Source organism: Streptomyces sp. NPDC057743 (genome assembly GCF_042798755.1).
GTDB lineage: Bacteria > Actinomycetota > Actinomycetes > Streptomycetales > Streptomycetaceae > Streptomyces.
On the sequence record NZ_JBHVJX010000049.1, the window covers coordinates 1 to 49,411 of the forward strand.

The window sequence follows — 49,411 nt, forward strand, 5'->3', positions numbered from 1 at the left end:
CCCCTCACGGGGTGGGGAGGGGTGGGTGGGGGCGGTAGGCCAGACGTAAAGCGAAGCAGTCTGGCCTACCGCCCCCGGAGGCCCGTCACCGCAGCCGACAGCCCCGCGCAGCGGATCGACGCCCGCGCCGCAGGCGCCACGGCGGGAAAGCCAACAACGTGGGCGGCCCGCCAAGCGCAGCGGACCGGCGGGACAGCCAAGTACGTGGGAAGAAAAAGACCCGGCACGGGTCATCCGTGCCGGGTTCTCTTTCCGTTAGCGGGGGGAGATCAGTGCACGTCTCCCATAAGGGGACTGATCTTCTTGCGGTACATGAAGACCGCGAAGCCGGCCAACGTGGCCAGCGCGGCCTCGGTGATCAACACCCCCGTGCCGCTGAGGTCCGCACCGCCGATGGACACCAGGGAGATGACGCTGTCGCCCGCGGTGACCGCGAGGAACCAGACGCCCATCATCTGGCTCGCGTACTTCTGCGGCGCCAGCTTCGTCGTCACCGACAGGCCGACGGGGGAGAGGCACAGCTCGCCCATCGTCTGGAGGCCGTAGACGGTGATCAGCCACATCGGGCTGACCTTGGTGCCGTCCGAGGACATCGCGATCGGCAGCAGGAAGAAGAAGTACGAGGCGCCGATCAGGACCATCGCCATGGCGAACTTCACCGGCGTGCTGGGTTCCTTGCCACGGCGGGCCAGCGCCAGCCACATCGAGGCGAAGATCGGGGCGAGGGCGAGCACCCACACCGGGTTGATCGACTGGAGCCAGGAGGACGGGAAGGCCAGGCCGAAGACGGACTCCGCGGTGTTCTTGTCGGCGAAGACGTTCAGCGTCGAACCGGCCTGGTCGAAGATCATCCAGAAGACCGCGGCGGCGACGAAGAACCACAGGTAGCCACTGACCTTGGCCTGCTCGGTCTCGGTCAGCTCCTTGTCCCGCTTGATCCGCAGCAGCACGAAGCACGGCACGGAGATGCCGATGATGGCCAGCGGGATCAGCGCCCAGTTGAGCGTGAAGTGGCCGGTGCCCGCGACGATCCCGTAGAAGACCGCGGCGACGACGGCCCAGATCAGGCCCTTGCGCAGCCAGCCGTTGCGCTCCTGCACCGTCAGCGGGGTCGGCACCTGGTGGCTCTTCGGGTTCAGGTGCCGGGTGCCGATCAGGAACTGGATCAGACCCAGCGCCATGCCGAGCGCCGCGGTCGCGAAGCCCAGGTGCCAGTTGATGCTCTGGCCGATGCCGCCGACGACGATCGGCGCGGCCATCGACCCGATGTTGATGCTCATGTAGAAGACGGTGAAACCGCCGTCCCGGCGCGGGTCCTGCGGGCCGTCGTAGAGGTGTCCGACCATCGTGGAGATGTTGGACTTCAGCAGGCCGGAGCCGCACGCCACCATCGCCAGGCCGACGAAGAAGGTCTGGCCCGGTATCGCCAGCACGACGTGGCCGGCGATGACGATGGACGCACCGACGATCACCGTCTTGCGCGGGCCCCAGACCCGGTCGCCGAACCAGCCGCCGGGCATGGCGAGCAGGTAGACCAGGGCCATGTAGACCGCGTAGATCGCGGTGGCGGAGGCGGCCGTCATGGCCAGACCACCGCCCTGGGAGCCCACCTTGGCGTCCGCTCCACCGGAGATCAGATACAGGACGAGCAGGGCGCGCATGCCGTAGAAGCTGAAGCGCTCCCACATCTCGGTCATGAAGAGAGTGGCCAGGCCGCGTGGGTGGCCGAAGAAGGTTTTGCCGCCGTCGGCAGGGGTTCCCTGCTGGGCAGCGTCCTTCGTCAGGCTGGACGCCATGGTGGGTTCCTATGCTTCTCGGGACGCGTCCGAGAGAACTCGGTGTGCGCCCGGGTGGGGGATGACCGGCACCGGAGCCGCCCCGCCCGCCCTCACGCCCGGGAGGTTCGGCGCCCCACGCAGGGGGCCGCCGACGGGAGGTCGGACACCGGGATCCACGCCCCCGTGCCGCAACAGCGGCCGGCGGACCCGGTCGACAGGTCTTTCACTGTGTAAGGGACTGGAGGTGCCAGACCCGCACACAACAGGGACCGATGACGTCAGTTGATCGCCACGGGTCCCGGGGTTGTGCGTTGGACGTTCGGGACACCATACGTCCGCTGAGCGGGTCGTTTGAAGGGGTGAGAGAACGCTCACACTCGCTTCCGGAACCGTTTGTGCCTGTGGAGTCGACCACATACGCACCCGCGCGCCCGCGTTCCGGGGCGTGCGAGCGGGCGCGGAAAGGGCCGCCTGTCGCCCATCCGTGCTGGTCCGCCCCTCGCTGTCGGTACATCGGACTACCATCGGCGCATGACCCGTGTACTGCTCGCCGAGGATGACGCGTCCATCTCGGAGCCGCTCGCCCGCGCCCTGCGCCGCGAGGGTTACGACGTCGAAGTGCGTGAGGACGGCCCGACGGCGCTCGATGCCGGTCTCCAGGGCAACATCGACCTCGTGGTCCTGGACTTGGGACTGCCCGGTATGGACGGTCTGGAGGTCTGCCGCCGGCTGCGCAACGAAGGCCATTCCTTCCCGATCCTCGTGCTGACCGCCCGCGCCGACGAGGTGGACACCGTCGTCGGCCTCGACGCCGGCGCGGACGACTACGTCACCAAGCCCTTCCGGCTGGCCGAGTTGCTCGCCCGGGTCCGGGCCCTGCTCCGGCGCGGCTCCACCGCCGAGCCCCAGCAGCCGCCGGCCACCCACGGCGTGCGGATCGACGTCGAGTCGCACCGCGCCTGGATGGGCGACGAGGAACTCCAGCTCACGGCGAAGGAGTTCGACCTGCTGCGGGTCCTGGTGCGGGACGCCGGCCGGGTCGTCACCCGCGACCAGCTGATGCGCGAGGTCTGGGACACCACCTGGTGGTCCTCCACCAAGACGCTGGACATGCACATCTCCTGGCTCCGCAAGAAGCTGGGCGACGACGCCGCCAACCCGCGGTACATCGCCACCGTCCGCGGGGTCGGCTTCCGCTTCGAAAAGAGCTAGGGGCCCGTGCGCCGCCGACTGATCAACTCCACGCTGGCCGTGGTGCTCGTCGTCATCGCCGTCTTCGGGGTCTCCCTGGTGATCGTCGAGACCCGCACGATCCAGGCCGGCGCGCAGGAGAGCGTGTCGTCGGAGGCCGTCCGGCTGGTCGGGATAGTGGAGAGCCGACTGGGCAGCGGCGAGAAGATCACCCCGGAGATCCTCTCGGAGCAGATCACCGCCCACCGCTACGCCGTCATCAAGGTGCCCGGCAAGCCGGAGATCGAGATCGGTCCGCGCCCGGCCGGCGACGTGATCGAGTCCAAGGTGCGCGGCGACCGCGGCGAGGCCGTCACGGTCCAGGAGTCCCGTGCCACGGTCAGCGCCGAGATCGGCCGGACTCTGCTGGTGATCCTGGCCGTCGCCCTGTTGGCGATCCTGGCGGCCGTGGTGCTCGCCATCCGGCAGGCCCGCCGGCTCACCGCCCCGCTCACCGACCTCGCCGAGACCGCCGAGCGGCTCGGCTCCGGCGATCCCCGGCCCCGCCACCGCCGTTACGGCGTCCAGGAACTGGACCGGGTCGCCGACGTCCTCGACGCCAGCGCCGAGCGGATCGCGCGGATGCTCACCGCCGAGCGGCGGCTGGCCGCCGACGCCTCCCACCAACTGCGCACCCCGCTGACCGCGTTGTCCATGCGGCTGGAGGAGATCACCCTCACCGACGACCCGGACACCGTCAAGGAAGAGGCCACCATCGCGCTGGCCCAGGTGGAGCGGCTGACGGACGTGGTGCAGCGGCTGCTGACCAACTCCCGTGACCCGCGCACCGGCTCGGCCGTCGCCTTCGACCTCGACGAGGTGGTCAAGCAGCAGATCGAGGAGTGGCGCCCGGCTTACCGCAGCGCCGGACGGGCCATCGTCCGCTCCGGGAAGAAGGGGCTGCGGGCCGTCGGCACCCCCGGCGCGGTCGCCCAGGTGCTCGCCACCCTGATCGAGAACTCCCTGATGCACGGCGCCGGTACGGTCGCGCTGCGCACCCGCGTCACCGGCAACCAGGCCGTGGTCGAGGTCACCGACGCCGGCCGCGGCGTCCCCCCGGACCTCGGCTCGCGGGTCTTCGAACGGACCGTCTCCGGCCGCAACTCCACCGGCCTGGGGCTGGCCGTCGCCCGCGACCTGGCCGAGGCCGACGGCGGCCGCCTGGAGCTCCTCCAGCAACACCCGCCGGTCTTCGCGCTGTTCCTGGCCCGGGAGAGCGAGCTCACCGAGGAGTGAGCCGCGGGCGGCTACTTCCGGGAGGCGCCGCTCTCCAGCCGGGAGTTGTCCGCCAGGAACGACTCGGCGGTCTCCACCGCCTCGCGGGCGGGCAGCCCCCGGAAGACCCAGGTGCGGTACGACCAGAAGCGGAAGAGCGTGGCGATCCCGATGCCGAGGAACTTGAAGACGTTGCTCTGCAGCGGGTCGTCCCAGCCGAACCCGTAGGTCGCGGTGTAGAGGATGCCGTTCTCGATGATCAGGCCGACCACGCTGAACAGCAGGAAGAGCGTCAACTCGCGGGTCCGGCCGCGCTTGTCGCGGTCCCGGTAGGCGAAGTAGCGGTAGCCGATGTAGTTGGTGAGGGTGGCCACCACCGTGGCCACGATGCTCGCCCGGACGACGGGGAGCTCGGTCAGGTGCCGGACGAGGTTGAAGACCGCGAAGTTCACCACGACCCCCGCGCCGCCGACGGCGCCGAACTTCACGATCTCCCGGATGAGCGCCTCCAGCCGCGACCGCAGCGCGCTCGGTTGACTCATGGTGATCGTTCAGCTCCCTGTGCGTGGGGGTGGGCGGGCCGGGGGCCCGGTGGGGTCCCTCATGCTAACCACGTTCCCTGTGCCCCGGTGGCCCAGAGGCCCGCTCCGCACACCCGTGCACGAAAGCGATCGGGACCGGCCATCAGCGGACCGTGATCCGGAAGTTGAGGGTGCGGGTTCCCGGCTCGTACGCCGTGCCCGTCGCGCACCGTCGGCAGTACAGCAACCGCAGGTCGGTGCGGCCGGGGCGGACGGCCTCGAAGTCCAGCGCCCGGGAGGCGCGGTCGGACGACGGCGGCCGGCCGGGCGGATCGTCCGGTGCCGGCCGATTGGCACCGGCCCTGAGAACGGCCGGATCCGGACGCGGGTCGACGACGATCCAGTGGAAGGCGTCGTCGGGGTCGTCGGGGACCTCGATGGTGAACCGGTCGCCGGCGGACACCGTGATCTCGGTGTCGTCGGGGCCGTACACCGCCGGTCCGGACAGTTGGCTGATCACCGTGTACAGGGCGATCAGCAGGGCGGCGACGGCGACGACGGTCACCAGCGCCCGGGAGTTCCTCGCTATGCCGCAGCTCTCCATGCGGCCTCCCCCTATCGCCGGCCGGGGCCGGTCGAATCCTTCCGCGCCCGGTCCGGAACCTCACCGCTGTTGTGGACCTTCACGATCACCCTCGAACGCCAACCTCGGATGATCCTCCAACCCGGGTCGGGTGCCCGACGACCGGCCGGATACCCTGGGGGCGTGACGTTCCCGGTAGTCGGCATGGTCGGCGGCGGTCAGCTCGCCCGTATGACCCACGAGGCGGGTATCCCCCTCGGCATCAAGTTCAAGCTCCTCAGTGACACCCCGCAGGACTCGGCGGCCCAGGTGGTCAGCGAAGTCGTCATCGGCGACTACCGCGATCTGGACACCCTGCGCGCCTTCGCCCGTGGCTGCGATGTGCTCACCTTCGACCACGAGCACGTACCCACCGCGCACCTACGGGCGTTGGAGGCCGACGGAATCCCCATCCGCCCCGGCCCCGACGCGCTGGTGCACGCCCAGGACAAGGGCGTGATGCGAGCCAAGTTGGACGCCATCGGGGCGCCCTGTCCGCGCCACCGCATCGTCGCCGACCCGGCCGACGTGGAGCGCTTCGCCGCCGAGGGCGAGGGTTTCCCGGTGATCCTCAAGACCGTTCGCGGCGGCTACGACGGCAAGGGCGTCTGGCTCGTGCGATCGGCCAAGGAGGCGGCGGAGCCGTTCCGCGCCGGCGTGCCCGTGCTGGCGGAGGAGAAGGTCCCCTTCGTCCGCGAGCTGGCCGCCAACGTGGTCCGCTCCCCGCACGGCCAGGCCGTCGCCTACCCGGTCGTGGAGTCCATCCAGGTCGACGGCGTCTGCGACACCGTGATCGCGCCGGCCCCCGACCTGACCGACGAACTCTCCACGCACGCCCAGCAGCTCGCCCTGCGGATCGCCGACGAGCTCGACGTCATCGGCCACCTCGCGGTCGAGCTCTTCGAGGTCCGCGACGCCGACGGCGCCCCCGCCGTCCTCGTCAACGAACTCGCCATGCGCCCGCACAACTCCGGTCACTGGACCCAGGACGGCGCGATCACCTCGCAGTTCGCCAACCACGTCCGTGCCGTCCTCGACCTCCCGCTCGGCGACCCGCGCCCGCGCGCCCGTTGGACGGTGATGGCCAACGTCCTGGGCGGTGACTACCCGGACATGTATGCGGCGTACCTCCATTGCATGGCACGCGACCCGCAGTTGAAGATTCACATGTACGGCAAGGACGTGAAGCCGGGCCGCAAGGTCGGGCACGTCAACACCTACGGCGACGACCTGGCGGATGTGCGTGAGCGCGCCGCGCACGCCGCCGGCTATCTGCGAGGAACGATCACGGAATGACGGCCAGCACCGCCCCCGACCGCCACCCCGCCCCGCGCCCCGCCGACGACGCCCCCGTCATCGGCATCGTCATGGGCTCCGACTCCGACTGGCCCGTCATGGAGGCCGCCGCCCAGGCCCTGGACGAGTTCGAGATCGGCTACGAGGTCGACGTGGTCTCGGCCCACCGCATGCCGCACGAGATGATCGCGTACGGCGAGCGGGCCGCCGACCGCGGGCTGAAGGCGCTCATCGCCGGCGCCGGGGGCGCCGCCCACCTCCCGGGCATGCTCGCCTCGGTCACCCCCCTCCCCGTCATCGGCGTCCCCGTCCCCCTGAAGTACCTCGACGGCATGGACTCCCTCCTCTCCATCGTTCAGATGCCCGCCGGCGTCCCGGTCGCCACCGTCTCCGTCGGCGGCGCCCGCAACGCCGGCCTGCTCGCCGCCCGCATCCTCGCCGCCCACGACCCCGAACTGTGCGCCCGGATGCGGGAGTTCCAGCAGGAGCTCAACCACCAGGCCACCGAGAAGGGCAAGCGGCTGCGCAACAAGGTCGCCGGCGCCGCGGGCTTCGGCTTCGGGAGCGGCAAGTGACGGCCGCCCTGGACGCCGCCCGCGAGCTGCTCGCGCAGTGGCCGATCGTCGACGGCCACAACGACCTGCCCTGGGCGCTGCGCGAACAGGTCCGCTACGACCTCGACCGGCGCGACGTCGCCACCGACCAGAGCGCCAGCCTGCACACCGACATCCCCCGACTCCGGGCCGGCGGCGTCGGCGCACAGTTCTGGTCGGTGTATGTACGCTCCGACTACGCCGGCGACCACGCGGTCAGCGCGACCCTGGAACAGATCGACGCCGTACGGCAGTTGACCACCCGTTACGCAGCGGATCTACGCCTGGCGACCACCGCCGACGATATGGAGGCGGCCCGCGCCGAGGGTCGCATTGCCTCACTCATGGGCGCCGAGGGCGGCCACTCGATCAACAACTCGCTGGCCACCCTGCGGGCCTTCCACACTCTGGGCGTCCGCTATATGACGCTCACCCACAACGACAACAACGACTGGGCGGACTCGGCGACCGACGAGCCCCGCCACCACGGCCTGTCGCCCTTCGGCGAGGAGGTCGTCCGCGAGATGAACCGCCTCGGCATGCTGGTCGACCTCTCGCACGTCTCGCCCGACACCATGCGGGACGCGCTCCGGGTCAGCACCGCCCCGGTGATCTTCTCGCACTCCTCGGCCCGCGCGGTCTGCGACCATCCGCGCAACGTCCCCGACGACGTACTGGCCCAACTCCCCGCCAACGGCGGCCTCGCGATGGCCACCTTCGTCCCGAAGTTCGTCCTCCCCGCGGCCGTCGAGTGGACCCAGCGCGCCGACGAGAACATGCGCGCCCACGGTCTGCACCACCTCGACACGACCGAGCGCGGCATGGCGGTGCAACGCGCCTTCGAGTCCGCCAATCCGCGTCCCGCGGCCACCGCGGCGACCGTTGCCGACCACCTCGACCACATGCGGGAGGTCGCCGGCATCGACCATGTCGGCATCGGCGGCGACTACGACGGCACGGCCTTCACGCCGACGGACCTCGCCGATGTCGCGAGCTATCCGCGACTCGTCGCGGAACTCCTCGACCGCAAGTGGTCGTCGGACGACCTTGCCAAGTTGACGTGGCGCAACGCCGTTCGTGTCCTCCGCGCCGCGGAGGAAGTCGCCCGGGCGGCCCCGGGGGCCCCGTCCAACGTGACGCTCTCTTAGCCCTCGTTGTTGGCTTTCCCGCCGTAGCGCCTGCGGCGCGGGCATTGTTGCCGCTGCGCGGGGCTGTTCGGCCGCGGGGCCGGTCCTCCGGGGCCGGTATGCCAGACTGCTTCGCTTTACGTCTGGCATACCGCCCCCTCCGGCCCGTCCCCTCCCGTGGGAAGGGTGGAGGACTGGTGAGTGGGGGTCGCCCTGTGTGGTCCCCTGACGGTCGTCATTCAGTGCACAAGCCGCAGCACTCAACACTCAACTCGCACCGGACCACCGGCAGTTGGCCCCACCCGCAGAAATTCCACCCCTCAACGGGAGGGGACGGGCCGGAGGGGTGGGTGTGCAGGACGTAAAGCGAAGCAGTCCTGCACACCCACCCCGGAGGTCCGTCACCGCACCCGACAGCGCCGCGCAGCGGCTCGGCGCCGTAGGCGCAACCAACGGCGAGCAACCCCCACGGCAGGGCGGCCGCACACCGTCGGGACGAAACGTCAAAGAGACGGGCGCCCAAGCGCCCGATACGTCCAGCCGGCCTTGCGCCACGCCGTCGGGTCGAGGGCGTTGCGTCCGTCCAGGACGCACCGGTCGGCGACGACCTCGCCGAGCACCGCGGGGTCGAGTTCCCGGAACTCGCGCCACTCCGTGAGGTGGAGGACGACGTGCGCACCGCGCACCGCTTCCAGGGCGCTGTCCGCGTAGCCGAGGGTCGGGAAGACCCGCTTCGCGTTGGCCATGCCCTTCGGGTCGTAGACGGTCACCTGGCCGCCCTGGAGGTGGATCTGGCCGGCGACGTTGAGCGCGGGGGAGTCGCGGACGTCGTCGGAGTCGGGCTTGAACGTGGCGCCGAGGATGGCGACCCGGGTGCCGAGGAAGCTGCCGCCGACCGCGTCGCGGGCCAGTTCGACCATGTGGGCGCGGCGCCGCATGTTGATCGAGTCGACCTCGCGGAGGAAGGTCAGTGCCTGGTCGGCGCCGAGCTCGCCGGCGCGGGCCATGAAGGCCCGGATGTCCTTGGGCAGGCAGCCGCCGCCGAAGCCGATGCCGGCGCGCAGGAACTTCTTGCCGATCCGCTCGTCGTGGCCGATGGCCTCGGCCAGCTTCACCACGTCGCCGCCGGCCGCCTCGCAGACCTCGGCCATCGCGTTGATGAACGAGATCTTGGTGGCGAGGAAGGAGTTGGCGGAGGTCTTCACCAACTCGGCGGTCGGGTAGTCCATGACGACGAAGGGCGAGCCCTCGGCGAGCGGGGTGGCGTAGACCTCGCGCAGCAGCGCCTCGGCCCGCTCGCTGGTGACGCCGGCGACGATGCGGTCGGGGTGCAGGGTGTCCTGGACGGCGAAGCCCTCGCGCAGGAACTCCGGGTTCCAGGCCAGTTCGACGTCCGAGCCGGCGGGCGCGGCCGCCGCCAGGCGCTGCGCGAGCCGGGCCGCGCTGCCCACCGGCACCGTCGACTTGCCCACCACCAGCGCGGGCCGGGTCAGTTGCGGCGCCAGCGCGTCGAAGGCGGCCTCGACGTAGGACATGTCGCAGGCGTACTCGCCGTGCTTCTGCGGGGTGTTGACGCAGACGAAGTGGACATCGCCGAAGGCGCCGACCTCCTCGTAGGAGGTGGTGAAGCGCAGCCGGCCGGTGGAGCCCTCGATGCCGGCGACGTGGCGGCGCAGCAGCTCTTCCAGGCCCGGCTCGTACATCGGGACCTCGCCGCGGCGGAGCATCTCGATCTTCTCCGGCTGCACGTCCAGACCGAGCACCTCGAAGCCCAGCTCGGCCATGGCGGCGGCGTGGGTGGCGCCGAGGTAGCCGGTGCCGATCACGGTGATCTTGAGGGCCATGCGGGGCTCCAGACGTCGGGCGGAAAAAGCTGCCGACCGAGCATATCCGCGCACCGCGCGCCCCCTTCCCGTCAGCCGTACGCACTCAGGGGGACTGTCGGCAACCTCACCTATCCGCGGCCCGGCATCGGCCCTAGAATCCCTTCTCAGTAAGGGTTACTTAACGGTAGTTAGCGCTGCCAACAGCTCACAGGGGAGTGAGAGACCTTGGCGTCAGTGGGAAAGAACGCAGCCGCTGATTTCGATCTGTACCGGCCGTCCGAGGAGCACGACATGCTCCGCGAGTCGGTGCGCTCGCTCGCCGAGGCGAAGATCGCACCGTTCGCCGCCGCGGTGGACGAGGAGGCGCGCTTCCCGCAGGAGGCGCTGGACGCGCTGGTCGCCAACGACCTGCACGCGGTGCACGTGCCGGAGGCGTACGGCGGCGCCGGTGCCGACGCGCTGGCGACCGTGATCGTCATCGAGGAGGTCGCCCGGGTCTGCGCCTCCTCGTCGTTGATCCCGGCCGTCAACAAGCTCGGTTCGCTCCCGGTGATCCTCTCCGGCGGCGAGGAGTTGAAGAAGAAGTACCTGGCGCCGCTGGCCCAGGGCGACGCGATGTTCTCGTACTGCCTGAGCGAGCCGGACGCCGGTTCCGATGCGGCGGGGATGAAGACCAAGGCGGTGCGGGACGGCGACTTCTACGTCCTCAACGGCGTCAAGCGCTGGATCACCAACGCCGGGGAGTCGGAGTTCTACACCGTCATGGCGGTGACCGACCCGGAAAAGCGGTCCAAGGGCATATCGGCGTTCGTCGTCGAGAAGGGCGACGAGGGCGTCTCGTTCGGCGCCCCGGAGAAGAAGCTGGGCATCAAGGGCTCCCCGACCCGCGAGGTCTACCTCGACAACGTCCGGATTCCCGCCGACCGCATGATCGGCGCGGAGGGCACCGGCTTCGCCACCGCGATGAAGACCCTGGACCACACTCGCATCACCATCGCGGCCCAGGCGCTCGGCATCGCCCAGGGCGCGCTGGACTACGCCAAGGGCTACGTCCAGGAGCGCAAGCAGTTCGGCAAGCCGATCGGCGACTTCCAGGGCGTCCAGTTCATGCTCGCCGACATGGCGATGAAGCTGGAGGCGGCCCGGCAGCTCACCTACGCCGCGGCGGCCCGCTCCGAGCGCGTCTCGGCCGGTGCCAAGGGCGAGGACCTGACGTTCTTCGGCGCCGCCGCCAAGTGCTACGCCTCCGACGCCGCCATGGAGATCACCACCGACGCCGTCCAACTGCTCGGCGGCTACGGCTACACCCGCGACTACCCGCTGGAGCGGATGATGCGGGACGCCAAGATCACGCAAATCTACGAGGGCACCAACCAGGTGCAGCGGATCGTGATGGCGCGCAACCTCCCGTAGGGAGTGGCGCCGCACGACAACGGGACGGGCCCCGACCGCAGTTGGCGGTCGGGGCCCGTCCCGTTGTCCGTCCGGTCAGTTGCCGGTGACGGTGACCGGCTCGTCGTTGTTGAGCTGCTGGACGAGCTGCTTGAGCTTGGCCTGGTCCCAGACCAGGTTGCCGCCCGTGCTCCCGGAGATCGGCATGTTCATCGACTTGCCCTCGCCGCCGGTGACGCCCTTCATCGCGAAGAACATCTGGCCCAGGTCCCACAGGCTCATGTCCTTGTCCACCTTCAGCGTGTCCAGGCCGGCGCCGAGCGTCGGGTAGAGCTTGAAGGGGTTCAGGAGGGTGCCCGGGGTGGCGGCCTGGTGCGCGACGGCGGCCAGGAACTTCTGCTGGTTCTTGGTGCGTTGGAGGTCCTGGGAGGCGAACGCGTGCCGGGTCCGGACGAAGGCGAGCGCCTGCGCGCCGGTGAGGGTCTGGGTGCCGGCCTTGAAGTCGGCGCCGGAGTCCTTGTCCTTGAACGCCTGGGGGATGTTCATCTCCACGCCGCCGAGCGCGTCGACGATGTTGGCGAAGCCGGCGAACCCGATCTCGACGTAGTGGTCGATGTGCAGGTGGGTGTTGTACTCGATGGTGCGGACCAACAGGGCCGGACCGTCCTCGGCGTAGGTCGCGTTCAGCTTGGTGTGCCGCCCGCGCGCCGGGTACTGCTTGCCGGACTTCGAGCCGACGTACGAGGGGACCTCGACGTTGGAGTCGCGCGGCAGGGATATCAGCGTCGGGCCGTTGCTGCCGTCGTGCAGGATCAGCATCGAGTCGGTGCGCCCGCCGTCGGTGGGGCCGCCGGTGTGCAACTTCTGCTTCATCTCGTCGGTCATGCCCTCGCGGCTGTCCGTGCCGACGATGAGGTAGTTGGTGCCGTCGCCGGTCGCGGGCCGGTCGATGACCTTGCTCAGGTCGACCTCGCGGCGCAGCTTGCCGTCCGCCCAGAAGTAGGTGCCGACCGAGGCGGCCAGCACCACCACGACCAGGACGATCAGGGCCCGCTTGATGCGGCGGCCCCAGCGCGGGCGCGGCCGGGCGCCTTGTCCGTCGCCGCCGTACCCGTCACCGCCGTATCCGTCACCGCCCCGGCCGCGGCCCCCGCCGTAGACCTGTCCGGTGTTGTAGCCGTCGTCGTATCCGTTGTAGTCGTGCTGGCCCCGGGACTGCTGCGGCGGGACGCCCGCGCCACCGCGCGGCGAGAGCGAGGGCGGGAGCGGGGGCTCGTTCCGCGGGTAGCCGGGGCCTGCGTCGCGCCGCACGTGGGGCATGGCGCGCGCACCCTCCGGCTCGGCGCTGCCGCTGCCGCTGCCGTACCGGTTGCCGCCCGGCTCGCCGGACCGTCCTTGGGGCCACTCATTCATACGGGGAAGTGTGCATCCCCGTGGGGTCCGCTCCATAGGGCGGGTACGGGATCGGGCCTGGGCTGTTGCAGAGCTGATGCAAAGCGACCGCGCGCTACCGGGCCATACCGCACGGGGCCCGACGATTCCGGCGCGACCAACGGAATCAGCCATTCCGGATAGTTTCCGGCGCCGTCGAGGAGAGACGGCTCACGGCGCCGGTGAGACCGGGGTCACGCCGCCCGTGGGCCCGCCCCGCCGCCGCGCCGTACGGTCCCGTACGGCACCGGCTTACGCTGTTCTCCATGACCGACCTCGTCACCACCAGCCCGGAGGACGTCCCTGCGGGCAAGCCCACCTCCGTCTCCCGCACCACGCTGTCGCACATCATGACCGCGGCCGACACCAACCTCCTGGGGACGGTGCACGGCGGGGTGATCATGAAACTGGTCGACGACGCCGCCGGCGCGGTCGCGGGCCGGCACTCCGGCGGCCCGGCGGTGACGGCGTCCATGGACGAGATGGCCTTCCTGGAGCCGGTGCGGGTCGGCGACCTGGTGCATGTGAAGGCCCAGGTGAACTGGACCGGCCGGTCCTCCATGGAGGTCGGCGTCCGGGTCCTGGCCGAGCGCTGGAACGAGTCCACCCCCGCCCAGCAGGTCGGCTCCGCCTACCTCGTCTTCGCCGCCGTCGACGAGCATGGCAAGCCCCGCGCGGTGCCGCCGGTGCTTCCCGAGACCGAGCGCGACAAGCGGCGCTACCAGGAGGCCCAGATCCGCCGGACGCACCGGCTGGCCCGCCGCCGCGCCATCAAGGAGCTGCGCGAGCGGCGCGCCGCCGAGGGCCTCGACGACGCCTGACCGGCCCGCGTCACGGCCCGGGGCGGCGCTACGCCTCCTCGGGCGCGGGTGCCGGCACGGCACCGACCGCCCGCCGGGGCAGCGCCCGGCGGCACACCACCGCCGCCGCCAGTTTCGCCAGCAGGGCCAGCAGCGCGCCGGCCGCCGTCCCCGCCGCCGCGCACAGCACATCGTCGATGTCGGCCACCCGGCCCGCCCGCATCAAGAGCTGCGCCAGCTCGATGACCAGGCTCAGCCCCACCCCGCACAGGAACGCGCCGGCCGCCGACCATCGGGGCACGGCGAACCGCAGCAGTAGCGACACCGGGACGAACAGCGCGGTGCCGGCGACCTGCCGCCGCACCACCATGGCCACCTCGCCCGGCTCCAACTGGGCACCCAGCTCGAACATCCCCTCCCCGGGACGCCACCAGAACGTCGCGTCGGCGGTCCCGACCGGCTGCGTGGGGGCGAGCGTGACCACCAGCATCAGCAGCAGCCAGGCCGCCAGCAGCGCGCGGGCCGCGGTCCGCGGGGTGCGCCGGTGCGGGGCCCGCGCCGACCACAGCGCCAGCCCCAGGGCCAGGGCCAACGCCCCGAGCAGGAAGAGCGTCACCGTGGTGGGGGTGACGGTCAGCACGACCTGCCACATGGTTCGCACACACCTTTCCGGGCGCCGGACCGGCCGGCGTCAGCCGCAGCTCCACTTGGTGACGAAGACCGTCGCGGTGTGCTCCATGACGCCGCGGATGCACTCGTCGGGCAGCATCTCCACCCGCCCGCTCAGCCGCAGTGCCCCGCCCCGCGTCCGCCCGCTGCCGAACCAGCCGGGGAACGCGGTGATCTGAGCGTTCTTGCGCTGGTAGCCGAGCCGGACGGTGATCTCGCCGGGCACCGGGACGTCCCGCTGGTAGACGGCGACGTAGACGCCGGTGGTGCCGACCGGGCCGCGCAGGCAGAGCCGGCCGCGGACCAGCACCCCGCAGCCGGCCGGCTCGGCCGGTGCCGCCGGGGCCGCCGCCGCGGTGGCCGCGAGCAGCGCCAGCACCGCGGCCGCGGCGGCGGCCCGGCCCAGGTGCCGCCGCCGGCCCGGCCCGGCCGGCGACGACCCCACGACGGTGCGACGGGGGGCGGGCACGGTCATCGGCACACCGCCTGGTCGCCGGTGATCGCCCCGAGGGCGCCGGGGGCCGGCGTCGGCTCCTCGGCCCGCACCGCCCGCACCCCGCGGAAGTCCGCCCCGACGGTCACCCGCATCACCGGCCCCTGCCCGTTCGCCGGGCGCAGTTCGGCGCCGGGCAGCGCGGCCGCCAGCGAGCGCGCCGAGCGGTCCCAGCGCGGGTCGTAGGAGACCACCGTGCGCGGCGCGGCGCCGAGCGCGGAGTCGCCGGGGGCGTCGGCGGTGGCGAAGCCGGTGGCGTGCAGCTCCCGGGTGACCTGGGCGGCCAGCCCGCGCCGCCCGGTGCCGTTGTCGACCCGCACCCGGACCCGCTCGGGCGGCACATCCACGACGGTGGCCGGCGCCGCGTGGTCCCGGTGGACGGCGATCGGCCGGTCCTCGCGCAGCGCCCGGAACAGCCGCGGCGCCCGCACCGGGTCCCAGCGCACCGTCGACCCCAGCCCCGGCACGTCCTCGGCCTCGCCGCGCAGCGGCACCGAGGCGAACTCCGAGGACGCCGGACCGAAGCCGCGCATCGCCTGCGCCAGGTCGGTCAGATCGCCCGCGCCGAACCCCGCGTCGGCCCGTACGGACGTCAGCACGGCGTCCGCGACCTCCTTGAAGCGGGCCGGGTTCACCAGCACGCCGGACGAGGTGATCCGGTGCAACAGCGCGGCCAGGAAACGCTGTTGGCGCTGCATCCGGCCCAGGTCCGCGGAGGCGTCGACGTGCCGGGTGCGGACGTACTGCAACGCCTGGCCGCCGCCCAGCCGCGAGGTCCCAGCCGGCAGGTCCAGCCCCGAGTACGGGTCCTTCAACGGGCGCACGGTGCAGATGTCCACCCCGCCGACCGCGTCCACGGTCCGCATGAAGCTGGTGAAGTCGACCTCCAGGTAGTGGTCGATGTGCACCCCCGTCATGTGCTCGACGGTGCGCACGGTCAGGCTCGGGCCGCCCTCGGCGTAGGCGGCGTTCAGCTTGAGCGCGTGCCGGGGGCGGCGTCGCCCGTCGGCGTCCTCGTGGGCGGGCACCTCGGCGTAGGAGTCGCGGGGGAGGCTGACGACGCTGGCGCGGCTCCGGTCGGCGGCCAGGTGCACCAGCATCAGGGTGTCGGTGCAGTGGCAGGGGGCGCCGCCCAGGTGGTACTTCGCCTTCTCCTCGTCGCTCAGCTTGTCCCGGCCGTCGGTGCCGACGACCAGGAACGTCAGCCCCGCGCCGGCGCCGGGCCGGTCGCTCATCCCCTGGAAGGCGTCGACCCGGCCGATGCCGGTCTCCACGCCGGTGACCATGGCGTGCCCCACCCCGCTCGCGGACAGCAGCAGCGCGGTCGCCGCGGCGCTGACCCGCAGCCCCCAACGGGGCCGCCCTGGGGAACGCCGACGTCCGCGCCGCCGCCGGGGACGCCGGCCCGGCACGGTGCGGCTGGTGGGGGACGGCGCGGTCACGGGCCACCTCCGCGGTGGACGGGGACGAGGGCAGCGGGGCCGGGCCACCGTAAGCCGGTACGATCTGCTGCAAAACGCCACACACCGGGTGGAAGCCGTGCGGCCACCCGGTTGCCGTCCGGGCGGGTCGCCCGTTCGCGGTACCGTGAAGCGGAATACCGCAGTCTCCCGGCGGGCGCCGCCGCCCTCTTAAGGCGGTTCACCGCGGGCCGTACCCCCGAGGAACCATGCCCCAGCAGCAGCTTCCGGCCGTCTCCGTGATCATGCCGGTGCTCAACGAGGAACGTCACCTGCGCAATGCGGTCCGGCACATCCTGGCTCAGGAGTACGCCGGCGAGATGGAGGTGGTGATCGCCCTCGGCCCGTCCGCGGACCGCACCGACGAGATCGCCGCGGAACTGGTCGCCGAGGACCCCCGGGTGCACACCGTGCCCAACCCCACGGGCCGCACCCCCGCCGCGCTGAACGCCGCGATCAAGGCGTCCCGGCACCCCGTCGTCGTCCGCGTCGACGGCCACGGCATGCTCTCGCCGAACTACATCGCCACCGCGGTGCGGCTGTTGGAAGAGACCGGTGCCGCCAACGTCGGCGGCATCATGCACGCCGAGGGCGAGAACGCCTGGGAGGAGGCGGTGGCCGCCGCGATGACCTCCCGGATCGGGGTGGGCAACGCCGCCTTTCACACCGGCGGCGCGGCCGGCCCCGCCGAGACGGTCTACCTCGGCGTCTTCCGGCGCGAGGTGCTGGAGCAACTGGGCGGCTACAACGAGGAGTTCATCCGCGCCCAGGACTGGGAGCTGAACTTCCGGATCCGCGAGGCCGGCGGGAAGGTCTGGTTCTCGCCGGAGTTGAAGGTCCAGTACCGGCCGCGGCCCAGCGTCAAGGAGCTGGCCAAGCAGTACAAGAACTACGGCAAGTGGCGGCACGTCGTGGCCCGTTACCACTCCGGGTCGATCAACCTGCGCTACCTCGCCCCGCCGACCGCGGTCTGCGCCATCGCGGCCGGTGTGGTCGTCGGCGTGGCCGTCACGCCCTGGGGCTTCGTCGTCCCGGCCGGCTACCTGGCCGCGATCGCCGCCGGCTCGCTGCCGGCCGGCAAGGGCCTGTCGCTCAAGGCCCGGGCGCAGATCCCGCTGGCCCTGGCGACCATGCACATGTCCTGGGGCACCGGCTTCCTCACCAGCCCCCGCGCGCTGGCCAAGAAGGTCATCGCCAGCCGGCGGCCGGCCGTCCAGGCGCCGGTAGCGGCCGCGGAGTAGCGGCCACGGAGCGGCGAGCGAGAGAAGGGTGCGCGTCCCAACGGGGCGCGCACCCTTCGTCGTCAGAAGGTGTACTGCGGATTGACCCGCATGCAGGCCGAGGAGTCCTTCTCGGCGTTCAGCGGGTCGGCGCTCTTCGGGGCCGCGTGCGCGCCGGCCGTGCCGTCACCGCCGTCGCCGGACGCGGCGGGGTAGTCCGCGCCGGTCCGCCAGTCGTTCCCGATCACCAGGCGCAGCGCGGTCGTTGACGACGACGGGCGCACCGCGCTCTTGGGCAGTCCGAGCGCCTTGGCCAGCGCCAGGGCGTCGCCGCGCCCGGACGCGTCCTTGTAGAGCAGGGCGGTGTCGGCCTGGCGGGTCAGCCGGGCGTCGGTGCGGGCGGCGCGGTAGCCGAGCGCGGTCAGCCGGCCGTGCACGACGTTGGCGCGGCCGGGGGCCGGGCCGCGGGTGCCGTCGGTGCCGTTCTGGACGACAACGTCCAGCTTTTCCTTGGGAGTTGACGGCTTCGGGTCCGGCTGGGGCTGCTGCTTCGCGCCGCCGGTGTCCTTGCCGTCCAGCGCGACGTCTTTCCGCAGCATCGCGAAGGTCGCCGCCGCCTCGCCCGGCTTGGGCAGCACGTACCGCTCCCCGGGCCCGTACTGCCAGGGCATGGTGACCATCGTGACGCGCCCGGTCGGCACCCGTTGGAGGTCGCCGCCCAGGTCGTAGAGGTTCTTGACCGAGCCGAGCCCCTCGTCGACGGTGAGCGCGCTGGTCGCGGCCTCCGCCAGGTCCCGCAGCTGCACCGGGTCGGTGAGCTTGGTGCCCTGCTTGAGCTGACGGATCATGGCGTTCATGTACATGTGCTGGGCCTTGGCCCGGCCGATGTCGGTGTTGTCCTCGAAGCCGTAACGGGTGCGCAGCCACTGGAGCGCCTGGACGCCCTTGACCGCGTGGGTGCCCTTGGTCAGCCGCAGGCCGCTGCCGTGGCCCCAGCTGTCGTGCGAGTAGATGTTCCGGTCGACGCAGACCGGCACCCCGCCGACCGCGTCGGCCATGTCCACCACCCCGGAGAAGTCGACCATCATGAAGTGGTCGACGTAGATGCCGGTCAGCGCCTTCCAGGTGGCCACCGTGCAGCCCGGACCGCCGTGTTGGAGCGAGGAGTTGATGGCACCGGTGGTCTGCGGGTAGACGTGGCCGTCCTTGGGGTCGGTGCACTGCGGGATGGCCACCCGGGTGTCCCGCGGGATGGAGAGCACCGACATGTTGCTGCGGTCGGCGCTGACGTGCAGCAGCATCTGCACGTCCGCCAGCGGCTTGCGGTCCGCGTCCTGGCGGGCCCCGCCCAGCTCGATGTTCTTCTCGGTGTTCCGGCCGTCCGACCCCAACAGCAGGATGTTCAGCGGGGTTTGGCCGAACGCGTTGGGCTCGGGCTTCCTCAGCCCACCCGGGCCGAGGTCCAGCGCCTCCTTGCGGAGGTTGGCGTTGAGGTGCTGGTAGTAGAGGTAGCCGCCGGTGGCCCCGGCCACCAGGAACAGGCCCAGGGCGAGCGCCGTCCAGCGCAGCGCCCGGCGGCCCCGGCGGCGCGGGCGACGGCCGGCGCGGTGCCCGCCGGGGGCGGTGCCGGGCGGGCCCTGGGGCGCCGCGCCATCGCCCGGGTCCCACCCGGGCGCGTCCGGCGGCAGCCCCTTGTCCTCGTAGCCACCGTCCGCCCAGCCCAACCGCTGGGGCCCCGGTTCCTCGTCGCGTACTCCGCTCTGCCGCATGCGGCATCCCCCGTGTTCTTGTGGCGCGCCCGGCGGCCCCGGAGGGCCGCCCGGCTACTTCGCGCAGATGTTCTTGTCACCTGCACTGACGTGCTGCACCCCGTCCGGGGTTTCGGACGGCGCCTCGATCGGTGATCCCGGCGCGGTGAAGTCCTTGCCCAGCACCAGCTTCATCGGGACCCGCGGGCCGGCGTCCGCGCCGGTCTTCTTCAGCGCGCTCTTGGGCAGCCCCATCCACTCGGCCAACGTGGCGGCCTGGTCGGCCTGGTTGGGCGCGTACTCCAGCCGCGTCGCGGCCAACTTCTCCGGCGCGTTACCGGCGTTGGTGGACAGCCGCGCCGCCTTGGAGTTCTGCAGCCAGTCCACGGTCTCCTGGGCCGCGCCGAACGGCCCGCCCCCGTTGGACACATCGACCCGCACCAGCTCCGGCGGCGCCTTCTTCACCGGCGCCGCGTCCTTCTTCTCGCCGCCGCCCTTCCCGGCGCCCTTGGCCAACGGGTGGTCCTGCTGCACCATCTTGAACAGCGGATCGGCCTTGGCGCTGTCCAGCACGACGGTCGCCTTGTCCCGCGGGTTGTCCAGCACCGGGACGGTGGCGAAGGTGATCTTCTCCAGGTCCACCCGCTTCAGGTCGTTGCCGAAGTCCAACAGCTTCGACGCGCTGCCGATGCCGGTGTCCACCGTCAACGCCTTGGTCGCCGCCTGTGCCACGTCCAGCAGCTTCCCCGGGCTGCTGAACGCGCTCGACTTGAGCTTCCGGATCAGCGACCCGACGAACTGCTGCTGCAACTGGATCCGGCTCAGGTCGCTGCCGGTGCCCACCGCGTGCCGGGTCCGCACGAACGCCAGCGCCTGCTCGCCCTTGACCACGTGCCGACCGGCCGTCAACTTCAGGTGCGACTTGGGGTCGTTTATGTCCTTGCCCGCGCACACCTCGACGCCGTCCACCGCGTCCGAGAGGTCCTTGACGGCGTTGAAGTCCGCCATCATGAAGTGGTTGACCTTCAGCCCGGTCAGCTTCTCCACGGTGCGCCAGGTGCAGCCGGGGTCCCGACCCTCCTGGCCCAGGCTGGTGTTGAACCGCACCTGCCGCTGCCCGGGGATCACCTTGGTCGAGCCGTCCGGCTGCTTCGTCGGGCAGTCCGGGATATCGGTGATCATGTCGCGCGGGATGCTCAACGCCGAGGCGTTGGAACGGTCCTTGGAGACATGGATCAGGATCGTGGTGTCCGCGTGCCCCAGGCTGCCGGTGTCGCCGTAGCCGGAGTCGCCCTTGCCGGTGCGCGCGTCGGTGCCGATCACCAGGAGGTTCACCGGGCCGTCGGTGACCGCGGAGTTCTCCTCGCCGACGTCGACCTTCTTGATGTTGCCGTCCAGTTGCTCGAAGACGACGTACGCGGTGCCGCAGCCGGCGACGAGGACGAACCCCACCACCCCGGCCGTCCAGTACAGCGCCTTTCGCTTCCCCGACTTCTTCGGCTTGGGCCGCCGGCGGCCCGCGGCGGCGCCGGCCACCGCCGCGCTCCCGGACCGGGCCGCGGCCCGGCGCGCCGCCCGCCCGCCCGTCGGGGCCTCGTCGTCGCCGTCGGCCTTCTGGCCGGCCCGCTGGACCGGCAGCGGACGGGTGTCGGTATCACCGCCCGGCGCGCCGGGACCCCCCTCGGTACGTCTGCCGGGCGCCTTGCGGTCGACGGGTCGAGCCGGGCCCCGACCCGACGGGTCGAGCCGCAACTCGTAGTTGCCGGTGTCCGGATCGAACACCCACTGATCAGCGGGGTCGACGTTGTTGTCGCCCGCCTGCCCACGGCCTTGCGCGTCCACGGTGCCTTGAGTCCTCCGTCGGTACCACGCGGCGCCATCCCCTCAAGGCGCTCGGTCGATCGTGCGATACGTGGTTCGGTACTGGGTCTTTTCGGTACTTGGTACTTGGTCATCGGTCAGCTGGTCGGGCGGACCGGATCGCTCACACTATCCGCCCAGTTCAGCGTCGGGCGACGCGCGTGACAAATTCCACGTTCCTACAACTGGGCAATCCGCCCATTCCCTTCGCCGTCGGCGCGGTTATTCGCAGCCGCCGCGTTCCGCGGTACTCCCGGGAAAGGACGGCACCGAACTCGCCCCCGGCGCCGGCCGTCCGCCGGGCCCGGACGGCTTGTCGTCCGCGGCGGCGCGGGCGGGATCCGGCGCCACCGCCACCGGCCGATCCTTGCGCAATTGCGCGAATAGCCGGTCCGCGTCGGGCTGCACCAGTTGATCGCGATTCGGGTCGTCGCGGTACGCGGTGCGCGGCACGGTCAGAAACTGCACCCGCGAGGTGGGAATGGAGCGCATGCTCCGGACCAATTCGTACATACCCCGAAGCGAAGCCAGTCCGGCATCGGTCGTCAGCGAACTCGTCGCGGCATCCATCACCGGATACAGCCGCATCGGATTGAGCAGCACGCCATTGCTCTGCACTTTCTTCACCAATGCGGCCAGGAACTGCTGTTGTCGCGCCATCCGTTGGGTGTCGCTGCCGTTGCCCAGGCTCTTGCGGGCCCGCACATAACCGAGCGCCGCCTCCCCGCCCAACGTCTGCCGGCCGGCCGGCAACGACAGGTGCGCCTCCTCGTCCCGGATGGGCCGCGGCAGGCACACCTGGACGCCGTGCACCGCGTCCACCATGTTCTTGAAGCCGGTGAAGTCCACGATGACGTGGTGGTCGATCCGGATCGAGGTCATCCGTTCCACCGTGCGGATCGCGCAGGCCGCCCCGCCGTAGGCGAACGCCCAGTTGAACTGCACCACTTGGGGCGCCGACTCGGTCCCGTCGGTCCGCCGGCAGTGCGGCACCTGCGTCATCAGGTCGCGCGGGATGCTCACCGCGGTGGCGCTGCGCCGGTTCGCCGCCAGGTGCAACAGGATCGTGGTGTCCGAGCGCTGGGTGCCGGTGTCCTCCCCGTACGCGCCGTTCCCGCCGCCCCGGTTGTCGGAGCCGATCAGCAGGACGTTCTGCGCGTTCTTCGGGCCCGCCGGCGGCCGCTCCGACTCGTACTTCTCCAACTCCCGCTCGGTCGCGCTGTCCGCCCGGATGTTGCCGTTGAGTCGGGTCCAGATCGCCCAGCCCAGCCCCGCCGAGGCGAGCACCGTGACGACCAGCACCAGTGCCGCGGCCCGCAGCAGGCGGCGGTGCCGGGAGCGCGGGGTGCGCGGCGGCCCCGGCCGGTCGGACGCCAGGCGGCCGACGGGCCGCGCGGGCCACCCCGGGAACCGCGCCGGCCGCCCGCCGCCCGGTGCCCCGCGCCCGCCACCCCCGCGACGGCGACGGCGTGCGGGCGGGGTGTCGGGGCTCTCGGTCACGTGGGCGTCTCCCTCGCGGAAGTCGGCGGGTCGCCCCGCGCCGGGCACCGCCGGGGAGGAGACCGCCGGACCCCGCGCCGGGGAGTTCCGTACGCACGGTGCGTACGTACACCGAGCATGGCCCCCGGCGGGCGGACCGGCCCGCCCGGCGGGAGTCGCCTGCGCCGGACGGGGGAGCGGGCGGGCCGGCTGCCTCATTAGGGCCTGGCCGACGGGTCAGCGTCGGACGGGCCCTAGGAACGCGGCGCGGTGAAGGTCACCTTCTCGTCGGCCGTTCGGGCCGCCAGCGCCTCGTCGGTGGCCCGCTCCGGGTGCCGGCAGAGCACCACCGAGCCGCCCGTCGCCAGCGGCGCGTACAGCCCGAACGACAGCCCCCGCCAGGTGTCGTAGGCCAGCCCCGACAGCACCCGGGGCGCCGCCGGAAGCCCGGCCGCCGCGGCGTCCGCCAGCGCCCGCCGGCCGATTCCGGCGCCGGTCAGCTCCTCGCCGTCGACGACCAGCGCCGGCGCCCCCGGATCCACCGGCACGAACGGGGCGAACCGGTCGCCCTGGCCCGGCACTTCCACCGCGTAGTCCGCGAAGCCCGCCGGCGGCTGCGGGAACCGGCCGCCCAACGGGCGCAGCGCCAGCGCCACCCGCTCCCCGGAACAGGCCCGCGCCGCATCGAGGGTGTCGGGCCCGCTGACGACCAGGTCGGCCGCGCCCGGGTCGCCGCCGACGTCCGCGACCACCCCCACCGAGGCGCAGGCCAGCAGCCACACGGCGGTCTGCCAGTGCGCGGGCAGCAGCAGCACGAGCCGGTCGCCGGGCTCGGCGGCCAGATCGCCCTGGAGGTAGTTGGCGGTCTTCGCCACCCAATTGGCGAAGGTCGCGACGGAGAGTTCCACCCGCTCGCCGGTGGCGTCGTCGTAGAAGGTCAGCAGCGGGCGGCCCGGGTCCGCGGCCAGCGCGGAACCCAGCAGGTCGGCAGGGGTGCGATCGGTGGCGTTCATCGGCGCCAGGGTACGCGCGGCGGCCGCTGACGGTCAGTCCGGTGGCGGCGCGGCCGGGCCACCGGTTCGGCCGATGCCCCGTCAGACCAGCGATGGCGGGCGGCCGTCGGCCGTGCCCAAGATTTCCCATGCGCCCCTTTCTCGCGACCTGCCTCGGCGCCGCGTGCACGGCTGCCCTCGCCCTGCCCACCGCCCCGGCCGCCGCGCGCCTCGCGCACCCCACCGCCGGGCCCGGCACGGCGCGCGCCGGCGACCTGCCGGGCGCCACCTGGTCCCTCCCGCTGGACGCCCTCGGCCGGGCCGCCCCGCGCACCCCCGCCGCCCCACGGCGCCCCGTCGTCCGGGAACTGACGACCCGCACGGTGCACCCGTTCTCCCTCGTCGGCGTCGTCTGGGACGACGCCTCGGCGGCGCTCCAGGGCCGGGCCCAGGTCCGCACCCGGGCCCGCGGCAGCGGCACCTGGTCCGACTGGCAGGAGCTGACCAACGCCAGCGACGACGCCCCCGACCCGGGCGCCGGGGAGGGCCGCGACGGCGGCGCGGCGCGCGGCAGCACCGCCCCGCTGTGGGTCGGCGCCAGCGACGCGATCCAACTGCGCCTCACCCTCGCCCCGGGCGCCGGCACCGACCCGGCCGGCGCCGCCGCGTCCGCCGCCGTGCGCGCCCCCGCCGTCCTGCCGCACGGCCTGCGGCTCGAACTCGTCGACCCCGGCCCCAACACCCCCGCACGGCGCGGCGAACCGCCGTTCGGCCCCGAGGCCGCCGCCAGCTCCGCTGCCAACGCGCCGCTGGCCCCCCTGGGCGCCACCCAGATCCCCGCCGCCGACCAGGCCGCCGCCCGGGCCGACATCGCCGCCTCCGGCGAGTCCACCCCCACCGGGCCGGTGCACATCGGCGCCCGCCCCCGCATCGTCACCCGGGCCGGCTGGGGCGCCGACGAACGGCTGCGTGAGACCCGCTTCGTCTACACCCACGCCGTCCGCGCCGCCTTCGTCCACCACAGCGCCACCGGCAACAACTACACCTGTGCGCAGGCCCCTTCGGTGATCCGTGCGCTGTACCGCTTCCACGTCAAGAGCAGCCACTGGCGCGACATCGGCTACAACTTCCTGATCGACAAGTGCGGCACCATCTACGAGGGCCGCGCCGGCGGCGTCGCCAAGCCCGTCCTCGGCGCGCACACCCTCGGCTTCAACAACGACAGCACCGGCATCGCCCTGTTGGGCACCTTCCAGAAGACCGCGCCGCCGCCGCCCGCCATCGAGGCGCTCGGTCGGCTGGCCGCCTGGAAACTGGGCCTGCACAACGCCGATCCGCGCGGCCGCACCCCGATGACGTCCACCGGCGGCAACCTCTACCGCAAGGGCGCGGTCGTCCGACAGCACGTCATCTCCGGCCACCGGGACGGCTTCAAGACCGAGTGCCCCGGCGCCCTGCTCTACGCCGACCTCCCGGCGATCCGCCGGACCGCGGCCCGCCTCCAGGGCCGCTGACGCCCCCACACCGCGTCGTCGACCACGCCCCGTCGCCGGGCCCCGCCCGCCGTGAAACTCGTCACCCGCTGGTCACTTCGCCGTCATCCGCGGCACTGAACCGATCGCCGCCCCGGCCCGTCCTAGGGACCGCACACGCCCCCGCCGGCCCCCTGTCGCCCGGCCCCGTCCAGGCGTCCCGCCGAGGGCGGCCGGCGGACCGTCTGCCTACACTGGTCCGCCCACCGGCCGACCACCCCACAGCGAACTGAGGACACAGTGACCGAAGCGATCCTCCTGGTCGGCGGCAAGGGCACCCGGCTGCGCCCGCTGACGGTGCACACGCCCAAGCCCATGGTCCCGGCCGCCGGCGTGCCCTTCCTCACCCACCAGCTCGCGCGCGCCCGCGCCGCCGGCGTCGAGCACGTCGTGATGGCCACGTCCTACCTCGCCGAGGTCTTCGAGCCGTACTTCGGCGACGGCTCCGCGCTCGGCCTGCACCTCGAATACGTCACCGAGGTCGAGCCCCTGGGCACCGGCGGCGCGATCCGCAACGTCGCCTCGCGGCTGCACTCGGCCCCCGACGACCCGGTGCTGATCTTCAACGGCGACATCCTCACCGGCCTCGACATCCGCGCCCTGGTCGACACCCACCGCACCGCCGGCGCCGACGTCTCCCTGCACCTCACCCGCGTCGAGGACCCGCGCGCCTTCGGGCTGGTCCCCACCGACGACACCGGCCGGGTCACCGCCTTCCTGGAGAAGCCGCAGACCCCCGAGGAGATCGTCACCGACCAGATCAACGCCGGCGCCTACGTCTTCAACCGGTCGGTCATCGACACCATCCCCACCGGCCGCCCGGTCTCCGTCGAGCGCGAGACCTTCCCCGGCCTGCTCGCCGACGGCGCCCACCTCCAGGGCATGGTCGACTCCACCTACTGGCTGGACCTCGGCACCCCGCAGGCGTTCGTCCGCGGCTCCGCCGACCTGGTCCAGGGGCGCGCCCCGTCCCCGGCCGTCCCCGGCCGCTGCGGCGACCGCCTGGTCCTGGACGGCGCCGACGTCGCCCCGGACGCCAAGTTGACCGGCGGCACCGCCGTCGGCCCCGCCGCCCGGATCGGGGCCGGCGCCCAGGTGGACGGCAGCACCGTCCTGGAGGGTGCGGTGATCGAGGAGGGCGCCCGGATCCACGACTCGCTGATCGGCGCCGGGGCCCGGATCGGGGCCCGTACGGTCCTGGACGGCGCGGTGATCGGCGACGGCGCGGTGGTCGGCGCCGACAACGAACTGCGCGACGGCATCCGCATCTGGTGCGGCGCACGGATCCCGGCCGGCGCGGTCCGCTTCTCCTCCGACCAGTGACGACGAGCCGTCGACCGGCGGCCCGTCCACAGCCGGAACGGGGCCCGCGCCCGATCGCCTAACCTGGCCCCATGCCCGCCCGCACCTGGGTACCGCCCGGCCCGTACGACCTGCACCGCACCCTCGGGGTGCTGCGCCGCGGCCCCGGCGACCCCGCGTTCGCGGTCCGCGGCGACGAGGTCTGGCGCGCCTCCCGCACCCCCGCCGGCCCCGGCACGCTGCGCCTTCTCGCCCGCCCCGCCGAGGGGACGGTCGTGGCGACGGCCTGGGGCCCGGGCGCGCAGTGGCTGCTGGAGCAACTGCCACAGCTGCTGGGGGAGGGCGACGAGCCGGAGCAACTGACCGCCCGGCACCGGGTCGTGCACGAGGCGCGCCGCCGCCACCCCGGCGTCCGGCTCGCCCGCACCGGCCTGGTCCTGGAGTCGCTGATCCCCTCGGTCCTGGAGCAGAAGGTCACCAGCGACGAGGCGTACCGCGCCTGGCGGTTGCTGCTCCAGCGGCATGGCACGCCCGCCCCCGGCCCCTGGGACCGGCTGCGGGTGATGCCCGACCCGCGCGGCTGGGCGCTGATCCCGTCCTGGGAGTGGCACCGCGCGGGCGTCGACGCCAAGCGGTCGTCGGCGATCCTGCGTGCCGTCCGGGCCGCGGCGCGGATGGAACAGGCCGCGGGGATGGAGCTCGCCGACGCCACCCGCCGGCTGACCGCGATCCCCGGCATCGGTCCGTGGACGGCCGCCGAGACCCTCCAGCGCGCCCTGGGCGCCCCCGACGCGCTCACCGTCGGCGACCTGCACCTGCCGAACATCATCGGCTACGCGCTGACCGGCCGCCGCGGCACCACCGACGCGGAGATGCTGGAGCTCCTCGCGCCCTACGAGGGTCAACGGCACCGCGCGGCCCGGCTGATCCTGCTCTCCGGCCTCGTCCCGCCGCGCCGCGCCCCGCGCTTCCCGGTGGGCGACATCGCCCGGCTGTGACCGGGGCGGCGCCGCCCACCGCGCGCGGCGTCAGCGGACGGTGACGAAGTCGTCCACCGGCCGCGCCGGCCGCTCCCGGGGCGGCGCCGCCGGCCGCCCGATCGCCACCGCCCCCATCGGCTCCCACTGCGCCGGCAGTTGCAGCACCTCCCGGACCACGTCTCGACAGAACATCGTCGAGGAGATCCACGCCGACCCCAGCCGCTCACCGGCCAGCGCCACCAGGAAGTTCTGGATGCCCGCGCCGTGCGCGACGACGAACATCTCGCGCTCGGCGGCGGCGCGCCGCGCGTCCGGATAGGCGTGCGCCCCGTCCAGCACCATGCACGGCACCGCCAGGTAGGGCGCGTTGCGCAGCACGTCGCCGCGGCGCACCCGCTTGGCGATGGACTCCTCCGCTCTCCCGTCCGCGCGCAGGTCCGCCACCCAGGCGTCCCGCATCGCGTCCAGCAGCCGGGTCCGGGATGCGGCCGACTCCAGCAGGACGAACCGCCACGGCGCGGTGTGGTGCGGCGCCGGCGCGGTCAGCGCCGCCGCCACCGCGCGCCGCACCGCGCCCGGGTCCACCGGATCGTCGGTGAACTCCCGCACCGTGCGCCGCAGCGTCACCGCCTCCCGCACGGCCTCGGAGGTGCCCAGCCGGAACATGTCGCTCGCGGCGTTGCGCACCAGCGCCCGGGCCCCCGTCACCTCCCCGTCCTCGGTCTCGCTCTCCTCGGCCACGACGTGCGGCAGCCCGCGCACCACCGCCACCGGCAGCGCGGTCGCCTTGCCCTTCACCAGGTCGCCGGCGGCGGCCAGTTCGTCGGCGGTGGCCACGATGGTGGCGCTGAGCGGATTGCCGTACGCGTCGGTGCCGCCGCGCAGGTCGTCCAGGACCCGCACCCCGGCCGCCCCGATGGCGACGTCGGTCAGTCCGCTGCGCCACGGCCGCCCGAAGGTGTCGCTGATCAGCACCCCGACGTCCACGCCGAGCGTCTCGCGCAGCCCGGCCCGCAGCGCGCGGGCCGAGGCGTCGGCGTCCACGGGCAGCAACAGCACCGTGCCGGCAGGGGTGTTGGAGGCGTCCACGCCGGCCGCGGCCATCACCAGGCCCTGGGGGTTCTCCACGATCCGCAGGGTCCCGCGGCGGGCCACCACCCGCACCGTCTCGGCGTCGATCGCCGCCTCGCGGTCGGTGGCCTCGACGATCCGCCCCTCGGCCTTGCTGACGATCTTCGAGGTGACCACCACCACGTCGCCGTCGGCGAGTTGGGTCGCGCCCTCGGCCGTCGTGGCGGCCGCGATCAGCTTGACGAGGTCGTCGCCCGGCCGTACTTCGGGGATGCCCGGCAGCGCCCACACCCGGTAGCCGGGCTCCGGGGCCGCCCCGGTCACGCCCGCACCTCCGCGGCCAGCGCCAGCGCCTCGCGGGCCATCGCGGCGGTCGCGTCCAGGTCGGTCATCATCAACGGCACCGCCCGGCAACGGATCCCCGCCGCCTCGACCTCGGCCACCGCCCCGGCGTCCACCTCGTCCACCAGCCAACCGTCCAACAGCCCCGCACCGTAGTGCTGGGCCACCGCGGCCGCCGTCGACTCCACGCCGACCGCCTCCAGCACCTTGTCGGCCATCCCGCGCACCGGCGCGTCCCCGACGATCGGCGACAGCCCGACCACCGGCGCCCCGGACGCCGCGACGGCCTCCCGGACGCCCGGCACGGCCAGGATCGTGCCGACGCTGACGACCGGGTTGGACGGCGGGAAGAGGATCACGTCGGCCTCGGCGAGCGCCTCCAGCACGCCCGGCGCCGGCTTGGCCTCCTCGGCGCCGACCGGCACCACGGCCAGCGCCGGCACCGAGGCCCGCATCCGCACCCAGTACTCCTGGAAGTGCACCGCCTTGCGCTCGCCGTTCTCGTCCTCGACGGCCACATGGGTCTCGACCCGGTCGTCGGACATCGGCAGCAGCCGCACGCCCGGCTGCCAGCGGTCGCAGAGCGCCTCGGTGACGGCGCTGAGCGGATAGCCCGCGCCCAGCATCTGGGTCCGCACGATGTGGGTGGCGAAGTCCCGGTCGCCCAGCCCGAACCACTCCGGCCCGACGCCGTACGCGGCCAACTCCTCCTTCACCCGGAACGTTTCGCCGGCCCGTCCCCAACCCTGGTCCTCGTTGATGCCACCGCCGAGCGTGTACATCACGGTGTCGAGGTCCGGACACACCTTCAGCCCGAACAGATGGATGTCGTCACCGGTGTTGCCGATGACGGTGACGTCCGCGTCCGGAGCCGCTGCCTTCAGTCCCCGCAGAAAGCGGGCGCCGCCAATACCGCCGGCCAGAACCACAATGCGCATGCCGGTAAGTGTGTCAGCCGGAGGCTGATTCCTTGAGAGGGATGGGGTCTCCCCTGCTCGAACCGAGTTGAGAGCTTGGGGAAGGCCGGACGCGGGCGTCAGTTGGCCGCGGGCTCCTGAGCGGGCGCCGCCCCGGCCGGACGGAGGCGGCCGCGCGGACGCATCGGCATCTCGGTCAGGCCGGGGAAGTAGACGTGCAGGCTGACGGCCGGCACCAGCGCGTCGTTGACGACCTCGTGGACGTAACCGGGGGCGAAGACCTGCTGCTTCCCGGCCGTCAGGCCGCGCGGCCCGCCCGCGGTGTGCTCGGTCAACTCGCCCTGAAGGACGGTCAGTACGCCCGACGACGGCCCGTGGTCGTGCCGGCCGCTGCCCTGCCCGGGCAGCCAGCTCAGCAGCCACACCTCGTACTGGGGGCCGGTGCGCAGCCGGTGGTACCAGCGGGTGGTGGCGTCGTAGCGGACCAGGGGCGCCCAGGCGTCGCGGTCGGCGGCGATCGAGCGGGCCAGGCCCGCGAAGCCGGCGACGGTGCTGGGGTGGGCGGGGACGGGCGGCAGCAGGTGCGGGATGGCGAGCGGGTCGCCGGCGATCTGGACGTCGCTGTTCATGGACGGGTTCCTCGGCGGGAGTGCGGGACGTACGCGCGGAGCCCCGCGGGGCGGGGCGGGAGGGGTGCGGCACGGCGCGGGCCGTTCCTTGTGGGGGCACGGCGCGGTGGTCGCGGAAAAGCGGTGCGCTGGGGGTGCCTCCCAGCGGTGGCTGGGGGAGGGGTGGTCCGAGCGCGGCGGCTGGAGCTCAGTGGCTACGACAGCTGGAACAGCGACAGCGGGCCTGCACGGCGCAGAGGGACCCGTAGGAGCGGGTCAGTCGGTGCGCGGAGGTCGCTGGCATGCGGACAAGAAGACACGGGGCAGCGGCGCGCTGTCAAACGGAGGCCGCGGGGGCCGGCGGCGTTCACCTCATCCGGTTACGCCGTTCGGAGAAAGGTTTGTGCGACCCCCGGTAAGGAGAAGCGGACCAGCAACCGCACCCGGGGCGGCCGTTGTAGACCTGTGACCCCGTTGTGATCTTCCCCGCTCCGACGCGCGAAGTGCAACGCAAAAGGCGCCCGCCGGCGTCTCACTCGGTGAGAAGGGGGCCACGGGTTGAACGCCCGGGGAAGTGTCCTGGTTTTGGATGATTTGAACACTTTCCGCATACGCTTGGTTCCGCAGAGTGAATAAGAGGCCCAATAGCAGATCTCGGCTTGACTGGCCCGGATCAGCACACTTGTAATTTCACTCGTGTCGTTCAGCCGATTTCGATCACGGCTTGATCACGGGGACGTAAAGACAGACGAGGGGCGCGCATGACCGAGCTGTTCCAGGAATTGCTGGTCGAGGAGGCGGACGAGGAGCTCGGCTGGCAGGAGCGCGCACTGTGCGCCCAGACCGACCCCGAGTCCTTCTTCCCGGAAAAGGGTGGCTCCACCCGCGAGGCCAAGAAGGTCTGCCTCGCCTGCGAAGTCCGGTCCGAGTGCCTCGAATACGCCCTCGCCAACGACGAGCGCTTCGGTATTTGGGGCGGTCTGTCCGAGCGCGAGCGCCGCCGCCTCAAGAAGGCCGCCGTCTGACCGTGACAGCCCAGCCCCCCGCACCCGCTCCCCGCGGCCGTGCCGACCACACCGCCGCACCTCCCCAACTCCCCATATCCGCCTATACCGAACGCACCGCCTCCAGCGCCCTGTCCGCCGGAGGCGGTTTGCTGTGTACGGAGCCGATCGGGGCCCCGCCGCGAACCATTAGTGTGGGGCCCCGTCCGAGACACGCCCGCACCGCCGGCGCGGGGTGCGCGTGTCCCTCGTAGTCCGTCGCAGTGTCTTCCGGGGGCGGGGGCCTTGAGCGACTTCGCCGCGGGCCCCGAACTCCCGGGTCCGGAGGGCCCGTACCTCGATGTCCGTGCACAGCCAGTCGGCGGCCCAGTCCGCCCCCTACGCAACCGCCGCACCGGAGTTCCCACGGCACGTCGTCACCGCCGTGATCGTCTCGCACGACGGTGGCCGCTGGCTGCCCGACGCGCTCGCCGGGCTGCTCGGCCAGGAGCGACCGGTGCAGAACGTCATCGGCGCCGACACCGGTAGCGCGGACGACTCCGCCCAACTGCTCGCCGAGGCGATCGGCGACGACCGCGTGCTCCACCTCGCCCGCCGCTCCGGATTCGGCACCGCCGTCGACGAGGCGGTGCGCACCGCCCCGGTCCTCGGCCCCGACGACCTGCCCTACCTGCGCCGCCCCAGCGGCTGGGACCCCGTCAGCCGCACCTGGCACGACGAGGCGTACGACATGCCGGAACTCCCGCACGGGGAACCGGTCCAGTGGCTGTGGCTGCTGCACGACGACTGCGCGCCCGCGCCCGACGCGCTCACCGAGCTGCTGCGGGTCGCCGACGCCAGCCCGTCCACCGCCATCGTCGGCCCCAAGCTGCGTAGCTGGTACGACCGCCGGCAGTTGCTCGAAGCGGGCGTCAGCATCGCCCGCAGCGGCCGGCGGTGGACCGGCCTGGACCGCCGCGAGCAGGACCAGGGCCAACACGACCAGGTCCGCCCGGTCCTCTCCGTCTCCACCGCTGGCATGCTCATCCGCCGCGACGTCTATGAGCAGTTGGGCGGCTTCGACCGCCGGCTGCCGCTGATGCGCGACGACGTCGATCTGTGCTGGCGCGCCCAGGCCGCCGGCCACCAGGTGCTCATCGCCCCCGACGCGGCGCTGCGGCACGCCGAGGCCGCGGCCCGCGAGCGCCGCCCCATCGACTGCGTCGGCCGCTCGGTGGCCCGCCCGTCGCCCGACCGCCACCCCTCATCGAAGCGCTTCGCGCTGCGTGGTGTCACCCCGCACCGCGTCGACAAGGCCGGCGCCGTCTACGCCCTGCTCGCCAACACCCGTGGCGCGCTGCTCCCGTACACCCTGCTGCGGCTGCTGGTCGGCACCCTGCTGCGGGTCGTCGCCTACCTCGTCGGCAAGGTCCCCGGGCAGGCGCTGGACGAACTCGCCGGACTCTTCGGCACATTGCTGCGCCCCGGGAAGATCCTCGCGGCCCGTAAGCGACGCGGGAAGCCGGCGGTCGACGCGGGTGAGCTGCGGCCGCTCTTCCCGCCGCCCGGCGCGACCGTCCGCGCCACCGTCGAACAGGTCGCCGGCAACCTCGCCGGCAAGGCCGCCCCCGACGTCGCCTCCGCCGGCCGGCACGGCGCGGTGGAGTCCGGGCCCGGCGGCGACGACGCCGACTACCTGGAGATCGAGCAGTTCGCGCGGCTCAAGCGGATCGCCCGCCGCCCCGCGCCGGTGCTCTTCCTCGTCCTGCTGGTCGTCTCGTTGATCGCCTGCCGGGGGCTGCTCGGCGGCGGTTCGCTGGTCGGCGGCGCCCTGCTGCCGGCGCCCGGCGGCCTCGGCGCCATGTGGTCGTCGTACGTCGACAGTTGGCATCCGGTCGGCGTCGGCGACACCGCCGCGGCGCCGCCCTACCTCGCCGTGCTCGCCGCCCTCTCTACGCTCTTCCTGGGCAGCACCGGCTTCACGCTGACCCTGCTGCTGGTCTGCTCGGTGCCGCTGGCCGGCCTCACCGCCTACTTCGCCTCCCGCCCCCTGGTCGCCTCCCGGCTGCTGCGGGCCTGGGCGAGCATCGCCTACGCCTTCCTGCCCGCCGCCACCGGCGCGCTGGCCGGCGGCCGCCTGGGCACCGCCGTGCTGGCCGTCCTGCTGCCCCTGATGGCCCGCGCCGCGGTCGCCGCCAGCGGGCTGCGGCTGGCCGCCGGCACCCGGCCGAGCTGGCGCGCCGCCTGGGCGTACGCGCTGCTGGTCACCGTCACCACCGCCTTCACCCCGATCGTCTGGCCGATCGCGGTGCTGCTCGGCGTGGGCCTGCTGGTCCTGCGGTTCCTGGACGGCAACCGCGGCCTGTTGATGCCCTACCTGCTGCGGTTCCTGGCCGTGGCGCTGGCCCCGCTCGTGGTGCTGGCGCCCTGGTCGCTGTCGCTGCTCGCCGACCCGTCGCGGTTCTTCCGCGAGGTCGGCCTCGACTACGGCGCCGGCTCCGCCTCCGTCCTGGACCTCATCGGGATCAGCCCCGGCGGCCCCAAGGCCGTCGGCGGGCTGCTGCTCCTCGGCGTCGTGCTGGCCGCCCTCGGCGCGACCCTGCGCGACGCCCGGCAGACCGCGATCCGCACCGCCTGGGCCGTCGCCCTCGTCGGGCTGTTGTGCGCGGCGCTCGGCAACGGCTCCGGCTGGATGGGCCCGGCCCTGCTCGTCTACGGCCTGGCGCTGCTGTGCGCGGCCGCGCTCGGTGCCGAGGGCATCCGCACCCGGATGACCGCGCTCGGCTTCGGCTGGAAGCAGCCGGCCGCCGTGCTGATCGCCCTGGCCTGCCTGATCGCCCCGCTCTACGCGGCGGTCAGCTGGATGATCACCGGGGCCGCCGGCCCGTTGCAGCGGCGCGACGCCACCCAGGTCCCGGCGTTCGTCGCCGAGGAGTCCACCACCACCGACCGGGCCCGCACCCTCGTCCTGGACGGCACCCCCGGCCACGTCGACTACTCCCTCGTGCGCGGCGCCGGTGCCCAGCTCGGCGACGCGGACCTGGCCGCCGAGGCCGGCCCGGACGCCCGCCTGGACGCCGTCGTCGCCCACCTCGTCGCCGGCTCCGGCGCCGACCAGACCGACCGGCTCGGCGGCTACGCGGTCCGCTACATCCTGGTCCGCAAGGGCGCCCCGCGGGAGATGGGCCGCGTCCTGGACGCCACCCCGGGCCTGACCCGGCTCAGCCAGGAGGACGGCAGCGCCCTGTGGCGGGTCGACCAGCGGGTCTCCCGGATCGCGATCGTGTCCGGCCCGACCAAGGAGGGCACCGCCAGCGGTGCGGCCGTCGCCCCCGTGCCGGTGCCGGCCGGGCCGGTCGACGCGCACACCGCCAAGGTGCCGGCGGGGCCCGCCGGTCGGGTCCTGCGGATCGCGGACGCCGCCGACGACGGCTGGCACGCCTCCCTCGACGGCACCCCGCTCAAGCCCCTCACCGTCGACGGCTGGGCCCAGGGCTTCCAACTCCCGTCCAACGGCGGCCGGTTGGACCTCACCCACGACACCCCCCTCGGTCACACCCTCTGGCTGTGGGCCCAGGGCCTGCTGGCGCTGGTCCTGGTCGTGATGGCGCTGCCGGGGCGCCGGCGGGAGGTCGACGACGACCTGCCCGAGGAGGCCGCCGCGGCCGCGGCCGCGGCCGCCGCCCCGGTCGCGGGGGAGGGGCGCCGGGCCCGCAGGCTGCGTGCCCAGGCCGAGGCCGCCGGCACCCCGGCCGCCGACGTCCCGGCCGCCCGCAGCGCCGAGGAGCCCCCGGCCGCCGCGCCGGCCCCGGACCAGGGCCAGGACCCGGTCGCCGACCCGTATGCCGCGGTCCCGCCGCAGCCCTCCTACGAGGGCTGGGCCCCCGCCCCGGACCCGTCCGCCGACCAGCAGCCCTACGCCCCGGTGGCCGACCCGTACCAGCCCGGCTACTACGACGGTCAGCAGCAGCCCGCGCCGGCCGACCCCTACCAGGCGGGCGGCTACCAGCCCGGTGGCTACCCGACCGACCCGTACCAGGCGGGCGCCTACGACCCGTATGGCTACGGCGGCCAGCAGCCGCCCTACCCGGACGCCGGCCCGGAGGCGCACCACCAGCACCACCAGCAGCCCCAGCACCCGCAGCACTACGACGGCACGACGTACCCCGGCGCCTTCCCCGAGCCGCGCCGTGACGGGAGCGACCAGCAGTGAAGCGCACCATCCTGTCCCTGACCGCCGCGGCCGCCGCGCTGGCCGCGGTCACTGGCGTCGCCGCGGTCGCGGCCCCCGGCGACGGCGGCGCCACGGCGCCCACCAGCGGCACCCGGCTGCCGGTCCAGCGGTCCACGCTGGTGTGTCCGGCGCCCAGCTCCTCGGAGGTCGCCGACACCACCTACACCGCCTTCGCGCCCCCGGGAGCGGCGGCCGGTGCGGACACCAAGAAGGGCACCGCCCAACTCCAGCCCACCGGGACGCTCGCCGACAGCCATGGCAACCCGGCCGGCAAGGGCGGCAAGGACGCCAAGGGCAAGGGCGGCGCGGCGGATCAGGGCGGGGCGCCGGCGACCGTGCCGCCGGCCGACAGCAAGCCGGTGGTGCCCCTCCAGGAGGCGGGCAAGCCGGTCACCGCGAGCACCGACAGCGCCGACGCCCCCGCCCTGACCGGCTCCGCCGACGGCGTGCTGGCCCCCGGCTGGACCGTCCAGCAGACCACCAGCATCGCCGCCGGCTCCGGCCGCGGCCTCCAGGGCCTGAGCTGCACCGCCCCCGACACCCAGTTCTGGTTCCCCGGCGTCAGCACCGCCTCCGGGCGCACCGACTACGTCCACCTCACCAACCCCGACGGCGCCCCGGCCGTCGTCGACCTCGAAATGCGCGGCAAGGACGGCCCGTTGACTGGCAGCGGCGGCGGCGAGGACATCACCGTGCCGCCGCACACCACCGTCCCGGTGCTGCTCTCCACCCTCACCAGCGGCCCCGCCGACGGCGCCGCGCTGCACGTCACCGCCCGCTCCGGCCGGGTCGGCGCCGCCGTCCAGGCCGCCGACGCCAAGACCGGCGGCGACTGGCTGGCGCCCGCCGCCGATCCGACCCCCGAGGCCGTCCTCCCCGGCATCCCGTCCGACGCCACCGACGTCCAACTGGTCGCCGTGGCGCCCGGCAACTCCGACGCCGACCTCAAGGTCCAACTGGCCACGCCCACCGGCCTGATCACCCCGGCCGGCCTCGACAGCCTGCACGTCAAGAGCGGGATGACGGCCACCGTCGACCTCAAGGACGTCACCAAGGGCGAGGCCGGCTCGCTGGTCCTCACCCCCAGCGGCGACGGTTCCGCGGCGCCGGTCACCGCGGCGCTGCGGGTCGTCCGCGGCAAGGGCGACAGTCAGGAGATGGCGTTCATCCCGGCGACCCGGCCGATCGAGGCCCGCGGCACTGCCGTCGACAACCGCGCCAAGGGCAGCACGCTCACCCTCGTCGCCCCTCAGAAGGGCAAGGACGCCAAGGTGAAGGTCACCGCGTCGGCCGGCAGCGGCGGCGGTACCCCGGCCAGCAAGACGTACACGGTCAAGGGCGGCACCACCCTCGCCGTCGAACCGCCGCAGCCGACCGGCCTGAAGGGCTCCTACGCGCTGACCGTCGAGCCCCAGTCCGGCAGCGGCCCGGTCTACGCGGCCCGAATGCTCCAGATCCCGCAGGGCGGACTGCCCGCCTTCACCATCCAGCCACTTCCCGACGACCGCGGCTCGGTGCTCGTCCCGACCGCCGGCCAGGACCTGTCCCTGCTCGCCCGCTGACGGCCGAGCACCGCCCCCCAGCGGCGACACCCGCGCCAGACCCGCGCCGCCGGCTCACTCCTGCCCGTAGCGCGGGTCCACCGACTCCGGCGCGAGCCCCAGCAGTTCGGCGACCTGCTCGACGACGACCTCGTGCACCAGCAGCGCCCGCTCGTCGCGCCCCTTGGTGCGGATCTCCACCGGCCTGCGGTAGATCACGATCCGATCGCGATATTCGTCGGCGGCCGGCAGCACCCGCCCCAGCGGCACGACGTCGTCCTCCAGGAGCGGATCCGCCCCGCCGTCCGGCCCGAACCCCGGCACCTCCAGCACCAGGAAGTCGACCTGCGCCAGCTGCGGCCAGCGCCGCTCCAGCCGGTCCCGGGAGTCGTAGACCAGGTCCACGAACGCGTCGCCGCGGCTCACCGACAGCGGCACCTGGGGAGGGGCGATCGGTCCGCGCATGCCACGGCCGTGGCGGTCGCGGCGCCGGGGCCGGGGCTCCGCAGGACGGGGAGGTACGGGGCTGTCCATCAGATCGAGCGTAGCCCTCCGGCGACGACCGGCACGGCGTTGTGCGACAACTCGCCACTTGTCGCCGACTGACCGGACCGAGCCTGGTTCGGTCCGTTTGCCGCACCGTATTCGATCACCCAACTCCCACGGCCCGACGCGAAATGACATGAATTGCACTACCTGGTGGTGGGATGCCCTCGGGGGCCCGCCCGCCGAGCGGTCTCGGCGGTCACCCTCGCGCCGGCCCTTGACCGGGGGGTGCAGGTCAGACGCATCGGACGAAGCGGGACGACACGGTTGGGTGAGCCGAGGGAGAGTCGTCGCGGCCCGCTCAAGAGTGCGGTACCGTCCAACGTCGTGAGCCCTGTACGTCGCTGTTCGCGCACTGCGTGCGGCCGCCCCGCCGTCGCAACGCTGACGTACGTCTATGCGGACTCGACCGCCGTGCTCGGACCGCTCGCCACCTACGCCGAACCGCACTGCTACGACCTGTGCGCCGAGCACTCCGAGCGGTTGACCGCCCCCCGCGGCTGGGAGGTCGTCCGCCTCGCCATCGACCCCGGACCCGCGCGTCCCAGCGGCGACGACCTCGAAGCGCTGGCCAACGCCGTCCGCGAGGCGGCCCGCCCCCAGGAACGCGCCGCCGGCGGCACCGACACCCCCGCTCCCACGGGCCGCGACGGCCACCCCATGGAGGTCGCCCGCCGTGGCCACCTGAGGGTCCTGCGCTCGCCCGACTCCTGAGCACCGGGCCGACACCGGCCCGCCCGCCCCCGTACCCGGCTGGTTCACGGCCCCCGTACAGAACGTACGGGTAGGTTTGTGACCCCCGTAGGCGACCCCAGGAGGCTGGCGTGACTGACTTGTCGCAGATCGTGAAGGCGTACGACGTGCGCGGTGTGGTCCCCGACCAGTGGGACGAGGCGCTGGCCGAGCTCTTCGGCGCGGCCTTCGTCCAGGTCACGGACGCCGACGCGATCGTCATCGGCCACGACATGCGGCCCTCCTCGCCCGGCCTGTCCCGCGCCTTCGCCCGGGGCGCGGCCGCCCGCGGCGCCGACGTCACCGAGATCGGCCTGTGCTCCACCGACGAGCTCTACTACGCCAGCGGCGCCCTGGACCTGCCCGGCGCGATGTTCACCGCCTCGCACAACCCGGCCCAGTACAACGGCATCAAGCTGTGCCGGGCCGGCGCCGCCCCCGTCGGCCAGGACACCGGCCTCGCCGAGATCCGCGCCCTGGTCGAGCGCTGGAGCGAGCAGGGCGCCCCCGAGCCGGCCGCCCGGCCCGGCACCGTCGGCCAGCGCGACATCCTCGCCGACTACGCCGCCCACCTGCGCTCCCTCGTGGACCTCACCGCCATCCGTCCCCTGAAGGTCGTGGTGGACGCCGGCAACGGCATGGGCGGCCACACCGTCCCCACCGTCTTCGAGGGCCTGCCCCTCGACCTCGACGCCCTCTACTTCGAGTTGGACGGCTCCTTCCCCCACCACGAGGCCAACCCGCTCGACCCCAAGAACATCACCGACCTCCAGGCCCGCGTCCGCGCCGTCGGCGCCGACCTCGGCCTTGCCTTCGACGGCGACGCCGACCGCTGCTTCGTCGTCGACGAGAACGGCGACCCGGTCTCCCCGTCCGCCATCACCGCCCTGGTCGCCGCCCGCGAACTGGCCAAGCACCCCGGCGGCACCGTCATCCACAACTGCATCACCTCCTGGTCCGTCCCGGAGGTCGTCAAGGAGCACGACGGCGCCCCCGTCCGCACCCGCGTCGGCCACTCCTTCATCAAGGCCGAAATGGCCCGCACCGGCGCCATCTTCGGCGGCGAGCACTCCGCCCACTACTACTTCCGCGACTTCTGGAACGCCGACACCGGCATGCTCGCCGCCCTCCACGTCCTCGCCGCCCTCGGCGAGCAGGCCGGCCCGCTGTCCCAGCTCGTCGCCCAGTACGACCGCTACGCCGCCTCCGGCGAGATCAACAGCACCGTCGACGACCAGGCCGGCCGCCTGGCCGCCCTCAAGGCCGCCTACGCGGGCCGCGACGGCATCACCCTCGACGAGCTCGACGGCCTCACCGTGACCGCCGCCGACTGGTGGTTCAACGTCCGCCCCTCCAACACCGAGCCGCTGCTCCGCCTCAACGCCGAGGCCCGCGACCGGGCCACCGTCGACCGCATCCGCGACGAGGCCCTCGCGCTCATCCGCGGCTGACCCACCGTCGCCGCCCACGGGAGGGCCGGCCGCCCGGCCCTCCCCGCGGCCCCGCCCCCTCCGGGCAAGCCCCGGCCCCCTCTCCGGCGGTACGCTGGCCACGCCGCAACCACGCCGAAGGAGCCCCGATGCCGGTCGACGCCAGCCTGATCCAGATCCTCGCCTGCCCGGCCTGCCACGCCCCGCTGGAGGACCGCAGTGCAGCCGACCCGGCCGAGCTGGTCTGCACCGCCGGCGCCTGCGGCCTCGCCTACCCGGTCCGCGACGGCATCCCCGTCCTCCTCGTCGACGAAGCCGTCCGCCCCGCCTGACCCGGCACCACCCGCCCCGCCGGCGATCGGAGGCCGCGCCACCATGCTCGACGAGTCACTCCTCGACGCTCCCGAGGCGCTGGCCGGCGCCGACCGCTTCGGCCTGCTGCGCGGAGTCGCCGAATCCGGCGCCCGGGTCCGCACCGCGGCCCGCAGCGCCGCCGAGTCCGGCATCCCCGAGCTGACCCCCGACGGCCGCCCGCGCGCCGTCCTGGTCGCCGGCCCCGGCCCGGCCGCCGCTGGCGTCGCCGACCTGCTGCGCGCCCTCAGCGGCGGCAGCTGCCCGGTCAGCCTCGTCCAGCCCACCGGCGTCGCCCCCGTCCCGGGCGCGCTGCGCTGGGCCCTTCCCGGCTGGGCCGGCCCCCTCGACCTCCTCCTGCTCGCCGGCCCCGACGCCGCCGACCCCGGCCTCGCCGAACTCGTCGAGCAGTCCTACCGCCGCGGCTGCGCGGTCGTCGCCGTCACCCCCGCCGGCGGCCCGCTCGCCGACGCCGTCGTCCAGGCTCGCGGCCTGGCCGTCCCGCTGGCCACCACCGACTACGACGCGGAGTTCGACGTCGAGGGCGCCCCGCCGGCCGCCCCCGGCACCCTCTGGTCCATCCTCATCCCGCTGCTGGTGCTCGCCGACCGGATCGGCCTGATCAGCGCCTCCGCGGACGACGTCGGCAAGCTGGCCGACCGCCTCGACCAGGTAGCCGAGCGCTGCGGCCCGGCCATCCCCACCTACACCAACCCCGGCAAGACCCTCGCCGCCGACCTCGCCGACGCGCTCCCGCTGATCTGGACCGAGGGCCTGATCGCCGGCGCCGTCGGCCGCCACTTCGCCACCGAACTCGCCGGACTGGCCGGCCGCCCCGCCCTCGCCGCCGACCTCCCCGAGGCGCTCACCACCCACCGCACGCTGCTCGCCGGCGCGTTGGCCGCCGGCGCCGACCCGGACGACTTCTTCCGCGACCGCGTCGAACAGCCCGCCGCCCTGCACGCGCGGGTCGTCCTGCTCCGCGAGGAGGCACCGGGTCCGCTCTCCGCCACCCGCGCCGCCCAGGAGCTCGCCGACGAACGCGACACCCCCCTCAGCGCGCTGGAGCCGACCGCCGGCAGTGACCTGGAACGCGCCGCGGAACTCCTCGCCATCGCCGATTTCGGCGCCGTTTACCTGGCGCTCGCCGGCACCGAGTGATCATGGCTCCGGCGGGGCCCACGGGAGACCGTTCGCCCCCGAGCTCCTAGGGAGCAGGGCCCCGCGCCCCACCGGACCACCCACGTCACGTCAGGAAGCAGCCGCCCCATGGATCGCCTCGTCAACACCGTGCGCCCCTATGCCTGGGGCTCCACCACCGCCCTCCCCGACCTTCTCGGCGTCCCGCCCACCGGTGAACCCCAGGCCGAGCTGTGGCTCGGCGCCCACCCCGGCGCCCCCTCCCGCCTGGACCGCGGCGACGGCCCGGTCTCCCTCGCCGACGTGATAGCCGCCGACCCCGAGGCCGAACTGGGCGCCGAGACCGTCCGCGCCTTCGGCCCCCGGCTGCCGTTCCTGTTCAAGATCCTCGCCGCCGGCGCCCCGCTCTCCCTCCAGGTCCACCCCGACCGCACCCAGGCCGAGACCGGCTACGCCGCCGAAGAGGCCCGCGGCATCCCCCTCGACGCCCCGCACCGCAACTACAAGGACCCGCACCACAAGCCCGAGTTGATCTGCGCCCTCACCCCCTTCGACGGCCTGTGCGGCTTCCGGCACCCCGCCGAGGCCGCCGACCTCCTGGCGGGCCTCGACGTCGCCGACCTCAAGCCGTACGTCGACATCCTGCGCGCCAGCCCCGAGGAATCCGCCCTGCGCGAGGTGCTCACCGCCGTCCTCGGCGCCGAACGGCACGCCATCGCCGCGACCGTCGAACGCGCCGCCACCGCCGCCGCCCACCTCGCCCCCAAGGGCGGACCGCACGCCGAGGCGTACGCCGCCTACGCCGGCCTCGCCCACCACCACCCCGGCGACCCCGGCATCCTCGCCGCGATGCTCCTCAACCACGTCCAACTCCAGCCCGGCGAGGCACTGTTCCTCGGCGCCGGCATCCCGCACGCCTATCTCAACGGCCTCGGCGTCGAGTTGATGGCCAACTCCGACAACGTGCTCCGCTGCGGCCTCACCCCCAAGCACGTCGACGTCCCCGAACTCCTGCGCGTGGTCCGCTTCGAGCCCCGCGACGCCGGCGTGCTGCGCCCCGAGGACGTCGACGGCGAGGAGGTCTACGACACCCCCATCGACGAGTTCCGCCTCTCCCGCTTCGCCCTGGCCCCCGGTGGAGCCCCGCGCCCGCTGCCCGCCCGCACCCCGCAGATCCTGCTCTGCACCGCCGGCACCGTGCGCCTCACCAGCGACACCGGCACCACCCGGGAACTGACCCTGACCCCCGGCGGCTCCGTCTTCGCCCCCGCCGGCGAACACCTCACCGCCTCCGGGGACGGCACCCTCTTCCGCGCCACCGTCGTCGCCTAACGGCCCGTCCGGCATCCGGCCGCCCCCCGCCCCCCGCCGGACCGGCTGCAACAATGACCGCCGCAACCGCATTAAAGGAGCGGTAAAGCCCGGTCTACGGAAGGGACCTGCGCACCTATGAGTGCATCCGGCGGTACCAAGGCGATCGTTGCGGCGCTGAGCGCCAACCTGGCGATCGCCGCAGCCAAGTTCGTCGCCTTCGCCTTCAGCGGCTCGTCCTCGATGCTGGCCGAGGGCGTGCACTCGATCGCGGACTCCGGCAACCAGGGCCTGCTGCTGCTCGGCGGCAAGCGGGCCAAGCGCGCCGCCACCGCGGAACACCCCTTCGGCTACGGCCGCGAGCGCTACGTCTACGGCTTCCTGGTCTCCATCGTCCTGTTCACCATCGGCGGCGTCTTCGCGCTCTACGAGGGCTGGGAGAAGATCCAGCACCCGCACCCCCTGGACAACTGGTACTGGCCGGTCGGCGTCCTGCTCTTCGCCGTCATCGCCGAGGGCTACTCCTTCCGCACCGCCGTCAAGGAGTCCAACACGCTGCGCGGCCAGCAGACTTGGGCCCAGTTCATCCGCCGCGCCAAGGCCCCCGAGCTCCCCGTCGTGCTGCTGGAGGACTTCGGCGCCCTGATCGGTCTGGTCCTCGCCCTCGGCGGCGTCGTCCTCACCCTCGTCACCGGCAACAGCATCTGGGACGGCATCGGCACCATGGCGATCGGCACCCTGCTGGTGCTGATCGCCCTCGTCCTCGCCGCCGAGACCAAGTCGCTGCTGCTCGGCGAGGCGGCTGGCCCCGACCAGATCGCCAAGATCCGCGCCGCCCTCGTCGACGGCGACGTCGTCACCCGCGTCATCCACATGCGCACCCTCCACCTCGGCCCCGAGGAGCTCCTCGTCGCCGCCAAGATCGCCGTCGAGCACGACGACACCGCCACCCAGATCGCCGACGCCATCAACGCCGCCGAGGCCCGCATCCGGGAAGCCGTCCCCATCGCCCGCGTCATCTACCTCGAACCCGACATCTACGACGAGCGGGCCGCCGCCACCACGCCCCCCAGCGCCAACTGACCACCGCGGACCCCGACTTCCCCAGGGAGGCGGGGCCCGCGCCGTCTCCCTGGGGGCCGTCCTCCCCGTACCACGCAGAACAAGCCAACCAACCGCCCGACGAAGCCAAGCCGACGAAGAAGACCATGCGGTCTGGGGCCACGGAGCCGATCGGTGTAAATTCGACTCCAGTGCCAGACGTCGCTGCTGATGGCGGTCGGGCGGCCCGCACCGCGGACCGACCGAGGGAGAGAGGGCCTCCGACGGACTGCGCTGCGGCAAGGGGAGAGGTGTACCCGCCTCCCCGTAGGCTCGCCTACGCCCGGAGAAGCCCGGGACCCCGACCCGCGCCGCAGACTGCCCGAAATGCCCGATCAACCTCGACTCCGAGGAGCAGCCCGTATGACCACAGCAGCCACCGGCCAGGACTTCAAGGTCGCCGACCTGTCCCTCGCCGCTTTCGGCCGCAAGGAGATCACCCTCGCCGAGCACGAGATGCCCGGCCTGATGGCGATCCGCAAGGAGTACGCCGACCAGCAGCCGCTGAAGGGCGCGCGGGTCACCGGCTCGCTGCACATGACCGTGCAGACCGCCGTGTTGATCGAGACCCTGGTCGCCCTGGGCGCGCGGGTGCGCTGGGCGTCCTGCAACATCTTCTCCACCCAGGACCACGCCGCCGCGGCCATCGCGGTGGGCCCGAACGGCACGCCGGAGAACCCCCAGGGCGTGCCGGTCTTCGCCTGGAAGGGCGAGACGCTGGAGGAGTACTGGTGGTGCACCGAGCAGGCGCTGACCTGGGCGGACACTCCCACCGGTGGCCCGAACATGATCCTGGACGACGGCGGTGACGCCACCCTCCTCGTCCACAAGGGCGTGGAGTACGAGAAGGCCGGTCAGGCGCCGGCGGTGGAGTCCGCGGAGAACGAGGAGCACGCCGCGATCCTGGCGCTGCTCAACCGCACGCTGGCCGAAGCGCCGCAGAAGTGGACGAAGTTGGCGTCGGAGATCCGTGGTGTGACGGAGGAGACCACCACCGGTGTCCACCGCCTCTACGAGATGCACCGCGACGGCGTCCTGCTGTTCCCGGCGATCAACGTCAACGACGCGGTGACCAAGTCGAAGTTCGACAACAAGTACGGCTGCCGCCACTCCCTCGTCGACGGCATCAACCGCGCCACCGACGTCCTGATCGGCGGCAAGACCGCCGTCGTCTGCGGCTACGGCGACGTCGGCAAGGGGTGCGCCGAGTCCCTCCGTGGCCAGGGCGCCCGCGTGATCATCACGGAGATCGACCCGATCTGCGCGCTCCAGGCGGCGATGGACGGCTACCAGGTCACCACGCTGGACGAGGTGGTGGAGACGGCCGACATCTTCATCACCACGACGGGCAACAAGGACATCATCATGGCCTCGGACATGGCCAAGATGAAGCACCAGGCGATCGTGGGCAACATCGGCCACTTCGACAACGAGATCGACATGGCCGGACTCGCGAAGATCCCGGGCATCGTCAAGGACGAGGTCAAGCCGCAGGTGCACACCTGGACCCACCCGGACGGCAAGGTGCTCATCGTGCTGTCCGAGGGCCGGCTGCTGAACCTGGGCAACGCCACCGGTCACCCGTCGTTCGTGATGTCCAACTCCTTCGCGGACCAGACGCTGGCGCAGATCGAGCTGTTCACCAAGCCCGAGCAGTACCCGACCGACGTCTACGTGCTGCCCAAGCACCTGGACGAGAAGGTCGCCCGGCTGCACCTGGACGCGCTGGGCGTCAAGCTCACCACCCTGCGCCCGGAGCAGGCCGAGTACATCGGCGTGCAGGTCGAGGGCCCGTACAAGCCCGACCACTACCGCTACTGAGCCGCCACCGGTCCGCCCGCGGACCGGCACCCGGCACCCCCAGCAGCCGCTGGCACCAGGCCCCCGCCCTCCAGGCGGGGGCCTGGCCCGCAGAACCCCCGGAAACCCCCGCGCCACCCGCGCACCGCCCCACCCCCCGCTCCCAAGGACTGCACCCCCATGCCCCGCGGCCACTACTCCCTGCACGACCCGCACGACCACACCCCCCTCGGCGAAGAACACTTCCACTGCGCCACCGGCCCCTCCGGCTGGCGCTACGTCTCCCAGACCCTCAACACCGCCGGCGAACACACCGGCTCCGTCGACCTCACCCTCGACGAACTCGGCCGCCCCCTCCGCCTCGAACTGCACGCCGCCGCCTGGCAGGTCCGCGGCGCCGCCCTCGACGGCGTCACCTGGGTACGCACCGACCCCACCGGCACCCACGCCACCGAGGGCAACGTCCCCGCCCACGCCTTCACCGGCGCCTCACCGGCGTTCCTCGTCGCCACCGCCCGGCTGCTGCGCCTCACCGCCGGAGCCGGCGCCACCCGCGTCCGCCTCGTCGCCTTCACACCCCCCGTCCTCGCCCCCCGCACCCTCGACCAGTCCTGGGCGCTGCTCTCCAGCACACCACACGCCACTGACAACGCCCCGCTCGTCGCCGACGAGTACCAGGTCACCGACCTCGAAACCGGCGAACAGCACGCCGTCCACCTCGCCGGCGACGTCGTCCTGGCCGCCCCCGGCATCGAACTCGAATCCCTCGACTCACCGCCCTCGACGTTCACCTGACGCGGGGGAGGGGCACGGCACCACACGCACTCCACCACGCGCCGACGCGCCACCACGGGCGAACGCGAGCCGGCGGACGGACAGTTGGCCCCCACAAGCCCTGCTGCCCCGCCTGGCTGCCCACCTCACGAGGTGCCCCCGCGCGCACCGCCCGCGCCAGTGCGAGACGGTCACTGACCGCGCCCTCGGGACGGCTGCCCCGCGCTCACTGCCCGCGCACCGCCCGTCCGCCTCACGCCGGCGGCGCGAACCCCGTCCCGCCGCCCGTCGACGACCGTCCACTCGGCCCGTCACCCGGCACGCCCTCTCCCGCGGGCCGGACCACCCCGTTGGCCACCGGCTGCCCCGCCGCCACACCACTCCCGGGCGCAGCCCACGCCCCACCGGCCCCCACCGCATCCCCCGCACCCACGGACGGCGCCCCCACCGCAACGCCACCCGCCGGCGCCCCGCCCCCAGGGACCGCACCCCCGGGCGCCTCCTCCGAAGCCCCCGCCAAAACCGTTCCCCCCGGAACGCCGCTCTCCCCGAACGCCCGCCGGGACTCCCGCTCCTGCCGCTCGCGCACCACCGCGGCCAGGTACACCACCGGATCCACCCCCGCCGGCACCTCCGCCCCCGCGAAGCCCCGCAGATCCCCGGCGAGCCGCCAGGCCATCGCCGCGCCCGCCTGTGGATCCAACTCGCCCAGCCGCCCCAGGCATTGCCGCACCGCCAGCCACCACCCGTCCGGGACCCGCGACAGATCGAGCGCCCCGATCTCCCCGGCCAGCCACGGCGGCGGCTCCGGCAACTGCACCCCCGCGCCCTCCGCCTCGGGCACCCGCTCCCGTATCACCAGCGTCCCGGCGAACACGTCCCCCAGGCGCCGGCCCCGCGCCGACACCAGGGACGCCACCGACGCCAACACCCCCATCGTCATCACGATCTCGACCGCCCCCATGGCACCCCGCACCAGCGCATGCCGGAACCGGATCGGCCCCCCGTCCTCCCGAACCACCCGCAGCCCACAGATCAGCTTCCCCAACGACCGCCCGTGGCTCAGCGTTTCGACCGCGATCGGGACCCCCACCTGCACCAGCACGAACGTCGCCACCTGGACGGCCGCCAGCACCGCACTGTCCATCGAGGACGCCGCGCTCAACATCACCAGCGTCACCGCGATGTACGTCCCCCAGGCCACCGCGAGATCGACCGCTATCGCCAGCCCCCGGCTCGCCAGCCGCGCCGGCCGCAGCCCGAGCACCACCGCTTCCCCCGTCACCAGCTGACTCACGCACCCACTCCCTCTCGTCCCCTTCTTATTGGGCCACCGCCCCGCGGCCCACCCGTCCCACCGCGGTCCACCCCGAAGGCCCGGGGCCCCGCGCCCGGCCAGTCTGCCAAGCTGGCCCGGCACCCACCCACCGCGCTGCGAGGAGCGACCCCGTATGGACCTGGATGTCTTCGTCACGGCCCACGGCGCCGAATGGGACCGACTGGAAGCCCTGTTGCGCCGCAAACGCCACCTCACCGGCGCCGAGGCCGACGAACTCGTCACCCTCTACCAACGCACCACCACCCACCTCTCGCTCCTCCTCTCCAGCGCCCCCGATCCCGTCCTGACCGGCCGCCTGACCTCCCTCGTAGCCCGCGCCCGCAGCAAGGTCACCGGCGCCCGCAAGGCGTCCTGGCGCGACGCCGCCCACTTCTTCACCACCTCGTTCCCCGCCGCCGTCTACCGCCTGCGCCGCTGGTGGATCCCCACCGCGGTGCTCTCCCTCACCGCCGCCGCCCTCCTGGCCTGGTGGATATCGGCCCACCCGGAGGTCCAGGCAACCCTCGGCGCCCCACAGGACCTACGCGAGATGACCCGCCCCGGAGGCCAGTACGAGGCGTACTACTCCAACCACCCCGCCGCGGCCTTCGCCGCCCAGGTATGGACGAACAACGCCCAGGCCGTCGCCCTCTGCCTGGTCTTCGGCGCCTTCCTCGGCCTCCCCGTCTTCTGGGTCCTCTTCCAGAACATGCTCAACCTCGGCGCCGGCCTGGGCCTGATGTCCTCCGCCGGCCGCCTCGACACCTTCCTCGGCCTCCTCCTCCCACACGGCCTCCTCGAACTCACCGCCGTCTTCGTCGCCGCCGGAATCGGCCTCCGCCTGGGCTGGACGGTCATCGACCCGGGCCCCCGCACCCGCCGCACGGCCCTGTCCGAAGAGGGCCGCACCGCCCTGGGCGTGGCCATCGGCCTCGCCGCCGTCCTCTTCGTCTCCGGCATCCTCGAAGGCTTCGTCACCCCCTCCGCCCTCCCCACCTGGGCCCGCATCAGCATCGGCGTCCTCGCCGAGCTGGCATTCCTCACCTACGTCTACGTCCTCGGCGGCCGCGCCGTACGCGCCGGCGAGACCGGCGACATCGCCCCCACCGACCGCGAAGCCCTCCTCCCCACCGCCGCCTGAGGTGCGCACGCCCCCGCTGACCTGCTAATCTCCTCTTCATCCCAGCAACCCGTTGACACGGGTGACAGGGGGAGGTAGATTCAAACGGTTGCAACGAACTGGACAAGTTCGATCGCGACGGTTAGTCTCAATCTCCGCTCCAGCCGCACCTTTCAGATCGGCGGAGCGTGCCGGCCTTTCACTAGAAGTTCCACTCGATCATTTGGATCGACGGCCTTCTGATAAAGTCCGAAAAGCCGAAAGGCGAACCCCTTCGACGGGTAATTCAGAACGGAATTCGAACCAGCCGCTCAGCGGTCGGAAGCGAACGAAGGTCTGATAAAGTCGGAAAGGCCGAAAAGCGAAAGCGAAGCGGCCGAACCCCGCTCCAACAGGGGGCCGGATGCGGAAACGGATCTGGTACGGTTGGAACCGCGAAGAAGCCGAAAGGCCGAATCGCACCGGCGGAAATCAGGGCCGAAAGGATCTGATAGAGTCGGAGACGCAAGACCGAAGGGAAGCGCCC

40 protein-coding genes are annotated in these 49,411 nt (G+C 73.1%); 23 read left to right on the top strand and 17 right to left on the bottom strand.

Annotated elements, in window-relative coordinates; translation table 11 throughout:
* Positions 1–269: 269 nt before the first annotated feature.
* Positions 270–1,796, bottom strand: a complete 1,527-nt coding sequence (locus tag ACFVFQ_RS34450; RefSeq protein ID WP_383423781.1) for a peptide MFS transporter — start codon at positions 1,794–1,796, stop codon at positions 270–272.
* A gap of 513 nt (positions 1,797–2,309) precedes the next feature.
* Between ACFVFQ_RS34450 and ACFVFQ_RS34455 the strand changes: the two genes are divergently transcribed.
* Positions 2,310–2,990: a response regulator transcription factor gene (locus ACFVFQ_RS34455; RefSeq protein ID WP_016575659.1), complete on the top strand. Its 681-nt coding sequence runs from the start codon at positions 2,310–2,312 to the stop codon at positions 2,988–2,990.
* 6 nt (positions 2,991–2,996) lie between these two features.
* The gene (locus ACFVFQ_RS34460; protein WP_274915374.1) at positions 2,997–4,244 is read left to right on the top strand and encodes an ATP-binding protein; all 1,248 of its coding nucleotides are present in this window, start codon (positions 2,997–2,999) and stop codon (positions 4,242–4,244) included.
* Positions 4,245–4,255: 11 nt separating this feature from the next.
* Here ACFVFQ_RS34460 and ACFVFQ_RS34465 read toward each other — a convergent pair whose 3' ends face one another.
* Both ACFVFQ_RS34465 and ACFVFQ_RS34470 read right to left on the bottom strand, forming a co-directional pair.
* Positions 4,256–4,765, bottom strand: coding sequence for a GtrA family protein (locus ACFVFQ_RS34465; protein WP_383423784.1), 510 nt, complete (start codon positions 4,763–4,765; stop codon positions 4,256–4,258).
* 142 nt (positions 4,766–4,907) lie between these two features.
* Positions 4,908–5,348, bottom strand: coding sequence for a protease inhibitor I42 family protein (locus tag ACFVFQ_RS34470; RefSeq protein WP_383423786.1), 441 nt, complete (start codon positions 5,346–5,348; stop codon positions 4,908–4,910).
* 162 nt (positions 5,349–5,510) lie between these two features.
* Between ACFVFQ_RS34470 and ACFVFQ_RS34475 the strand changes: the two genes are divergently transcribed.
* From ACFVFQ_RS34475 to ACFVFQ_RS34485, 3 genes are read left to right on the top strand one after another with little or no spacing between them, the layout of a single operon-like run.
* The gene (locus ACFVFQ_RS34475; RefSeq protein WP_383423788.1) at positions 5,511–6,662 is read left to right on the top strand and encodes a 5-(carboxyamino)imidazole ribonucleotide synthase; all 1,152 of its coding nucleotides are present in this window, start codon (positions 5,511–5,513) and stop codon (positions 6,660–6,662) included.
* Positions 6,659–7,237: a 5-(carboxyamino)imidazole ribonucleotide mutase gene (purE, locus tag ACFVFQ_RS34480; RefSeq protein ID WP_383423790.1), complete on the top strand. Its 579-nt coding sequence runs from the start codon at positions 6,659–6,661 to the stop codon at positions 7,235–7,237. Before ACFVFQ_RS34475 ends, purE begins: the two co-directional genes overlap by 4 nt.
* Positions 7,234–8,403, top strand: a complete 1,170-nt coding sequence (locus ACFVFQ_RS34485) for a dipeptidase (RefSeq protein WP_383423792.1) — start codon at positions 7,234–7,236, stop codon at positions 8,401–8,403. Before purE ends, ACFVFQ_RS34485 begins: the two co-directional genes overlap by 4 nt.
* Positions 8,404–8,885: 482 nt before the next feature.
* On the opposite strand, the gene ACFVFQ_RS34490 is transcribed toward ACFVFQ_RS34485, so the two are convergent.
* Positions 8,886–10,226: a UDP-glucose dehydrogenase family protein gene (locus ACFVFQ_RS34490; RefSeq protein WP_383423794.1), complete on the bottom strand. Its 1,341-nt coding sequence runs from the start codon at positions 10,224–10,226 to the stop codon at positions 8,886–8,888.
* Between the two features lie 216 nt (positions 10,227–10,442).
* Here ACFVFQ_RS34490 and ACFVFQ_RS34495 point away from each other — a divergent pair, with 216 nt between their 5' ends.
* Positions 10,443–11,621 carry an acyl-CoA dehydrogenase family protein gene (locus tag ACFVFQ_RS34495; protein WP_383423796.1) on the top strand — a complete coding sequence of 393 codons (1,179 nt, stop codon included), beginning with the start codon at positions 10,443–10,445 and terminating at the stop codon, positions 11,619–11,621.
* 75 nt (positions 11,622–11,696) lie between these two features.
* Here ACFVFQ_RS34495 and ACFVFQ_RS34500 read toward each other — a convergent pair whose 3' ends face one another.
* The gene (locus ACFVFQ_RS34500) at positions 11,697–13,013 is read right to left on the bottom strand and encodes an LCP family protein (protein WP_383423798.1); all 1,317 of its coding nucleotides are present in this window, start codon (positions 13,011–13,013) and stop codon (positions 11,697–11,699) included.
* A 284-nt stretch (positions 13,014–13,297) separates the two neighbouring features.
* On the opposite strand from ACFVFQ_RS34500, the gene ACFVFQ_RS34505 reads away from it, so the two are divergent.
* Positions 13,298–13,852: an acyl-CoA thioesterase gene (locus ACFVFQ_RS34505; RefSeq protein WP_383423800.1), complete on the top strand. Its 555-nt coding sequence runs from the start codon at positions 13,298–13,300 to the stop codon at positions 13,850–13,852.
* Between the two features lie 28 nt (positions 13,853–13,880).
* On the opposite strand, the gene ACFVFQ_RS34510 is transcribed toward ACFVFQ_RS34505, so the two are convergent.
* The 3 genes from ACFVFQ_RS34510 to ACFVFQ_RS34520 are packed head-to-tail and all read right to left on the bottom strand — an operon-like array spanning position 13,881 to position 16,279.
* Entirely contained in the window at positions 13,881–14,483 is a 603-nt protein-coding gene (locus ACFVFQ_RS34510; RefSeq protein WP_383423802.1) for a VanZ family protein, read from the bottom strand.
* Between the two features lie 39 nt (positions 14,484–14,522).
* The gene (locus ACFVFQ_RS34515; RefSeq protein WP_383423804.1) at positions 14,523–14,975 is read right to left on the bottom strand and encodes a hypothetical protein; all 453 of its coding nucleotides are present in this window, start codon (positions 14,973–14,975) and stop codon (positions 14,523–14,525) included.
* Positions 14,972–16,279: an LCP family protein gene (locus ACFVFQ_RS34520; protein ID WP_383423863.1), complete on the bottom strand. Its 1,308-nt coding sequence runs from the start codon at positions 16,277–16,279 to the stop codon at positions 14,972–14,974. The genes ACFVFQ_RS34515 and ACFVFQ_RS34520 overlap by 4 nt, the downstream gene beginning before the upstream one ends.
* Before the next feature lie 383 nt (positions 16,280–16,662).
* Here ACFVFQ_RS34520 and ACFVFQ_RS34525 point away from each other — a divergent pair, with 383 nt between their 5' ends.
* On the top strand, positions 16,663–17,694 hold the full coding sequence (locus tag ACFVFQ_RS34525; protein WP_383423806.1) for a glycosyltransferase family 2 protein: 1,032 nt from the start codon (positions 16,663–16,665) through the stop codon (positions 17,692–17,694).
* Between the two features lie 62 nt (positions 17,695–17,756).
* Here the strand turns inward: ACFVFQ_RS34525 and ACFVFQ_RS34530 are convergent, their stop codons facing one another.
* The 4 genes from ACFVFQ_RS34530 to ACFVFQ_RS34545 form a co-directional block, all read right to left on the bottom strand.
* Entirely contained in the window at positions 17,757–19,442 is a 1,686-nt protein-coding gene (locus tag ACFVFQ_RS34530; protein ID WP_383423808.1) for an LCP family protein, read from the bottom strand.
* Positions 19,443–19,496: 54 nt separating this feature from the next.
* Positions 19,497–21,263, bottom strand: a complete 1,767-nt coding sequence (locus ACFVFQ_RS34535) for an LCP family protein (RefSeq protein ID WP_383423810.1) — start codon at positions 21,261–21,263, stop codon at positions 19,497–19,499.
* Between the two features lie 240 nt (positions 21,264–21,503).
* The gene (locus ACFVFQ_RS34540) at positions 21,504–22,781 is read right to left on the bottom strand and encodes an LCP family protein (protein ID WP_383423812.1); all 1,278 of its coding nucleotides are present in this window, start codon (positions 22,779–22,781) and stop codon (positions 21,504–21,506) included.
* 233 nt (positions 22,782–23,014) lie between these two features.
* Positions 23,015–23,773 carry a TIGR03089 family protein gene (locus ACFVFQ_RS34545; RefSeq protein ID WP_383423814.1) on the bottom strand — a complete coding sequence of 253 codons (759 nt, stop codon included), beginning with the start codon at positions 23,771–23,773 and terminating at the stop codon, positions 23,015–23,017.
* Between the two features lie 128 nt (positions 23,774–23,901).
* Here ACFVFQ_RS34545 and ACFVFQ_RS34550 point away from each other — a divergent pair, with 128 nt between their 5' ends.
* From ACFVFQ_RS34550 to ACFVFQ_RS34560, 3 genes are all read left to right on the top strand, one after another.
* Positions 23,902–25,266 (top strand): peptidoglycan recognition protein, encoded by a 1,365-nt coding sequence (locus tag ACFVFQ_RS34550; protein WP_383423815.1) that lies wholly within the window; start codon positions 23,902–23,904, stop codon positions 25,264–25,266.
* Positions 25,267–25,524: 258 nt separating this feature from the next.
* Positions 25,525–26,607: a sugar phosphate nucleotidyltransferase gene (locus tag ACFVFQ_RS34555; RefSeq protein ID WP_383423817.1), complete on the top strand. Its 1,083-nt coding sequence runs from the start codon at positions 25,525–25,527 to the stop codon at positions 26,605–26,607.
* Positions 26,608–26,678: 71 nt separating this feature from the next.
* Positions 26,679–27,584 (top strand): DNA-3-methyladenine glycosylase family protein, encoded by a 906-nt coding sequence (locus ACFVFQ_RS34560; RefSeq protein ID WP_383423819.1) that lies wholly within the window; start codon positions 26,679–26,681, stop codon positions 27,582–27,584.
* Positions 27,585–27,614: 30 nt separating this feature from the next.
* On the opposite strand, the gene ACFVFQ_RS34565 is transcribed toward ACFVFQ_RS34560, so the two are convergent.
* From ACFVFQ_RS34565 to ACFVFQ_RS34575, 3 genes are all read right to left on the bottom strand, one after another.
* Positions 27,615–28,961 (bottom strand): coenzyme F420-0:L-glutamate ligase, encoded by a 1,347-nt coding sequence (locus tag ACFVFQ_RS34565; protein WP_383423821.1) that lies wholly within the window; start codon positions 28,959–28,961, stop codon positions 27,615–27,617.
* Positions 28,958–29,917: a 2-phospho-L-lactate transferase gene (gene cofD / locus ACFVFQ_RS34570; protein WP_383423824.1), complete on the bottom strand. Its 960-nt coding sequence runs from the start codon at positions 29,915–29,917 to the stop codon at positions 28,958–28,960. The genes ACFVFQ_RS34565 and cofD overlap by 4 nt, the downstream gene beginning before the upstream one ends.
* A 98-nt stretch (positions 29,918–30,015) precedes the next feature.
* Positions 30,016–30,525, bottom strand: a complete 510-nt coding sequence (locus tag ACFVFQ_RS34575) for a cysteine dioxygenase (RefSeq protein ID WP_383423827.1) — start codon at positions 30,523–30,525, stop codon at positions 30,016–30,018.
* A gap of 740 nt (positions 30,526–31,265) precedes the next feature.
* On the opposite strand from ACFVFQ_RS34575, the gene ACFVFQ_RS34580 reads away from it, so the two are divergent.
* The 3 genes from ACFVFQ_RS34580 to ACFVFQ_RS34590 all read left to right on the top strand — a co-directional run bounded on the left by ACFVFQ_RS34580 (position 31,266) and on the right by ACFVFQ_RS34590 (position 37,283).
* Positions 31,266–31,529, top strand: coding sequence for a WhiB family transcriptional regulator (locus ACFVFQ_RS34580; protein WP_003983763.1), 264 nt, complete (start codon positions 31,266–31,268; stop codon positions 31,527–31,529).
* Positions 31,530–31,848: 319 nt separating this feature from the next.
* Positions 31,849–35,700, top strand: coding sequence for a glycosyltransferase (locus ACFVFQ_RS34585; protein ID WP_383423831.1), 3,852 nt, complete (start codon positions 31,849–31,851; stop codon positions 35,698–35,700).
* Positions 35,697–37,283 (top strand): DUF5719 family protein, encoded by a 1,587-nt coding sequence (locus tag ACFVFQ_RS34590; RefSeq protein WP_383423833.1) that lies wholly within the window; start codon positions 35,697–35,699, stop codon positions 37,281–37,283. Before ACFVFQ_RS34585 ends, ACFVFQ_RS34590 begins: the two co-directional genes overlap by 4 nt.
* 54 nt (positions 37,284–37,337) lie before the next feature.
* Here the strand turns inward: ACFVFQ_RS34590 and ACFVFQ_RS34595 are convergent, their stop codons facing one another.
* The gene (locus tag ACFVFQ_RS34595) at positions 37,338–37,796 is read right to left on the bottom strand and encodes a metallopeptidase family protein (protein ID WP_383423837.1); all 459 of its coding nucleotides are present in this window, start codon (positions 37,794–37,796) and stop codon (positions 37,338–37,340) included.
* Between the two features lie 279 nt (positions 37,797–38,075).
* Here ACFVFQ_RS34595 and ACFVFQ_RS34600 point away from each other — a divergent pair, with 279 nt between their 5' ends.
* From ACFVFQ_RS34600 to ACFVFQ_RS34635, 8 genes are all read left to right on the top strand, one after another.
* Positions 38,076–38,522, top strand: coding sequence for a DUF3499 domain-containing protein (locus ACFVFQ_RS34600; protein ID WP_383423839.1), 447 nt, complete (start codon positions 38,076–38,078; stop codon positions 38,520–38,522).
* A gap of 110 nt (positions 38,523–38,632) precedes the next feature.
* Positions 38,633–39,991, top strand: coding sequence for a phosphomannomutase/phosphoglucomutase (locus ACFVFQ_RS34605; RefSeq protein ID WP_383423841.1), 1,359 nt, complete (start codon positions 38,633–38,635; stop codon positions 39,989–39,991).
* Between the two features lie 128 nt (positions 39,992–40,119).
* On the top strand, positions 40,120–40,302 hold the full coding sequence (locus tag ACFVFQ_RS34610) for a Trm112 family protein (RefSeq protein WP_383423843.1): 183 nt from the start codon (positions 40,120–40,122) through the stop codon (positions 40,300–40,302).
* Positions 40,303–40,345: 43 nt separating this feature from the next.
* The gene (locus ACFVFQ_RS34615; RefSeq protein ID WP_383423845.1) at positions 40,346–41,482 is read left to right on the top strand and encodes an SIS domain-containing protein; all 1,137 of its coding nucleotides are present in this window, start codon (positions 40,346–40,348) and stop codon (positions 41,480–41,482) included.
* Positions 41,483–41,590: 108 nt separating this feature from the next.
* On the top strand, positions 41,591–42,793 hold the full coding sequence (manA, locus tag ACFVFQ_RS34620) for a mannose-6-phosphate isomerase, class I (protein WP_383423847.1): 1,203 nt from the start codon (positions 41,591–41,593) through the stop codon (positions 42,791–42,793).
* 117 nt (positions 42,794–42,910) lie between these two features.
* Positions 42,911–43,855 (top strand): cation diffusion facilitator family transporter, encoded by a 945-nt coding sequence (locus ACFVFQ_RS34625; RefSeq protein WP_383423849.1) that lies wholly within the window; start codon positions 42,911–42,913, stop codon positions 43,853–43,855.
* Between the two features lie 381 nt (positions 43,856–44,236).
* A complete protein-coding gene (ahcY, locus tag ACFVFQ_RS34630; RefSeq protein WP_383423852.1) occupies positions 44,237–45,694 on the top strand; it encodes an adenosylhomocysteinase in 1,458 nt (485 codons plus the stop codon).
* A gap of 159 nt (positions 45,695–45,853) precedes the next feature.
* The gene (locus ACFVFQ_RS34635) at positions 45,854–46,468 is read left to right on the top strand and encodes a hypothetical protein (RefSeq protein ID WP_383423855.1); all 615 of its coding nucleotides are present in this window, start codon (positions 45,854–45,856) and stop codon (positions 46,466–46,468) included.
* A gap of 232 nt (positions 46,469–46,700) precedes the next feature.
* On the opposite strand, the gene ACFVFQ_RS34640 is transcribed toward ACFVFQ_RS34635, so the two are convergent.
* The gene (locus tag ACFVFQ_RS34640; protein ID WP_383423859.1) at positions 46,701–47,744 is read right to left on the bottom strand and encodes an RDD family protein; all 1,044 of its coding nucleotides are present in this window, start codon (positions 47,742–47,744) and stop codon (positions 46,701–46,703) included.
* A 154-nt stretch (positions 47,745–47,898) separates the two neighbouring features.
* On the opposite strand from ACFVFQ_RS34640, the gene ACFVFQ_RS34645 reads away from it, so the two are divergent.
* The gene (locus ACFVFQ_RS34645; protein WP_383423862.1) at positions 47,899–48,906 is read left to right on the top strand and encodes a stage II sporulation protein M; all 1,008 of its coding nucleotides are present in this window, start codon (positions 47,899–47,901) and stop codon (positions 48,904–48,906) included.
* Positions 48,907–49,411: the final 505 nt, after the last annotated feature.

Coding starts and splice junctions, on each gene's coding strand:
- ACFVFQ_RS34450 (WP_383423781.1), bottom strand. CDS start 1,796: ATGGCGTCCAGCCTGACGAAGGACGCTGCCCAGCAGGGAACCCCTGCC.
- ACFVFQ_RS34455 (WP_016575659.1), top strand. CDS start 2,310: ATGACCCGTGTACTGCTCGCCGAGGATGACGCGTCCATCTCGGAGCCG.
- ACFVFQ_RS34465 (WP_383423784.1), bottom strand. CDS start 4,765: ATGAGTCAACCGAGCGCGCTGCGGTCGCGGCTGGAGGCGCTCATCCGG.
- ACFVFQ_RS34470 (WP_383423786.1), bottom strand. CDS start 5,348: ATGGAGAGCTGCGGCATAGCGAGGAACTCCCGGGCGCTGGTGACCGTC.
- purE (WP_383423790.1), top strand. CDS start 6,659: ATGACGGCCAGCACCGCCCCCGACCGCCACCCCGCCCCGCGCCCCGCC.
- ACFVFQ_RS34490 (WP_383423794.1), bottom strand. CDS start 10,226: ATGGCCCTCAAGATCACCGTGATCGGCACCGGCTACCTCGGCGCCACC.
- ACFVFQ_RS34500 (WP_383423798.1), bottom strand. CDS start 13,013: ATGAATGAGTGGCCCCAAGGACGGTCCGGCGAGCCGGGCGGCAACCGG.
- ACFVFQ_RS34505 (WP_383423800.1), top strand. CDS start 13,298: ATGACCGACCTCGTCACCACCAGCCCGGAGGACGTCCCTGCGGGCAAG.
- ACFVFQ_RS34510 (WP_383423802.1), bottom strand. CDS start 14,483: ATGTGGCAGGTCGTGCTGACCGTCACCCCCACCACGGTGACGCTCTTC.
- ACFVFQ_RS34515 (WP_383423804.1), bottom strand. CDS start 14,975: ATGACCGTGCCCGCCCCCCGTCGCACCGTCGTGGGGTCGTCGCCGGCC.
- ACFVFQ_RS34520 (WP_383423863.1), bottom strand. CDS start 16,279: ATGGTCACCGGCGTGGAGACCGGCATCGGCCGGGTCGACGCCTTCCAG.
- ACFVFQ_RS34525 (WP_383423806.1), top strand. CDS start 16,663: ATGCCCCAGCAGCAGCTTCCGGCCGTCTCCGTGATCATGCCGGTGCTC.
- ACFVFQ_RS34530 (WP_383423808.1), bottom strand. CDS start 19,442: ATGCGGCAGAGCGGAGTACGCGACGAGGAACCGGGGCCCCAGCGGTTG.
- ACFVFQ_RS34545 (WP_383423814.1), bottom strand. CDS start 23,773: ATGAACGCCACCGATCGCACCCCTGCCGACCTGCTGGGTTCCGCGCTG.
- ACFVFQ_RS34550 (WP_383423815.1), top strand. CDS start 23,902: ATGCGCCCCTTTCTCGCGACCTGCCTCGGCGCCGCGTGCACGGCTGCC.
- ACFVFQ_RS34560 (WP_383423819.1), top strand. CDS start 26,679: ATGCCCGCCCGCACCTGGGTACCGCCCGGCCCGTACGACCTGCACCGC.
- cofD (WP_383423824.1), bottom strand. CDS start 29,917: ATGCGCATTGTGGTTCTGGCCGGCGGTATTGGCGGCGCCCGCTTTCTG.
- ACFVFQ_RS34575 (WP_383423827.1), bottom strand. CDS start 30,525: ATGAACAGCGACGTCCAGATCGCCGGCGACCCGCTCGCCATCCCGCAC.
- ACFVFQ_RS34580 (WP_003983763.1), top strand. CDS start 31,266: ATGACCGAGCTGTTCCAGGAATTGCTGGTCGAGGAGGCGGACGAGGAG.
- ACFVFQ_RS34585 (WP_383423831.1), top strand. CDS start 31,849: ATGTCCGTGCACAGCCAGTCGGCGGCCCAGTCCGCCCCCTACGCAACC.
- ACFVFQ_RS34595 (WP_383423837.1), bottom strand. CDS start 37,796: ATGGACAGCCCCGTACCTCCCCGTCCTGCGGAGCCCCGGCCCCGGCGC.
- ACFVFQ_RS34610 (WP_383423843.1), top strand. CDS start 40,120: ATGCCGGTCGACGCCAGCCTGATCCAGATCCTCGCCTGCCCGGCCTGC.
- ACFVFQ_RS34615 (WP_383423845.1), top strand. CDS start 40,346: ATGCTCGACGAGTCACTCCTCGACGCTCCCGAGGCGCTGGCCGGCGCC.
- manA (WP_383423847.1), top strand. CDS start 41,591: ATGGATCGCCTCGTCAACACCGTGCGCCCCTATGCCTGGGGCTCCACC.
- ACFVFQ_RS34625 (WP_383423849.1), top strand. CDS start 42,911: ATGAGTGCATCCGGCGGTACCAAGGCGATCGTTGCGGCGCTGAGCGCC.
- ahcY (WP_383423852.1), top strand. CDS start 44,237: ATGACCACAGCAGCCACCGGCCAGGACTTCAAGGTCGCCGACCTGTCC.
- ACFVFQ_RS34635 (WP_383423855.1), top strand. CDS start 45,854: ATGCCCCGCGGCCACTACTCCCTGCACGACCCGCACGACCACACCCCC.
- ACFVFQ_RS34645 (WP_383423862.1), top strand. CDS start 47,899: ATGGACCTGGATGTCTTCGTCACGGCCCACGGCGCCGAATGGGACCGA.